General features: G+C 53.7%; 55 protein-coding genes (1 of these 55 only partly in view). 20 read left to right on the plus strand and 35 right to left on the minus strand.

What is annotated here, in order from left to right:
* Positions 1-78: 78 nt before the first annotated feature.
* Entirely contained in the window at positions 79-585 is a 507-nt protein-coding gene (gene mobB, locus NP77_RS13555; protein WP_008926976.1) for a molybdopterin-guanine dinucleotide biosynthesis protein MobB, read from the minus strand.
* Position 586: 1 nt separating this feature from the next.
* The gene (gene mobA, locus NP77_RS13560) at positions 587-1,153 is read right to left on the minus strand and encodes a molybdenum cofactor guanylyltransferase MobA (RefSeq protein WP_003850725.1); all 567 of its coding nucleotides are present in this window, start codon (positions 1,151-1,153) and stop codon (positions 587-589) included.
* A gap of 47 nt (positions 1,154-1,200) precedes the next feature.
* On the opposite strand from mobA, the gene NP77_RS13565 reads away from it, so the two are divergent.
* The 4 genes from NP77_RS13565 (at position 1,201) to polA (ending at position 6,328) form a co-directional block, all read left to right on the plus strand.
* Positions 1,201-1,476 (plus strand): YihD family protein, encoded by a 276-nt coding sequence (locus tag NP77_RS13565; RefSeq protein WP_003850728.1) that lies wholly within the window; start codon positions 1,201-1,203, stop codon positions 1,474-1,476.
* 45 nt (positions 1,477-1,521) lie between these two features.
* Entirely contained in the window at positions 1,522-2,508 is a 987-nt protein-coding gene (locus tag NP77_RS13570) for a serine/threonine protein kinase (protein ID WP_003850729.1), read from the plus strand.
* A gap of 26 nt (positions 2,509-2,534) precedes the next feature.
* Positions 2,535-3,164, plus strand: a complete 630-nt coding sequence (dsbA, locus tag NP77_RS13575) for a thiol:disulfide interchange protein DsbA (RefSeq protein WP_003850731.1) — start codon at positions 2,535-2,537, stop codon at positions 3,162-3,164.
* 377 nt (positions 3,165-3,541) lie between these two features.
* Complete coding sequence (gene polA / locus NP77_RS13580) at positions 3,542-6,328, plus strand: DNA polymerase I (RefSeq protein ID WP_039660546.1); 2,787 nt, start codon at positions 3,542-3,544, stop codon at positions 6,326-6,328.
* A gap of 417 nt (positions 6,329-6,745) precedes the next feature.
* On the opposite strand, the gene yihA is transcribed toward polA, so the two are convergent.
* Positions 6,746-7,381: a ribosome biogenesis GTP-binding protein YihA/YsxC gene (gene yihA, locus NP77_RS13585; RefSeq protein WP_039660548.1), complete on the minus strand. Its 636-nt coding sequence runs from the start codon at positions 7,379-7,381 to the stop codon at positions 6,746-6,748.
* A 551-nt stretch (positions 7,382-7,932) separates the two neighbouring features.
* On the opposite strand from yihA, the gene yihI reads away from it, so the two are divergent.
* Together yihI and hemN are read left to right on the plus strand one after the other, a co-directional pair.
* Entirely contained in the window at positions 7,933-8,457 is a 525-nt protein-coding gene (yihI, locus tag NP77_RS13590) for a Der GTPase-activating protein YihI (RefSeq protein WP_039660549.1), read from the plus strand.
* A 233-nt stretch (positions 8,458-8,690) separates the two neighbouring features.
* Positions 8,691-10,064 (plus strand): oxygen-independent coproporphyrinogen III oxidase, encoded by a 1,374-nt coding sequence (hemN, locus tag NP77_RS13595; protein ID WP_039660551.1) that lies wholly within the window; start codon positions 8,691-8,693, stop codon positions 10,062-10,064.
* Positions 10,065-10,105: 41 nt separating this feature from the next.
* On the opposite strand, the gene glnG is transcribed toward hemN, so the two are convergent.
* From glnG to glnA, 3 genes are all read right to left on the minus strand, one after another.
* Complete coding sequence (gene glnG, locus NP77_RS13600; RefSeq protein WP_008926972.1) at positions 10,106-11,515, minus strand: nitrogen regulation protein NR(I); 1,410 nt, start codon at positions 11,513-11,515, stop codon at positions 10,106-10,108.
* Positions 11,516-11,522: 7 nt separating this feature from the next.
* On the minus strand, positions 11,523-12,572 hold the full coding sequence (gene glnL, locus NP77_RS13605) for a nitrogen regulation protein NR(II) (RefSeq protein WP_008926971.1): 1,050 nt from the start codon (positions 12,570-12,572) through the stop codon (positions 11,523-11,525).
* Positions 12,573-12,710: 138 nt separating this feature from the next.
* Entirely contained in the window at positions 12,711-14,120 is a 1,410-nt protein-coding gene (gene glnA, locus NP77_RS13610; RefSeq protein WP_003850740.1) for a glutamate--ammonia ligase, read from the minus strand.
* Positions 14,121-14,558: 438 nt separating this feature from the next.
* Here glnA and typA point away from each other — a divergent pair, with 438 nt between their 5' ends.
* The 5 genes from typA (at position 14,559) to fabY (ending at position 19,502) form a co-directional block, all read left to right on the plus strand.
* On the plus strand, positions 14,559-16,382 hold the full coding sequence (typA, locus tag NP77_RS13615; protein WP_003850742.1) for a ribosome-dependent GTPase TypA: 1,824 nt from the start codon (positions 14,559-14,561) through the stop codon (positions 16,380-16,382).
* 209 nt (positions 16,383-16,591) lie between these two features.
* Positions 16,592-17,188, plus strand: coding sequence for a glucose-1-phosphatase (gene yihX / locus NP77_RS13620; protein WP_003851357.1), 597 nt, complete (start codon positions 16,592-16,594; stop codon positions 17,186-17,188).
* A 3-nt stretch (positions 17,189-17,191) separates the two neighbouring features.
* Entirely contained in the window at positions 17,192-18,064 is an 873-nt protein-coding gene (locus NP77_RS13625; RefSeq protein WP_003851355.1) for a virulence factor BrkB family protein, read from the plus strand.
* Complete coding sequence (gene dtd / locus NP77_RS13630; RefSeq protein ID WP_003851353.1) at positions 18,061-18,498, plus strand: D-aminoacyl-tRNA deacylase; 438 nt, start codon at positions 18,061-18,063, stop codon at positions 18,496-18,498. The genes NP77_RS13625 and dtd overlap by 4 nt, the downstream gene beginning before the upstream one ends.
* 56 nt (positions 18,499-18,554) lie before the next feature.
* Positions 18,555-19,502 (plus strand): fatty acid biosynthesis protein FabY, encoded by a 948-nt coding sequence (gene fabY / locus NP77_RS13635; protein ID WP_003851352.1) that lies wholly within the window; start codon positions 18,555-18,557, stop codon positions 19,500-19,502.
* A gap of 36 nt (positions 19,503-19,538) precedes the next feature.
* Here the strand turns inward: fabY and NP77_RS13640 are convergent, their stop codons facing one another.
* The 7 genes from NP77_RS13640 to gmk form a co-directional block, all read right to left on the minus strand.
* A complete protein-coding gene (locus NP77_RS13640) occupies positions 19,539-21,218 on the minus strand; it encodes an AsmA family protein (protein WP_003851351.1) in 1,680 nt (559 codons plus the stop codon).
* Positions 21,219-21,336: 118 nt separating this feature from the next.
* Entirely contained in the window at positions 21,337-22,710 is a 1,374-nt protein-coding gene (locus NP77_RS13645) for an NCS2 family protein (RefSeq protein WP_039660553.1), read from the minus strand.
* A 104-nt stretch (positions 22,711-22,814) separates the two neighbouring features.
* Complete coding sequence (gene recG, locus NP77_RS13650) at positions 22,815-24,893, minus strand: ATP-dependent DNA helicase RecG (protein ID WP_039660555.1); 2,079 nt, start codon at positions 24,891-24,893, stop codon at positions 22,815-22,817.
* A complete protein-coding gene (trmH, locus tag NP77_RS13655; RefSeq protein WP_003851348.1) occupies positions 24,890-25,588 on the minus strand; it encodes a tRNA (guanosine(18)-2'-O)-methyltransferase TrmH in 699 nt (232 codons plus the stop codon). Before trmH ends, recG begins: the two co-directional genes overlap by 4 nt.
* Before the next feature lie 2 nt (positions 25,589-25,590).
* Positions 25,591-27,699 carry a bifunctional GTP diphosphokinase/guanosine-3',5'-bis pyrophosphate 3'-pyrophosphohydrolase gene (gene spoT / locus NP77_RS13660; protein ID WP_003851347.1) on the minus strand — a complete coding sequence of 703 codons (2,109 nt, stop codon included), beginning with the start codon at positions 27,697-27,699 and terminating at the stop codon, positions 25,591-25,593.
* 20 nt (positions 27,700-27,719) lie between these two features.
* Positions 27,720-27,995: a DNA-directed RNA polymerase subunit omega gene (gene rpoZ, locus NP77_RS13665; protein WP_003851346.1), complete on the minus strand. Its 276-nt coding sequence runs from the start codon at positions 27,993-27,995 to the stop codon at positions 27,720-27,722.
* 54 nt (positions 27,996-28,049) lie between these two features.
* Positions 28,050-28,673: a guanylate kinase gene (gmk, locus tag NP77_RS13670; protein WP_033743562.1), complete on the minus strand. Its 624-nt coding sequence runs from the start codon at positions 28,671-28,673 to the stop codon at positions 28,050-28,052.
* Between the two features lie 240 nt (positions 28,674-28,913).
* Between gmk and ligB the strand changes: the two genes are divergently transcribed.
* Positions 28,914-30,665, plus strand: a complete 1,752-nt coding sequence (ligB, locus tag NP77_RS13675) for an NAD-dependent DNA ligase LigB (RefSeq protein WP_039660558.1) — start codon at positions 28,914-28,916, stop codon at positions 30,663-30,665.
* Here the strand turns inward: ligB and NP77_RS13680 are convergent.
* The 7 genes from NP77_RS13680 to NP77_RS13710 all read right to left on the minus strand — a co-directional run bounded on the left by NP77_RS13680 (position 30,603) and on the right by NP77_RS13710 (position 37,202).
* Entirely contained in the window at positions 30,603-31,220 is a 618-nt protein-coding gene (locus NP77_RS13680; RefSeq protein WP_008926964.1) for a trimeric intracellular cation channel family protein, read from the minus strand. The genes ligB and NP77_RS13680 overlap by 63 nt on opposite strands.
* A gap of 432 nt (positions 31,221-31,652) precedes the next feature.
* Positions 31,653-32,297, minus strand: coding sequence for an oligosaccharide flippase family protein (locus NP77_RS13685; protein WP_003851343.1), 645 nt, complete (start codon positions 32,295-32,297; stop codon positions 31,653-31,655).
* Positions 32,298-32,379: 82 nt separating this feature from the next.
* Positions 32,380-32,646: a hypothetical protein gene (locus tag NP77_RS13690; RefSeq protein WP_039660605.1), complete on the minus strand. Its 267-nt coding sequence runs from the start codon at positions 32,644-32,646 to the stop codon at positions 32,380-32,382.
* A gap of 433 nt (positions 32,647-33,079) precedes the next feature.
* Positions 33,080-33,475, minus strand: coding sequence for a hypothetical protein (locus NP77_RS13695; protein WP_039660561.1), 396 nt, complete (start codon positions 33,473-33,475; stop codon positions 33,080-33,082).
* A 136-nt stretch (positions 33,476-33,611) separates the two neighbouring features.
* Positions 33,612-34,754, minus strand: coding sequence for an alanine racemase (locus tag NP77_RS13700; protein WP_039660562.1), 1,143 nt, complete (start codon positions 34,752-34,754; stop codon positions 33,612-33,614).
* 234 nt (positions 34,755-34,988) lie between these two features.
* Positions 34,989-35,912 carry a kdo(2)-lipid IV(A) palmitoleoyltransferase gene (lpxP, locus tag NP77_RS13705; RefSeq protein ID WP_003851339.1) on the minus strand — a complete coding sequence of 308 codons (924 nt, stop codon included), beginning with the start codon at positions 35,910-35,912 and terminating at the stop codon, positions 34,989-34,991.
* A gap of 426 nt (positions 35,913-36,338) precedes the next feature.
* On the minus strand, positions 36,339-37,202 hold the full coding sequence (locus NP77_RS13710; RefSeq protein WP_003851337.1) for a YicC/YloC family endoribonuclease: 864 nt from the start codon (positions 37,200-37,202) through the stop codon (positions 36,339-36,341).
* 156 nt (positions 37,203-37,358) lie between these two features.
* Between NP77_RS13710 and NP77_RS13715 the strand changes: the two genes are divergently transcribed.
* Positions 37,359-37,784 carry a DUF3574 domain-containing protein gene (locus NP77_RS13715; RefSeq protein WP_003851336.1) on the plus strand — a complete coding sequence of 142 codons (426 nt, stop codon included), beginning with the start codon at positions 37,359-37,361 and terminating at the stop codon, positions 37,782-37,784.
* A gap of 38 nt (positions 37,785-37,822) precedes the next feature.
* Here the strand turns inward: NP77_RS13715 and NP77_RS13720 are convergent, their stop codons facing one another.
* The gene (locus NP77_RS13720) at positions 37,823-39,007 is read right to left on the minus strand and encodes a NupC/NupG family nucleoside CNT transporter (RefSeq protein WP_003851335.1); all 1,185 of its coding nucleotides are present in this window, start codon (positions 39,005-39,007) and stop codon (positions 37,823-37,825) included.
* Between the two features lie 150 nt (positions 39,008-39,157).
* On the opposite strand from NP77_RS13720, the gene rph reads away from it, so the two are divergent.
* Positions 39,158-39,874: a ribonuclease PH gene (gene rph, locus NP77_RS13725; RefSeq protein ID WP_003851334.1), complete on the plus strand. Its 717-nt coding sequence runs from the start codon at positions 39,158-39,160 to the stop codon at positions 39,872-39,874.
* A 49-nt stretch (positions 39,875-39,923) separates the two neighbouring features.
* Entirely contained in the window at positions 39,924-40,565 is a 642-nt protein-coding gene (gene pyrE, locus NP77_RS13730) for an orotate phosphoribosyltransferase (RefSeq protein WP_031591887.1), read from the plus strand.
* A 35-nt stretch (positions 40,566-40,600) separates the two neighbouring features.
* Here the strand turns inward: pyrE and slmA are convergent, their stop codons facing one another.
* The 3 genes from slmA to coaBC all read right to left on the minus strand — a co-directional run bounded on the left by slmA (position 40,601) and on the right by coaBC (position 42,973).
* Positions 40,601-41,197 carry a nucleoid occlusion factor SlmA gene (slmA, locus tag NP77_RS13735; protein ID WP_039660564.1) on the minus strand — a complete coding sequence of 199 codons (597 nt, stop codon included), beginning with the start codon at positions 41,195-41,197 and terminating at the stop codon, positions 40,601-40,603.
* A gap of 119 nt (positions 41,198-41,316) precedes the next feature.
* Complete coding sequence (gene dut / locus NP77_RS13740; RefSeq protein ID WP_003851329.1) at positions 41,317-41,775, minus strand: dUTP diphosphatase; 459 nt, start codon at positions 41,773-41,775, stop codon at positions 41,317-41,319.
* A complete protein-coding gene (gene coaBC, locus NP77_RS13745) occupies positions 41,753-42,973 on the minus strand; it encodes a bifunctional phosphopantothenoylcysteine decarboxylase/phosphopantothenate--cysteine ligase CoaBC (RefSeq protein WP_039660566.1) in 1,221 nt (406 codons plus the stop codon). The genes dut and coaBC overlap by 23 nt, the downstream gene beginning before the upstream one ends.
* A 180-nt stretch (positions 42,974-43,153) precedes the next feature.
* On the opposite strand from coaBC, the gene radC reads away from it, so the two are divergent.
* The 4 genes from radC (at position 43,154) to mutM (ending at position 45,354) form a co-directional block, all read left to right on the plus strand.
* Positions 43,154-43,810, plus strand: coding sequence for a DNA repair protein RadC (gene radC / locus NP77_RS13750; protein ID WP_003851323.1), 657 nt, complete (start codon positions 43,154-43,156; stop codon positions 43,808-43,810).
* Positions 43,811-44,051: 241 nt separating this feature from the next.
* On the plus strand, positions 44,052-44,288 hold the full coding sequence (rpmB, locus tag NP77_RS13755) for a 50S ribosomal protein L28 (RefSeq protein WP_006121249.1): 237 nt from the start codon (positions 44,052-44,054) through the stop codon (positions 44,286-44,288).
* A 19-nt stretch (positions 44,289-44,307) separates the two neighbouring features.
* Positions 44,308-44,475 carry a 50S ribosomal protein L33 gene (rpmG, locus tag NP77_RS13760; RefSeq protein ID WP_003024094.1) on the plus strand — a complete coding sequence of 56 codons (168 nt, stop codon included), beginning with the start codon at positions 44,308-44,310 and terminating at the stop codon, positions 44,473-44,475.
* 69 nt (positions 44,476-44,544) lie between these two features.
* Entirely contained in the window at positions 44,545-45,354 is an 810-nt protein-coding gene (gene mutM / locus NP77_RS13765) for a bifunctional DNA-formamidopyrimidine glycosylase/DNA-(apurinic or apyrimidinic site) lyase (protein ID WP_003851319.1), read from the plus strand.
* Here the strand turns inward: mutM and coaD are convergent.
* From coaD to rfaD, 11 genes are all read right to left on the minus strand, one after another.
* Complete coding sequence (gene coaD / locus NP77_RS13770; RefSeq protein ID WP_003851317.1) at positions 45,351-45,830, minus strand: pantetheine-phosphate adenylyltransferase; 480 nt, start codon at positions 45,828-45,830, stop codon at positions 45,351-45,353. The two genes, mutM and coaD, sit on opposite strands and share 4 nt — an antisense overlap.
* On the minus strand, positions 45,827-46,603 hold the full coding sequence (locus tag NP77_RS13775; RefSeq protein WP_003851315.1) for a glycosyltransferase family 2 protein: 777 nt from the start codon (positions 46,601-46,603) through the stop codon (positions 45,827-45,829). The genes coaD and NP77_RS13775 overlap by 4 nt, the downstream gene beginning before the upstream one ends.
* Positions 46,603-47,877, minus strand: coding sequence for a lipid IV(A) 3-deoxy-D-manno-octulosonic acid transferase (gene waaA, locus NP77_RS13780; RefSeq protein WP_003851314.1), 1,275 nt, complete (start codon positions 47,875-47,877; stop codon positions 46,603-46,605). Before waaA ends, NP77_RS13775 begins: the two co-directional genes overlap by 1 nt.
* 91 nt (positions 47,878-47,968) lie before the next feature.
* Complete coding sequence (locus NP77_RS13785) at positions 47,969-49,102, minus strand: glycosyltransferase family 4 protein (RefSeq protein ID WP_039660571.1); 1,134 nt, start codon at positions 49,100-49,102, stop codon at positions 47,969-47,971.
* On the minus strand, positions 49,095-50,171 hold the full coding sequence (gene rfaQ / locus NP77_RS13790) for a putative lipopolysaccharide heptosyltransferase III (protein ID WP_003851311.1): 1,077 nt from the start codon (positions 50,169-50,171) through the stop codon (positions 49,095-49,097). The genes NP77_RS13785 and rfaQ overlap by 8 nt, the downstream gene beginning before the upstream one ends.
* A gap of 73 nt (positions 50,172-50,244) precedes the next feature.
* Positions 50,245-51,291 carry a glycosyltransferase gene (locus tag NP77_RS13795; RefSeq protein ID WP_039660573.1) on the minus strand — a complete coding sequence of 349 codons (1,047 nt, stop codon included), beginning with the start codon at positions 51,289-51,291 and terminating at the stop codon, positions 50,245-50,247.
* A 264-nt stretch (positions 51,292-51,555) separates the two neighbouring features.
* Positions 51,556-52,560 carry a glycosyltransferase family 8 protein gene (locus NP77_RS13800; RefSeq protein ID WP_008926950.1) on the minus strand — a complete coding sequence of 335 codons (1,005 nt, stop codon included), beginning with the start codon at positions 52,558-52,560 and terminating at the stop codon, positions 51,556-51,558.
* Positions 52,561-52,569: 9 nt separating this feature from the next.
* The gene (locus NP77_RS13805) at positions 52,570-53,646 is read right to left on the minus strand and encodes a glycosyltransferase family 9 protein (protein ID WP_039660574.1); all 1,077 of its coding nucleotides are present in this window, start codon (positions 53,644-53,646) and stop codon (positions 52,570-52,572) included.
* Complete coding sequence (rfaC, locus tag NP77_RS13810) at positions 53,643-54,620, minus strand: lipopolysaccharide heptosyltransferase RfaC (protein WP_003851302.1); 978 nt, start codon at positions 54,618-54,620, stop codon at positions 53,643-53,645. Before rfaC ends, NP77_RS13805 begins: the two co-directional genes overlap by 4 nt.
* Positions 54,608-55,663 carry an ADP-heptose--LPS heptosyltransferase RfaF gene (gene rfaF / locus NP77_RS13815; RefSeq protein WP_003851300.1) on the minus strand — a complete coding sequence of 352 codons (1,056 nt, stop codon included), beginning with the start codon at positions 55,661-55,663 and terminating at the stop codon, positions 54,608-54,610. The genes rfaC and rfaF overlap by 13 nt, the downstream gene beginning before the upstream one ends.
* Positions 55,664-55,680: 17 nt before the next feature.
* Positions 55,681-56,613: an ADP-glyceromanno-heptose 6-epimerase gene (rfaD, locus tag NP77_RS13820; protein ID WP_010258257.1), complete on the minus strand. Its 933-nt coding sequence runs from the start codon at positions 56,611-56,613 to the stop codon at positions 55,681-55,683.
* 230 nt (positions 56,614-56,843) lie between these two features.
* Between rfaD and NP77_RS13825 the strand changes: the two genes are divergently transcribed.
* Positions 56,844-57,009, plus strand: partial view of a glycine C-acetyltransferase gene (locus NP77_RS13825; protein WP_039660606.1) — the beginning only. Its footprint extends 1,031 nt past the window's final position; 166 of the gene's 1,197 nt are visible here — the first part of the coding sequence; the start codon lies at positions 56,844-56,846; its stop codon lies off the right edge, out of view.

Below are 57,009 nucleotides of genomic sequence, written 5' to 3' on the forward strand. Positions count from 1 at the left end.
AAGTGAAGAAGCCCCGCACGAGAGTGCGGGGCTTTTTTACGTATGCAGATCGTGAAAAACACGCTGAATTTACCGGCTTCAGCACTTTCCCATCCAATCCACAATGAAATCTGCAACACTATTTGGGCAATTTATATCCAGAACCGGCACGTGCAGGGCCAGTTTCTGGTCGCTGGCGACAGCGATCACATGCTCATCAAGCAGTTCATCAATTCCGCCCTTGATCCCTGCACGCCATAAAATAATTTTAGGTACGGATTCCTCTTTAAAGCCCTCAACCAGCACGATCTCCAGCGCAGAGTGATCCATACGGCTGAGCAGATAAGGCAGATCAATCGACGGCTTTTCCGGTGTTTCACACATCAATGCCCATCGCTCTGAACTGGCCACCATCACCTGATGGGCACCCGCTTTTCTGAGCAGATAGCTATCTTTACCTGGCGTATCCACATCCATCTGATGATGTGTGTGCTTAATCAGCCCGGCACGAATCCCTTTACTGCTGAGAATCGGTATCACCTGCTGTAACAGCGTCGTTTTACCGGTTCCACTCCAGCCCGCAATCGCAAGTAAGGGTAAGGACATATCAACCTCTCTCATTGAGATCATCGGGAGTATTAATATTGCGAAAGGCAGACTCATCGTCAGTCAGAAGTACTGCATGACCACCGTGATCGCGCAGGAAGTGCATAAGACGTCGTTCACCAGCCTGCAGATAGGCATAAAGAGGTGCAGCCATATCACGATGAATCAGAGCCAGTGTGGGGTGATCGCGCGACTGTGAGCGAACCCAGACGGCTGGCGCGTCTCCACGTTGCTCAACCAGTTTTTCCACGACGTTAAGCGGCACTGCAGGTGTATCACAGGAGCAAAAAGCGGCCCATTCACCGTCAATGGCGATCAACGCACTGTAGATACCGGCCAGTGGACCCGGATAATCATCAAAAACATCCTGAACAACCCGACACCCGCTTAACTGATAGCGATCAATATTGCGATTGGCATTAATCATGACAATGTCCACTTGTGGCCTGAGCCGTTCAAGCACATGCTGATAAAGTGGCCTGCCATTCAGGTGCACTAATCCTTTGTCCTGACCACCCATGCGGCGGCCCTGACCACCGGCCAGAATGACGCCGGTTAATATTGTCATGAGAGTGTCCTCGCTAATGACGCACTGTGAATACGGGAGAATCCTGAATGAAATGCCATCGTTTAAACGAGCTGATCGCGTTGCTGCAACCCGCCTGGCAAAAAGAACCTGACCTTAATCTGGTCACATTTTTGCAGAAACTGGCTCAGGAATCTGGATTCCGTGGCCCGTTAAGTGAATTAACCGACGATGTATTAATTTACCATCTTAAAATGCGTGACTCTGCCAGCGATGATGAAATTCCCGGCCTTAAAAAAGACTATGAAGTTGATTTCAAAACAGCACTGCTCCGCGCACGGGGTGTCATTAAACAGGACGAGTAGTGTTATCCTTGGCAGTTAAATGTAAGGGTGACTACAGGTAACATGATGAGCGACGCTGCTTTTAACTTCCAGACCTTGAATCCCGATGTGCTGCTTGATGCGCTTTGGGAGACAGGAATTCGCGTCGAGTCGGGTCTGACAGCCCTGAACAGCTATGAGAACCGGGTTTATCAGTTCAGCGATGATGAAAAACGACGCTATGTAGCGAAGTTTTATCGTCCACAGCGCTGGCGTGCCGAACAGATTGCTGAAGAGCATCAGTATGCACTCGATCTGCTGGCTGACGAGGTGCCCATCGCAGCACCACTGCGGTTAAAGGGTGAAACACTGCACAGCCACGCTGGCTTCTTCTTTGCCGTCTTTCCCAGCCTGGGCGGACGACAATATGAGACAGACAATGAAGACCAGATGGAATGGGTAGGCCGCTTCCTGGGGCGCATTCATCAGACCGGGCGCAAAACGTTATTCGGCAATCGACCGACCATAGGCCTGGATGAATATCTGCATGAACCCCGTCAGGTTCTGGAACAATCACTCTTAGTGCCTGCATCACTTAAGGCCGCACTGCTGCAGGCGCTTGATAAGCTGGGCAATACGCTGCAGCAACGGTGGCACACTACGTGGCAGCCGCTACGATTACATGGCGACTGCCATCCGGGTAATATTCTGTGGCGTGACGGACCGCTGTTTGTCGATCTGGATGATGCCCGTAATGGCCCGGCAGTACAGGATCTGTGGATGCTGATTAGCGGCGATCGACAGGAACAGCGTATTCAGTGGGATATTCTGCTGGAGGCTTACAGTGAATTCAGTGATTTTGATATTAATGAATTGTCACTGATTGAGCCTTTACGCGCTATGCGCATGGTTTATTATCTGGCCTGGGTTGTCCGACGCTGGCAGGATCCCGCTTTTCCTCGCGCTTTCCCCTGGATGACAGATGAAGATTTCTGGCGCAGGCAAATTTCACTCTTTACCGAGCAGGAGAAGCTGTTGCAGGAACCTCCTCTGCAGCTGACACCGCAATATTAATGACGTAGTCAGGAGAATTTTTCACAATGAAAAAAATTTGGTTTGCTCTGATGGGTTTAGTGCTGGCATTCAGCGCGTCCGCTGCCCAGTTCACTGAAGGTAAACAATATGTCAGTCTGCCGAAACCCGTGGCCGGCGAACCTCAGGTGATGGAGTTCTTCTCCTTCTTCTGCCCGCACTGCTATCAGTTTGAACGTATTTATCACGTCAATGACGCGGTGAAAAAGAATCTGCCTGCTGACACTAAACTGGTGAAATACCACGTCGATTTCCTTGGTGGCGATCTGGGACCGGTTGTGACCCAGGCCTGGGCTGTGGCGATGGCGCTGGGCGTTGAAGATAAGGTGACAGTACCGATCTTTGATGGCATCCAGAAAACACAGACCATCACCGATCCTGCCAGTCTGAAAGAGACGTTTGTCAAAGCGGCCGGTATCTCCGCTGCTGACTATGATGCTGCATGGAACAGCTTCGCCGTAAAAGCGCTGGTTGCACAACAGCAGAAAGCGGCTGCGGATGTTGATCTGCGCGGTGTACCAGCGATGTTCGTCAATGGCAAATATATGGTGAACAATGGCGGCCTTGATACCAGCTCTATGGACAATTTCGTTGCTGACTACGCGAACGTGGTTAAATTCCTTGTAAGCCAGAAGTAACAGGCTTTGTCATCTCATTCAACGCCAGCTCAGCTGGCGTTTTTTTATGCTATCGAACAGAGACATAAATTTTGTCCATCTCCAGGGCATAAATTTAATATCCACACAAGGGATCGTGTAATTAAAATTGCCGATTGGGTCACGGAAATTAAATAAGTCTATGAAATAGATGGTTTTTATTTGAGGTCTAATCATTTAAGATCCTGAAAAACAGCGCGTTATAATTTTTACGCACAAAGTTATCCACAGAATGATCGTTGCGATCTTATCTCCAGAACCGTCAAAAACGCGACATATCCTACGCCTTAGTTCACCCTTTCTGCCAGGTTGTGGCATCCTTATAGACCAACCCATAGCAACGAAGACAACACAGACTTATGGCGCAAATAGCAGAAAATCCCCTCATTCTGGTTGATGGCTCATCCTATCTTTATCGCGCGTATCACGCGTTTCCGCCGCTGACCAATAGTGCAGGTGAACCCACTGGTGCCATGTACGGTGTGCTCAACATGCTGAAAAGCCTGCTGGCGCAATACAATCCGAGTCATGTTGCTGTGGTGTTTGATGCCAAAGGCAAAACGTTCCGGGACGAGCTGTTTGAACACTACAAGTCTCATCGTCCACCGATGCCTGATGACTTACGTGCGCAAATCGAGCCGCTGCATGAGATGGTACGGGCGATGGGGCTGCCGTTACTGGCGGTGAGCGGCGTTGAAGCTGATGATGTCATCGGTACGCTGGCGCTGGAAGCAGAGAAAAAAGGCCTCTCAGTGCTGATTAGCACCGGCGACAAAGATATGGCGCAACTGGTCACCCCAGCTATCACGCTGATAAATACCATGAGCAACACCATTCTGGGCCCCGAAGAGGTTGAGCAAAAATATGGTGTGCCGCCCGCCTTAATCATCGATTTTCTGGCCATGATGGGCGACAGCTCAGATAACATCCCAGGCGTGCCGGGTGTGGGTGAAAAAACCGCGCAGGCTCTGCTGCAGGGACTGGGCAGCATGCAGACGATCTATGACAATCTGGACAAGGTGGCCGATCTCGGCTTTCGGGGTGCCAAAACCATGGCGACCAAACTTGAGCAGAATCGTGATGTAGCGTTTCTTTCCTATCAGCTGGCGACCATCAAGACGGACGTTGAGCTGGCGCTGCCCTGTGAAGAGCTCAACGTTACTGAACCTGATGTCGAGGCACTGCAGACCCTGTTCAGTCGCTATGAGTTCAAACGCTGGCTGAGTGACCTGCAGGACGGTAAATGGCTGCAGGGCAAGAAGAACAATACTCAGGCGCAAAAAGCGTTGTCTGATGAGCCAGCTGTGGTCGTTGAAACCAGCAGCGTATTGCCGAGCGAAGGTTATGTCACAATCCTGGATCAGGAACACTTTGATAGCTGGCTGGAGAAGCTGAAAAACAGCGAAGTGTTTGCCTTTGATCTGGAGACCGACGCGCTGGATACCCTGAGCGCTAACATCGTGGGTATCAGCTTCGCAGTAGCGCCCGGTGAAGCCGCCTATCTGCCGGTTGCTCATGACTATCTTGATGCGCCTGATCAACTGGATCGTGCAGCCGTTCTGGCACAGCTCAAGCCTCTGCTTGAGGATGAAAACGCCTGGAAAGTGGGCCAGAACCTGAAATACGATCGTGGCGTACTGAAGAACTACGATATTGAACTGGCCGGTATCAAATTCGACACCATGCTTGAGTCCTATATTCTCAACAGCGTGGTGGGTAAACATGACATGGATAGCCTGGCCGCTCGCTGGCTTAACCATAAAACGGTCACCTTCCAGGAGATCGCCGGTAAAGGCAAAAATCAGCTGACGTTCAATCAAATCGCGTTAGAGCAGGCCGCTCATTATGCTGCCGAAGATGCCGATGTGACTCTGCAGTTGCATCTGAAGATGTGGCCAGAGCTGGAGAAAGAAGCGGGCCCGAAAAAAGTGTTCGAACAGATTGAGATGCCGTTACTGACCGTCATCTCCCGGATAGAACGCAATGGCGTGCTAATCGATCAATCGATCCTGGCGCAACACTCCAAAGAGCTGACTGCCCGACTGGCTGAGCTTGAGTTGAAAGCGCATGAGCTGGCGGGAGAGCCTTTTAACCTCTCATCCACTAAGCAGCTTCAGGTGATCCTGTTTGAAAAACAGGGCATTAAACCTACAAAGAAAACACCAGGCGGTGCGCCGTCAACCAGCGAAGAGGTGTTAGCTGAGCTGGCACTCGACTATCCACTTCCAAAAGTGATCCTGGAGCATCGCGGTTTATCCAAACTTAAGTCGACTTATACGGATAAATTACCGCTGATGATTAATCCGATAAGCGGGCGCGTGCATACCTCTTATCATCAGGCTGTTACCGCTACCGGACGCTTATCTTCTGCCGATCCGAATCTGCAAAACATCCCGGTGCGTAATGACGAAGGACGCCGGATCCGCCAGGCATTTGTCGCGGCCAAAGGCCATCGCATTGTGGCGGCAGACTATTCACAAATTGAACTGCGTATCATGGCGCATCTCTCTCAGGATAAAGGATTGCTGGACGCGTTTGCCCAGGGCGAAGATATTCACCGTGCCACGGCATCCGAAGTGTTTGGTGTGGCGCTGGATAAGGTCAGCGGCGAACAGCGTCGCAGTGCTAAAGCGATCAACTTTGGTCTGATTTATGGTATGAGCGCCTTTGGCCTGTCGCGTCAGCTGAATATCGGTGCGGGCGAAGCGAAAAAGTATATGGATCTCTACTTTGAACGTTATCCGGGCGTACTGCGCTATATGGAGAACACCCGTCAGCTGGCGGCGAGTAACGGCTATGTTGAAACGCTGGAAGGTCGTCGGCTGTGGCTGCCAGATATTAAATCCAGCAACGCCATTCGCCGGAAAGCCGCAGAACGCGCCGCGATCAATGCGCCAATGCAGGGAACCGCAGCGGATATTATCAAGCGGGCAATGATTGCGGTGGATGAATGGCTTGAACAGCAAAACGACAATGCCGTCAGAATGATCATGCAGGTTCACGATGAACTGGTATTCGAAGTGAAAGCGGAGGCCGTTGAAGAGGCCAGCCAGAAAATCCGTGCGCTAATGGAAGGTAGCGTGCAGCTCGACGTGCCTTTACTGGTTGAAGTCGGAGTGGGTAATAACTGGGATGAAGCCCACTGATTCAGCGTCTGAGGCCGGTTCCGTAAAATGGAATTGGCCTGTCATCAGGCATAAGTAAATCGTTTAGTTAACGGGCTCAGCGCGGTCAATGCTGGTACTGAGATAAAGCGTTTTTCTAACTGCTTATCGGCTAAACACTTTTTCCGTCATTTAACTACATTGCAACGTTGTTTTTGTGACGCACGTGGTAAAAAAAGCCTTGTTTGATGTAAGTAAGCAACAAAAAAGCCTTTGTCACGCACAGAAAATCAGGTAAAGTTCGTCGCGTAGGGTACAGAGGTAAGATGTTCTATCTTTCAGACCTTTTACTTCACGTAATCGGATTTGGCTGAATTTAGCCGCCCCAGTCATTCTGTGACTGGGGCGTTTTTTATTGGGCTTTTTGCACCGCCGGTTTCAGCGGCACAGGGCTGCCACTCACTCTTCCGCGTCCTGATCCACCTCTGCCGGTTCAAACGTTGTGAACCAGCTGTCCAGTTTCTGACGAACCTTATCTACGCCGATTTTCTTTAGCGATGAGAAAAGTTCTACCTGCACATCACCCACAAATTCGAGTGCAGCTTCACGCACAACATTAAGCTGTGCTTTACGCGCACCTGAGGCGAGCTTGTCTGCCTTGGTGAGGAGCAACAGCACCGGAATGCCGCTTTCAACGGACCAGTTAATCATCTGTCGATCGAGATCTTTCAGCGGATGACGGATATCCATCAGGATCACCAGGCCTTTCAGCGCCTGACGTTTTTGCAGGTATTCACCTAACGCACGCTGCCACTTCAGCTTCATCTCTTCCGGGACTTCGGCATAACCGTAACCGGGCAGGTCGACCAGACGCTTACCTTCTTTCACTTCAAACAGGTTAATCAGCTGCGTACGTCCCGGCGTTTTACTGGTACGCGCCAGACCCTTCTGATTGGTTAACGTATTCAGCGCACTCGATTTTCCCGCGTTCGAGCGGCCAGCAAAAGCCACTTCAATTCCGGTATCGGCAGGCAGATGGCGGATATCCGGCGCGCTCATGACAAAGTGGGTAACGTGATAATTCAATTCAGACAAGGTGACACTCCAGAAAACGCATTAAGGCAATGCGGCCGATTATACGCGTTATGGCGCGAAAGTGCTCAACCGCGTCTGATTAGTCAGATTTGTAAGAGATTTGCCATTACCACTGCGAGTTATTTCGCTTTTTACTTTAATTACTAAAAATAAAAAATCTTATTATTTAATATCTTATCTAGAATGGTTCTTTTTTTGAACTAACTATTTGTGGCGCTGACTTGAGGCTTTTACCAGATGGTCTACATTATTGTGCAGTGCACGGCAGCACCCATCAGGATGATGCGCTCAGGGATACCAGGAGGGTAGAGAGCGATGGAATGGAAATGAGTCAGGGATACGCTCAGACAGGGATAAGGAAAAGCTCAGGAGCTGAGCAGGCGCGGGATTGACCGGGATGTTACGAGCCGAAAAGGATTTAAAACATGATTCCTTCTTATGAAGGTATGAAATAAGGCGACAGCTTGAGCTGTCGCCTTTTTTCTTTGTCTGGTTTCTGCTAGATTTCGCCGCAATTGTATACTGAATAAAAAAAGCCGGGACCGAATACTATGAAGCAACCTGCACGAGCTGTTCACGGCAAACCTGCCGCCAAAGCCAAACGCAAATCGCGTGATGATATCAACAACGAAGCACGCGATCGCAAACGTGATAAAAAGCATCGTGGACATGCTTCTGGCAGCCGTGCTAATCCAGCGGCGTCCGAAAGCAATGGCGGGAGTCAGGCTAATAACGTGAAAGATCCGCGCATCGGCAGTAAAAAGCCGGTGGCCCTGATCGCTGACGGAAAAACCGCAGCCGTTAAGCCAAAGAAAAGCGTGGAAAAACCTGCAGCTGAGAAAAAAGCACGCCTGACGCCAGAAGAAGAGCTGGCAAAGCTGGAAAATGATGAGCGTCTTGATGCGCTGCTGGATCGACTGGAAAATGGCGAAACCCTGTCGGCTGAAGATCAGGGCTGGCTGGATGCCTCGCTGGACCGTATTGACGAACTGATGGAGCAGTTAGGCATTGTGATGGATGATGCTGAAGATGAGCAGGCTGAAGAAGATATGTACCGTCTGCTGAAGGGCAACTAAGCAAATTTGATCGGCATGCGGTCTGCGCATGCCGCGCTTATCAGGTAAACGACAATGTTTTGGCCTGGATCAATTTTCGCGCTGCTGGCGACATGTTATCTGCTGTGGTTATTGTTTAAACTACGACGCCTGTCGCGGCTGAAGCAACGTTTACGTCGGGTCTCAACCCGCTCACCTTTCATCTCCTCTTCTTCGCGACCTTCTCTCAGACACCGTCACCGGAAGGAGTGAGCATGCCATCGCAGCAGATTGAGTGGGATCAGGCGTTAATTGAAAAGTACAATTACGCTGGCCCGCGTTATACCTCTTATCCCACCGCGCTGGAGTTCAGCGAGCAGTACGCGGAAACTGATTTCCAGCGTGCCGTCGCGCGTTATCCTGATCGTCCGCTGTCGCTCTATGTTCATATTCCCTTCTGCCATCGTCTCTGCTACTTCTGCGGCTGCAATAAGATCGTGACGCGTCAGCGCCACAAAGCGGACCGCTATCTGGACGTGCTTGAGCAGGAAATCATTCAGCGCGCGCCGCTGTTTCGCGAGCGTAAAGTCACGCAGCTTCACTGGGGCGGCGGCACGCCAACCTTTCTCGATAATACGCAGATTTCACGGCTGGTGGGTTTACTGAAGCAGCACTTCAGCGTGGATGAGGACGCCGAAATGTCGATCGAGGTTGATCCGCGGGAACTTGAGCTGGATGTGATTGATCACCTGCGATCGCTGGGGTTCAATCGTCTGAGCATGGGCGTACAGGATTTTAATAAATCGGTGCAGGAACGGGTTAATCGGGTGCAGGATGAAGAGGTGATTTTCGGCCTGATGGCGCGCGCCCGTGAGCAGGGCTTCAGCTCTGTCAGCATCGATCTGATCTATGGCTTACCCCTGCAAACGCCCGCCAGCTTTGCCTGGACGCTGGAGCGGGTACTGGCACTGAGCCCGGACCGGCTTAGTGTATTTAACTATGCGCATCTGCCGTCAATGTTCGCGGCTCAGCGTAAAATTAAAGAGGATGAACTGCCCTCCGCGCAGCAAAAGCTGGATATCCTGCAACAGACCATTGTGACGCTGACTCAGCAGGGCTACCAGTTTATCGGGATGGATCACTTTGCAAAGCCGCAGGATGAGCTGGCCATCGCGCAGCGTGAAGGGCAGTTGCATCGCAATTTCCAGGGATACACGACGCAGGGCGACAGTGACTTACTGGGGCTTGGCGTCTCAGCCATCAGCATGACTGGCGACAGTTATGCGCAGAATCAGAAAGACCTCAACACCTGGTATGCATGTGTGGAACAGCAGGGAAATGGCCTGTGGCGCGGCATCGCCTTAACCGACGATGATTGCCTGCGGCGTGACGTGATTAAAACGCTGATTTGTAACTTCTCGCTGGATTTTGCCGCGACTGAAGCGCGATGGGGCATTCGCTTTAGGGACTATTTTGCTGAGGACATGGCGCTGCTGAAACCGTTAATTGCTGACGGGCTGGTGGTACAAACTGCTAAAGGGCTTGAGGTGACCGGCATTGGCCGGTTACTGATCCGCAATATCTGCATGTGCTTTGATCGCTATCTGCGTCAGAAAGTGCGTCAGCAGCAATTCTCCCGCGTTATCTGACGAAACGGGCTGGCATGACATGCCAGCCCGCACCGAAACGCTTATTCCATGCCAAGCTCTTTCAGCTTGCGTGTCAGCGTGTTTCGTCCCCAGCCCAGCAAACGAGCGGCTTCCTGTTTGTGGCCTTGCGTATGACGCAGCGCAGTGGTGAGCAGCGTTCGCTCCATCTCCGGTTGTGCTTCCGACAGCAGATTCTGATGACCGGAACGCAGTGCGCGGTCGGCCCACTGTGCCAGCAGCGTTGCCCAACTGTCAGGCAGCGACTGCACCGGATTTTCCGGGGTGCTGGACTCAAACAGTTCGCTGGGCAGATCCTGAATCAGCACTTCCTGACCCGCAGCCATGACCGTCAGCCAGCGACAGGTGTTTTCCAGCTGACGTACGTTACCGGACCAGTGCAGCCGGGTTAAGGCTGTTTCGGTTTCCGGGTGCAGAATCTTCGCTTCCACACCCAGCTCACGAGCCGCCACCTGCAGGAAATAACGCGCCAGACGTGGGATATCCTCACGACGCTCACGCAGCGGCGGCAGATGCACACGAATCACATTCAGGCGGTGGAACAGGTCCTCACGGAACTTGCCTTCCTGCACACGCAATTCCAGGTTCTGGTGGGTTGCCGCAATAATACGCACATCCACTTTGACGGGTGCATAACCACCGACGCGATAGAACTGACCATCGGCCAGCACGCGCAGCAGTCGGGTCTGCACATCCAGCGGCATATCACCGATCTCATCCAGAAACAGCGTGCCGCCATCCGCCTGCTCAAAACGGCCCTGACGGATCTGGTTCGCGCCGGTAAAGGCCCCTTTCTCGTGACCAAACAGCTCTGACTCAATCAAATCTTTGGGTATTGCAGCCATGTTCAGTGCGATAAAGGGCGCTTTGGTGCGTGGGCTGTGGCGATGTAGCGCATGGGCCACCAGCTCTTTACCGGTTCCGGACTCACCGTTAATCAGCACGCTTATCGAAGAGCGCGATAAGCGCCCGATGATACGAAATACATCCTGCATCGCAGGCGCTTCACCAATAATATCGGTAGTTGGTCCGCTGACCGGCTGATTACGTGGCTGCTGCTGTTCCTGATAGTGGCTGATCGCTCGCTCTACCAGTGCAACGGCTTCGTCAATATCAAACGGCTTAGGCAGGTAATCAAATGCGCCCTGCTGATAGGCGCTGACGGCAGCATCCAGATCCGAATGCGCCGTCATTATGATGACCGGAAGCATGGGATGACGCTGTTTAATCTGCTTCAGTAGCGCCAGGCCATCCATACCGGGCATGCGAATGTCTGACAGTAAAACGTCCGGGGTCTTGGTTGAGAGGGCATCCAGCACCTCGCTTGCGCTGTCAAAAGTCGCGCAGCTCAAACCGGCTCCAGTGAGCGCGCGTTCAAGCACCCAGCGGATGGAGCTATCGTCATCGACGATCCAGACTATCCCTCGTTGCATAGAAACCTCACTGGCGAATAGGCAGGTAAACCGAAAATTCGGTGTGTCCCGGCCAACTGTTAAATTCTATTTTTCCTGAATGTTGATCAATCAGGCTACGGGCGATGGAGAGGCCTAAACCGGTTCCGCCTTCACGTCCGCTGACCATCGGATAAAACAGCGTATCCTGCAGCTGGGCCGGAATGCCGGGGCCATCATCTTCAATATCAATACGTGCTACCAGGCGATAACGCGTGCCGTGCAGCGTGAGCTGGAAAGCGGTGCGGGTGCGGATAATGATGGTGCCGCCATCGTCTCCCAGCGCCTGAAGCGCATTGCGCACCACGTTAAGCAGTACCTGTTCAATCTGATCGGGGTCGTGCGGCAGTTCCGGCAGGCTGGGGTCATAATCCCGTACCAGCGAGACATTCTCCGGCAGCTCCATCGAGACCAGATTAACTACGCGTTCAGCCACCTGATGAATGCTCTGCGTGATGTGCATACCCGGCTGCTGCGGCCCTAACAGACGATCCACCAGATTCCGCAACCGGTCGGCCTGTTCAATAATGACTTTGGTGTATTCGTTCAGCGAGGGATCGGGCAGGGCACGTGATAAAAGCTGTGCCGCGCCGCGCAACCCTCCCAGCGGATTTTTAATCTCATGAGCCAGACCACGAACCAGATCGCGAGCGGCCACCTGCTGAGCGTGCTGTAACTGCTCCTGACTGAGCCGACGCTGATTATCCATCGGCGCCATTTCCATCAGAATTAAGCCATCGGGTAATCGCTGGGCGGTCAGCGACATAATGTGTGCACGACCATCAACGACCAGCGTAACCTCACTGTCAGTGAATCCCTGGCCAGCCTCAAGACTCTCGCGCATCACCTCAATATTCAGCGAAAAGTAGCCGGTTAATTCCGGTAACGGCGTGCCGAACAGCTTGCGTGAGCTTTGCGCCAGTAATTGCTGCGCCGCCGGGTTGGCGTAATGGATAACCAGATCGTTATCCACCAACAAAATACTGTTGATTAAAGCATTGAGAATCTGCCCTGCATCGGGCAGAGAGCCAGTTGCCATAAAACGTACCTCTGCACCAATCAGGTGCATTTTAGTCTTAAAGCCGTAAGGAGGGCGAATGAACGGTAAATTCGCGGAGAAAAAAGCCCATCCGAAGATGGGCTAAAAGTTTCCACGGCAACAAAATCGTTTGACCAGTTAAACGCTGTAGTAAAGCTCGAACTCAACCGGGTGTGGCGTCATGCGAACGCGATCCATCTCAGCTTTACGCAGTTCGATGTAAGCATCGATCGATTCGTCAGTGAATACACCGCCGCGGGTCAGGAACTCGCGATCTTCGTTCAGTGAATTCAGCGCTTCTTCCAGAGAGCCCGCAACTTTTGGAATCTCAGCTTCTTCTTCCGGTGGCAGGTCATACAGGTTCTTGTCCATCGCATCACCAGGATGGATTTTGTTGATGATGCCATCCAGGCCAGCCATCAGCAGTGCGGTGAACGCCAGGTATGGGTTAGCCGCTGGGTCCGGGAAGCGCGCTTCGATACGACGGGCTTTCGGGCTGGCAACCACCGGAATACGGATTGACGCTGAACGGTTACGGGCAGAGTAAGCCAGCATAACCGGTGCTTCATAACCCGGAACCAGACGCTTGTAAGAGTTCGTGGTCGGGTTCGCCAGTGCGTTAATTGCTTTAGCGTGCTTGATGATGCCCCCGATGTAGAACAGCGCCATTTCAGACAGGCCGCCGTACTTATCGCCGGCAAACAGGTTCTGGCCACCTTTAGAGAGTGACATATGGCAGTGCATGCCTGAACCGTTGTCGCCAAACATTGGCTTCGGCATAAAGGTCGCGGTTTTGCCGTAAGCATGAGCAACGTTATGGACGACATATTTGTAGATCTGAATTTCGTCAGCTTTTTTGGTCATGGTATTGAAGCGGGTAGCCACTTCGTTCTGACCCGCAGTCGCCACTTCGTGGTGATGCGCTTCAACAACCAGGCCCATCTGCTCCATGGTCAGACACATGGCAGAACGGATGTCCTGTGATGAGTCGACTGGTGGAACCGGGAAGTAGCCGCCTTTCAGACCTGGACGGTGACCTTTGTTACCGCCTTCGTACTCTTTACCGGTGTTCCATGCCGCTTCGATATCGTCGATAGCCACATGTGAACCGGAAGTCGATGAACCGAAACGGATGTCATCGAACAGGAAGAATTCTGGTTCTGGTCCAAACAGCACGGTATCCGCGATGCCGGAAGAGCGCAGGTAATCTTCAGCGCGTTTTGCGATAGAACGTGGATCGCGGTCGTAGCCCTGCATAGTGCCTGGCTCAAGGATGTCACAACGGATAATGAGCGTAGAATCTTCGAAGAAAGGATCCATGACTGCCGTGGTAGCGTCAGGCATCAGCACCATGTCTGATTCGTTAATGCCTTTCCAGCCGCCAATAGACGAACCATCGAACATTTTGCCTTCTTCGAAGAAGTCAGCGTTAACCTGGTGAGCAGGGATAGTAACGTGCTGTTCTTTACCTTTGGTATCGGTAAAACGCAGGTCAACAAACTTAACTTCATGCTCGTTCATCATCGAGAGAACGTGTTCAGCGGACATACTCAACTCTCCTGGAAATGGTCTTTCATTATCTACATGGCGAGGAAACGTCTTTTCCGGAATTCGCAGCGGGAAAACAACTCCCTGACTACCCGCTTCCGGCACGCTCTTCAACCGACATCTGACTGGCGATTACGCTTGATTTAGATAAAGCGAATTCTGTGCCAACTTTTCTGATGCTGCTTAAATCGCCTTGTGATGCACCTTTTTGTCATAAAGCACCTGCACCAGGATGGTCCTGGTGCACTAAAGTGGTGCTTTGTGACGATTTATTAGCACTATTTTGGTGCATAAGACCAACTTAGTGCATTTTCTGCACCGGGAACAGGGCAAATTTGCACCTATCTAATAAACTTTCAGTGAAAAGTGTGATGGTGTTCAGTCTTCCGCTTAATCAGTGTACAATAACGCGCTATTTCTAATGCCTGAGGCAAAGCTGTGATCGAAAATTTGCGTAACATCGCCATCATCGCGCACGTTGACCATGGAAAGACCACCCTGGTTGACAAACTGCTGCAACAATCCGGTACTTTTGATGCCCGTACCGAAGCAACAGAGCGCGTGATGGACTCCAATGATTTGGAGAAAGAGCGTGGGATTACCATCCTCGCAAAAAACACCGCCATTAAGTGGAATGACTACCGTATCAACATCGTTGATACCCCAGGACACGCCGACTTCGGTGGTGAAGTTGAGCGCGTCATGTCCATGGTGGACTCGGTGCTGCTGGTTGTAGATGCGATGGATGGCCCTATGCCGCAAACCCGCTTCGTGACCAAAAAAGCGTTCGCGCATGGTCTGAAGCCGATTGTGGTTATCAACAAAGTAGATCGCCCTGGTGCGCGTCCGGATTGGGTTGTGGATCAGGTATTTGACCTGTTCGTTAACCTGGATGCGACTGACGAGCAGCTCGACTTCCCTATCATTTTCGCCTCTGCGCTGAATGGTATCGCGGGTCTTGAGCACACCGACATGGCTGACGATATGACCCCGCTGTATCAGGCAATCGTTGACCACGTTGCGCCTCCGCAGGTTGAGGCTGATGCGCCACTGCAGATGCAGATCTCTCAGCTGGACTACAACAACTACCTGGGCGTGATCGGCATTGGCCGCATCAAGCGCGGTAAAGTTAAGCCGAACCAGCAAGTCACTATCGTTGATAGCGAAGGCAAAACCCGTAACGGTAAAGTCGGTAAAGTCCTGACTCACCTGGGTCTTGAGCGTATCGACAGCGATCTGGCTGAAGCGGGCGATATCATTGCTATCACCGGTCTGGGCGAGCTGAACATCTCTGACACCATCTGTGATCCACAGAATGTGCAGGCGCTGCCAGCACTGAGCGTTGATGAGCCAACCGTAACCATGTTCTTTAACGTCAACACCTCACCGTTCTGCGGTAAAGAAGGTAAGTACGTGACTTCACGTCAGATCCTTGAGCGTCTGAACAAAGAACTGGTTCACAACGTGGCTCTGCGCGTTGAAGAAACCGAAGATTCTGATGCGTTCCGCGTGTCAGGTCGTGGTGAGCTTCACCTGTCAGTTCTGATCGAAAACATGCGTCGTGAAGGTTTCGAACTGGCGGTATCCCGTCCGAAAGTTATCTTCCGCGAGATCGATGGCCGTAAACAAGAGCCATTCGAGAACGTTACGCTGGATATCGAAGAGACGCATCAGGGTTCCGTTATGCAAGCCATGGGTGAGCGTAAAGGCGATCTGAAAAACATGGATCCGGATGGCAAAGGCCGCGTACGTCTCGACTACGTGATTCCTAGCCGTGGCCTGATTGGCTTCCGTAACGAATTCATGACGATGACTTCCGGTACCGGTCTGCTCTACTCTACCTTCAGCCACTACGACGATATCCGTCCAGGCGAAGTGGGCCAGCGTCAGAACGGCGTTCTGATCTCTAACGGTCAGGGCAAAGCTGTAGCGTTCGCTCTGTTCGGTCTGCAGGATCGCGGTAAGCTGTTCCTGGGTCATGGTGCAGAAGTCTATGAAGGCCAGATCATCGGTATTCACAGCCGTTCTAACGACCTGACCGTAAACTGTCTGACCGGTAAGAAGCTGACCAACATGCGTGCTTCAGGTACTGATGAAGCAACGACACTGGTACCACCGCAGAAAATGACGCTGGAACAGGCGATCGAGTTCATCGATGATGACGAACTGGTCGAAGTGACTCCACTGTCAGTGCGTATCCGTAAGCGTCACCTGACTGAAAACGACCGTAAACGTGCTTCACGTGGTCCTAAAGACGCATAATTGCGCCTTTAAAGAATAAAAAGCCCCGCATGCGGGGCTTTTTTTTGCCTGAAATTCGGATTTACTCAGCCGGACCAGCGAATATTTGTGCGAATGATGTCGCGCTTTACTCACCTTCTGGCGTTTACGCTTTTCTCTCAGCCTGTGCCTGTTCAGCCTGCACTTTTGCCGCTAGAGTGAATACTCCAGGGAACAGAAGGAGACACACCATGCTGTATATCTTTGATTTGGGCAATGTGATTATTGATATCGACTTCAACCGCGTGCTGGGTGTCTGGAGTGACTTTAGTCGTGTACCGCTGGCTTCGCTACAAGGCCATTTCCAGATGGACGAAGCGTTTGAGCAACACGAACGTGGCGAGATCAGTGATGAAGATTTCGCACTGGCGCTGTGCGAAAAGCTGGAGATCGCACTGAGCTATGAGCAGTTTGCGGCTGGCTGGCAGGCGGTCTTCGTTGACGTGCGTCCGGAAACCCTGGCGCTAATGAACCGGCTGCGGCTGGAAGGTCATCGGGTGGTAATCCTCTCTAACACGAACAAGCTGCATTGCGAATTCTGGCCAACGCAGTATCCGGACGTGCAGCAGGCAGCGGATAAAATCTACCTGTCACAGGAGATAGGTATGCGCAAACCGGAAGCGCGGATTTATCAGCATGTGCTGGATGCAGAAGGTGTGACTGCCGATCAGGCGGTGTTCTTTGATGATAATCCAGAGAACATTGAGGCGGCCCGTGCCCTGGGTATTGAAAGTGTACTGGTTACTGACAGTAAAACGGTACCCAACTGGTTTGCGGGTCTACAGTAACTCATGATGTCACGTAAATTTCGCCCCAGGCTGCATGCGTTCTGGTTGTGGCTCAGGCTGTTATGGAAACGCATTGATGAGGATGGCATGACGACCCAGGCCGGTAATCTGGCTTATGTCTCATTACTGGCGTTAGTGCCGCTTATTGCAGTGGTCTTTGCCCTGTTTGCGGCGTTTCCGGTTTTCTCTGACATCAGCGTGCAGTTAAAACAGTTTGTCTTCAACAATCTGATGCCTGCTGCAGGTAACACGTTGCAACGCTATCTTGAACAGTTTGTTGCTAACGTAAACAGGATGACGGCGGTCGGGGCAGTCGGTCTTATCGTGACCGCCTTACTGCTGATGCATTCGGTCGATACGGCGTTAAACACCATCTGGCGCAGCAACAAAAAGCGACCGATGGTTTACTCCTTTGCCGTCTACTGGATGATCCTGACGCTCGGTCCGCTGCTGGCCGGTGCCAGCCTGGCAATCAGCTCTTATCTGCTTTCCCTGCGCTGGATTAATGCCACTGGCGTAACCAGTCTGGTCGATCAGATGCTGCGCATTTTCCCGCTTCTGCTGTCGTGGTTCGCCTTCTGGTTACTCTACAGCATTGTTCCCACCCAACGGGTGCCACCGCGTGATGCGCTGATTGGCGCGCTGGTTGCCGGGGCGTTGTTTGAGCTGGGTAAAAAGGGCTTTGCGCTCTATGTTACTATGTTCCCTTCATATCAGTTGATCTACGGCGTACTGGCCGTGATCCCCATTCTGTTTCTCTGGGTCTACTGGACCTGGTGTATTGTGTTGCTGGGCGCTGAAATAACCGTCGCGTTAGCTGACTATCGGCAGTTGAAGCAGCAACACCAACAAGAAGAGCAACGCGAGGAAACATGATTGCATTGATTCAGCGCGTGCAGCGCGCCAGCGTCAGCGTCGATCAGGAAGTGACCGGTGAAATTGGCGCGGGTTTACTGGTTCTGCTGGGCGTAGAAAAAGGCGATGACAACGCGCGAGCGGAACGTCTCGCAGAACGTGTACTGGGCTATCGCATCTTTAGCGATGAGCAGGGCAAGATGAACCTGAGTGTCCGCCAGGCGGGCGGAAGTGTGCTGGTGGTGTCGCAGTTTACGCTGGCCGCGGATACGCAAAAAGGGATGCGCCCCTCGTTTTCGGGTGGCGCTGAACCTGCTGAAGCCGAACGTCTGTATGAATACTTCAGCGACTGCTGTCGCCAGCAGGGGATTACTACGGCGAATGGCCGTTTTGCTGCAGATATGCAGGTCTCGCTGGTGAATGATGGTCCTGTGACGTTCTGGTTGCAGGTGTGAGATCGTCAGCTGAGCGGCAGGGAACAGGCCATACATCCGAGCGGGAGAAACATTACATGTATCACCTTCGCGTGCCACAGACGGCGGAAGAGCTGGATATCTATTATCAGTTCCGCTGGGAGATGTTACGTAAACCTCTGCGTCAACCGCAGGGGTCAGAACGTGACGCCTGGGATGCCCTGGCACATCATCAGATGGTGGTTGATGAACAGGGAAATCCGGTCGCTATCGGCCGTCTCTACATTAATGCCGACAATGAGGCCGCTATCCGCTTCATGGCCGTTCATCCTTCGGTGCAGGGTAAAGGGCTGGGAACGCTAATGGCGATGACGCTGGAGTCGGTAGCGCGTCAGGAAGGGGCTAAGCGGGTAACCTGTAGTGCCCGCGAAGATGCTGTCGCATTCTTCGCTAAGCTCGGCTACGTCAACCAGGGCGAGATTACCGCGCCCCAGACGACGCCGGTTCGCCACTTTCTGATGATCAAGCCTGTCGTTACGCTCGATGATATCCTGCATCGTGCCGACTGGTGCGGACAGCTGCAGCAGGCCTGGTATGATCATATTCCGCTCAGCGAGAAGATGGGTGTCCGTATTCTGCAGTTTACCGGGCAGAAATTTATCACCACCATGCCGGAAGCGGGCAATCAGAATCCACATCAGACGTTGTTTGCTGGCAGTCTGTTCTCGCTGGCCACGCTGACCGGCTGGGGATTGATCTGGTTACTGCTGCGCGAGCGCCATCTGGGCGGCACCATTATTCTGGCGGATGCGCACATTCGCTACAGCCACCCGATTAGTGGCCGGCCTGGCGCGATTGCTGACCTCGGCTCATTAAGCGGCGATCTCGACCGTCTGGCGCGCGGACGTAAAGCACGTGTGCAGCTTGAAGTTGAGCTTTTTGGCGACGATGAGTGTGGCGCTGTGTTTGAGGGGGTCTATATTGTTCTGCCTGCCGATCCTGACGGGCCGCTGGAAGAGGGCGGTTCCGGCGCACGTATCAACTAATCATAAGGGCCGCCTCCGCGGCCCTTATTGATCCTGTTAACGCACCTGACCGGCCTGCATTGTCTGCTGTAACTGTTGACTGTCCGTCGTCACCGACAGAGTGCCATTCACGGTCGGGCGCAGTGGCTGGCCTGCGGGTAATGCACCGCTTAGTTGCAGCTGCATATTACTGTCACCGGTTAACGGCAATACGGGCCATCCCCAGTTCTGCAACACATTCACCGGCACTGCCCGACCCGTCAGTTGCAGTGTCAGAGGACGCGCTGGCTGCTGACCTACGGTGGCGGTTCCTTCGAGCAGGCCCTTGTTACTGAACGCACTCAGTTCAGTAACCTGAATCTGCTGCGGGTCAGCACTTAGCGCAATCGACGGATGACGCAGATCGGTGCGGTTAAAGGTCGATTCTGCCGCGTTCAGGCTGAGCTTACCCGACCAGATCCCCCACTGATGCTGCTGAGCCAGCAGCAGGTTTTCGCCAGCGCCATCCAGTGAAGTCAGCTGGAAGGGAAACGCCGGATTAATATCGATAATCAGGTTACGGTTAGAGGTGAAACGCGTTACCTCTACACTCTCCAGCCACGCGGGCAGTGTCGCCTGCCAGCGGTCACGCCAGTCCTGCGGCAGCGTGTATTCCAGTCCGGCAACGGCCAGATTTTTCAGCGTCAGGCGCTTATTGCTGCGCGACCAGTCACCGTCAGCCCGAATCACCCCGTTCGCCCAGCGTGAACTGAATTGTGTCAGCGCCACACCCTGCGGTGAGAAATCCAGGTTAAGGATAGGGTCATTAAGCTCGAATCCACCGTCGATAAAATTGCTGGCATTCAGCGCCAGTGAACCGTCGTTACTCTGCCAGTCATCTCCCTGCCAGTTAACGTTTCTCAGCGTCAGATCCAGATCTGTCACCGCCCAGTCAGGCCCCTGCAGACGGGCATCGGTCATGTCGAGGCGGGTAATGGCAATTGACGGAACAACCTGTAGGGTATGCAGGAAATCTTTCAGGCTGCTGGTAGTCTGCAGACGGATGTCGTTCAGTCGCAGCTGATTAATTTTCCAGTTGCCCTGGGCATCGCGCTCACCGTTACCGGTCATGGAGCCACGCGCCAGGTCGGCACCAATATTGTCAAAGCGCATCCGACCCTGGGAAACACTGCCCTGAATCAGGACGTTTTCACCCGGCACATTATTCAGCGTCATGCTGCCTGCGCTCATCTGGAAGCGGGCATCGCGACCCAGCATATCCAGCCCCGTGGGCTTCCACGGCAGGATGCCGCCATTAACCTGCTGAGCAAACAGCGGTAATGCGCTCTTGGGACTGTCGATACGCATATTATTGAGTTGCAGGCGATCGGCCTGAATCGGCAGCGTGCTGCCCTGCGCCAGATTAGCCAGATTCACTTCCCCATCGCGCAGCTCAAGGCTGCTGAAATGCAGCGGATCGCTGAACTGAATCAGCGCCAGGCCGAGATCAACCCGTTTCGCGACCAGCACCGCAGGCTGACCATCGTGACCAAAGCTGAAGTCATCCAGAATGATATGAGAGGGAGAAGAGAAATTGTGTTCAATTTTACTCAGGGAGAGATGCCATTCGGTTTTGTCGCTCACCCAACGGCTAAACCAGCCTGCACCCCACTGTGTCTGCAGCAGTACATAGATCACGACCAGGGTAAAAAGCAGCAGTAAAAGTAAGGTGAGGAAAAACTTTCCAATAAATTTCATAGCATCCTTCCCGAGTTAAATCCGGTGAGAGGTTGTTATGCCTGAATTACCGTTACAGCTCAACAGCCTGGATGTAAATCCGAATAATTAGCAGGCAGGCCGAAGCCTGCCTGTGGCCTTACTTCTCTGGCGGAAAAATCAGGTTGAGCACGATTGCGGTAATACCGCCTGCGGCAATGCCGGAAGAGAGCAGCGTTTTCAGCCAGTCGGGGGCAAACTGCAGGATCAGTGGCTGCTGAGACACGCCCAGACCCACCGCCAGCGACAGCGCGATAATCATGATGGCGCGACGATTAAGCGGCTCGCGTGACACGATGCGAACACCTGAGGCGGCAATGGTGCCGAACATCACAATGGTTGCGCCGCCGAGTACCGGCTCAGGGATCATCTGCACCAGACCGCTGACCGCCGGGAACAGCCCCAGCACGATCAGCATCAGTGCGACAACAAAGCCCACGTAGCGGCTGGCCACGCCGGTCAACTGAATCACACCGTTGTTCTGACCGAAGCAGGAGTTAGGGAAAGTGTTAAACAGCGCGGAGACAAAGGAGTTGAGGCCATTCGCCAGCACACCGCCTTTCAGGCGCTTCATATAGAGCGGGCCGCTGACGGGCTGTTCCGACACATCCGAGGTGGCTGTGATATCGCCGATGGTCTCCAGGGAGGTCACCATAAACACCAGCATCAGCGGGATGAGCAGATTCCAGTCGAAGCCCAGCCCGTAATAGAGCGGGGTCGGCACCACGATCAGCGGCTGATCAGCAGGGATGCCCGCTGCCGGCAGCATGCCCATCGCCCAGGCCAGCAGATAGCCCACGGCCATCGCAATCACCAGGGAGGCGACGCGCAAATAGGGGTTTTTCTGCCGGTTAAGCAGCACGATCACCAGCAGCACGGCACCGGCCAGCATCAGATTCTTTGGCGCGCCAAAGGTATGGTCACTCATCGCGCTGAAACCGCCGCCAATCGAAGTCACTCCTACCTGAATCAGCGACAGCCCAATAATCATCACCACGATACCGGAAACCAGCGGCGTGATAATCCGGCGAGCCAGATGCAATACGCGTGACAGCACCATTTCGGTACAGGAGGCCACCATCAGCGTGCCAAATAGCGCCGCCATCATGGTGGGCACGTCAGCGCCGCCATTCTTCAGCGCCATCCCGCCCATGATCAAAGGCGTCACAAAGTTAAAGCTGGTTCCCTGAATCGACAGCAGACCCGAACCCACCGGTCCCCAGGTTTTGATTTGCAGCAGCGATGCCACACCTGAAGCAAACAACGACATGCTGATAACGTGCCGGGTATCTTCTGCGGGCAGGCCCAGCGCCTGACAGATCAGTATGGCGGGCGTGATGACCGCGACAAACATCGCCAGCAGATGCTGACCAGCGGCAAACAGCGTTTGCGGCAGAGGTGGACGATCTTCAAGACGATAAATCAGTTCGCTTTGCGTGGCGGAAGGCTGGTCTGGCTGAGGATTGGTGGACATCTTCTGTTCTTCCCAAAAAATAATGTGGCGATTGTAATCATCCGCCGGGCAAAAGCAATCGTTTGCCCGGCACGGATATAAAAGCCGACTTGATGGGATCTCATTCAGACGTTGGTAAAACGGGTGTTCTCTGGCAGCCAGCGTTCAATCAGAGCGCTGGCCTGCTCGGGATAGTGCTGGTGGATGTGGCGCGCCACACGCTGAACTTCGGGCACCATCGCCGCATCGCGCAGCAGGTCGGCCACTTTAAATTCGGCGTTGCCGGTCTGACGTGTGCCCAGCAGTTCACCCGGTCCGCGAATCTCCAGATCGAACTGGGCAATAACAAAGCCGTCATTGCTGTCGCGTAGTACCTGTAAACGCTTCTGCGCCGTCTTGCTCAGCGGCGCTTTGTAGAGCAGTACGCAGTGTGATGCCACGGCACCACGACCCACACGGCCTCGCAACTGATGCAGCTGTGCCAGCCCTAACCGCTCAGGGTTTTCGATAATCATCAGGCTGGCATTCGGCACGTCCACGCCGACCTCAATGACGGTCGTCGCTACCAGCAGCTGGAGTTCATTCGCTTTAAACGCCTGCATGACCGCCTGTTTTTCAGCGGGTTTCATGCGGCCATGCACCAGTCCGATATTTAAGTCGGGCAGCGCGGTTTTCAGGGATTCCCAGCTGGCTTCTGCCGCCTGTGCTTCCAGCAGCTCTGACTCTTCAACCAGCGTGCAGACCCAGTAGGCCTGACGTCCCTCCCGGCAGGCATGCTCAACCCGAGCCACAATCTCCTCGCGTCGCGTATCGGGGATGGCCACGGTGGTCACCGGAGTACGTCCCGGCGGCAGTTCGTCGATGGTTGAGGTATCGAGATCGGCATACGCGGTCATCGCCAGGGTGCGCGGAATCGGTGTGGCGGTCATGATCAGCTGATGCGGATGGAAACCCTGCTCCTCACCTTTTTCCCACAAGGCCAGACGCTGGTGGACGCCGAAGCGGTGCTGCTCATCAATAATGACCAGCGCCAGACCATTGAACTGCACCTGCTCCTGAAACAGAGCGTGTGTGCCCACGACCATTGCTACCTGACCGCTGGCTATCGCCTCCTGCTGTGCCTGGCGGGCTTTGCCTTTCTGTTTTCCGGCCAGCCAGCCGACTTCAATCCCCAGCGGCGCAAACCACTGGCGGAAGTTACTGGCGTGCTGTTCAGCCAGCAGTTCGGTCGGTGCCATCAGCGCAACCTGCTTGCCATGGGCGATAACGTTCAGCGCAGAGAGTGCAGCCACCAGTGTCTTACCCGAGCCGACGTCGCCCTGCACCAGCCGCATCATCGGGAAATCATTGGCCAGATCTTTCTCTATCTCCGCCACCACGCGCTTTTGCGCATTGGTCGGCGAGAAAGGCAGCGCGGCCAGCAGCTGGTCACTGAGATTGTGTCGCGGCGGCATCGGTAACGCGTAATAGCGCTGAGCGCCTGCGCGCACTGCCAGCATGCTGAGATTATGCGCCAGCAGCTCTTCAAGAATTAATCTGCGTTGTGCCGGATGACGGCCACTTTCCAGCTCGCTGAGCCGGAGATCGGGCGGCGGACGATGCAGTGTGCGCAGCGCATCTGGCAGGCTGATTAAGCCGCCGCTTAACTCCTTCGGCAACAGCTCGGCAATCGGGCAGCTTTCCAGCAGCGTCAGCGCCTGGTCAGTGAGATTACGCAGCGTGGCCTGTCGAATGCCTTCGGTCGTGGGATAAACCGGTGTTAAGGTCTCTTCCAGCGTCACATTGTTCTGCTCGCCCTGGATGCGGTACTCGGGGTGAATAATCTCAGCGCCGCGCTGACCGCGCTTAATTTCACCATAAGCGGTAACACGCCGTCCCGGCGACAGATTGTTCTTCATCCCGGCATTAAAATTGAAGAAGCGCATTGTCAGCACGCCACTGCCATCGCTGATCTGACACACCATCATCCGGCGACGACCAAAAGTGATATCTGTGTGCAGCACTTCGCCTTCGACTGTGGCCCAGATACCGGGAAGCAGATCATTAATAGCATAGAGTTGGGTGCGGTCTTCGTAGCGCAGCGGAAGATGAAGCAGGAGATCCTGAACGGTGTGCAGGTCAATTTTGGCCAGTTTTGCTGCCTGGCTGGCACCGACGCCGGTCAGTGTACTGAGCGGAATGGCATCCAGCAGACGGCCTTTCATCGTCTTTTACCGGTCGACTGCATGGTTGCCCACCAGCTGGGATCGGCGTCGACTTCGCCCTGCGCATTGATGCGCGGATAGGGTAGACCTTTCTGCTTTGCGACCCGCGCGAGCACCGGGAATCCGCCTTCGAACAGCAGGCGTTGCTGCTCATCCTCGTCCAGCAGGCTGTAATCGCGCAGGTAAAGACCGGCGTTCTGCCGCTGTCGCTGGGCTTCATAGAGGATAAGCGCGCAGGCGACCGAGACATTCAGCGACTGCACCATACCCACCATGGGGATCACGATCTGACGATCAGCCAGCGCCAGCGCTTCTTCGGTGATGCCGGTTTTTTCCTGCCCCATCAGAATGCAGGTGGGAAGGGTATAATCGATCTCACGAAAATCCACCGCATCGGCGGAGAGATGGGTCGCTAAAACCTGCATCTTCTGCTGTTTGAGCTGTTTTACGGCATCGCCGATGGTGGGATGGGTGACCACTTTCACCCAGCTGTTGCTGCCGGCAGACGCGGAAGCCTGCGTGCGCATCCGCTGGCTCGGCCAGACGGCATGCACTTCGTGGATGCCAACGGCGTCGGCCGTGCGGATCACCGCTGAAACATTGTGTGGTTTATGCACCTGCTCCATGCAGACCGTCAGGTCGTGCTGGCGCAGTGCCAGCATCGCCTGAATCCGGGCAAAACGTTGATCGTTCATGCCTAATTACGGTTACGGTGGACTTTGATCACATCCGGCATCACGCGAATTTTACGCATGATATTCGCCAGATGAACGCGGTCACGTGCGGTGAGGCGGATAAAGGCGCTATAGACGCGACCATCACGCTCTTCGGTATTCAGGCTCTGAATATTCGAACCCGCCGTGTTGATGGCCGCCGTCAGGTTAGCCAGCGCACCCTGATGGTTAAACATGTCGACTTTGATTTCTGCTACGAACTCCTGCTCGGTGACTTTATCCCACTCAACCGGCATGAATTTTTCCGGCTCTTTCTGGTAGCCACGAATGTTCCGGCAGGATTCATGATGCACCACCAGCCCTTTGCCAGGACTGACATGGGCAACAATCGGGTCACCAGGAATCGGTCGGCAGCATTTGGCGAAGGTAATCAACACGCCATCTGCGCCTTTAATCGGCAGTTTACCGCGCTTGCTGGTGCTGGTGATGGCCTTGCTGTCAGCCTGCAGCAGGTTCTTCGCCACCACCACGCTCATCGCATTACCGAGGCCAATTTCCGCCAGCAGATCATCAAGGGAAGTCAGCTTCATGCGGTCCAGTTCCTGTCTGATATTCTCAGCCGGGATTTCAGCCAGTTTACGGCTACCGCCCAGCGCATGGCTGAGCAGGCGGCGACCCAGATTAACCGAGTCTTCGCGCTTGAGGTTCTTCAGGAGCTGACGAATTTTGGCGCGGGCTTTGGAACTGACGACAAAATTGAGCCAGGCGGCGTTTGGACGAGCGCCTGGCGCGGTGATGATCTCAATCGTCTGACCGCTGGTCAGGGTTTGCGACAGCGGATAAGGCTGGCGGTCAACGCGTGCGCCGACGCAGGCATGGCCGATATCGGTGTGCACCGCATAGGCGAAATCTACCGGCGTCGCGCCGGTTGGCAACTCAACAATGCGACCTTCAGGCGTAAAGACGTAGATCTCATCAGGGAAAAGATCGGACTTCACGCTTTCAATAAATTCAAATGAACTGCCCGCACTCTGCTGCAGCTCGAGCAGGCTTTGCAACCAGCGCTGCGCGCGAATCTGTGCAGTGGTGCCACTTTCGCCCGCCTGTTTATAAGCCCAGTGCGCAGCGACCCCCATTTCTGCCATCTGATCCATATCCTCGGTGCGAATCTGCACTTCAACCGGCACGCCGTGCGGGCCGATCATGGAGGTATGGAGCGACTGATAGCCGTTGGCTTTGGGGATGGCGATATAATCTTTAACGCGGCCCGGACGCGGCTTATATAAGCTGTGCATCTGGCCCAGAACGCGATAGCAGGTATCCAGATCTTTCACGATGACGCGAAAGGCATAGATATCCATGATCGAGTGAAAACGCTGCTCTTTCAGCGTCATTTTGCGGTAAATCGAGTAAAGATGCTTTTCGCGACCGCTGACGCGGCAGGGAATGCCCGCTTCCTGTAAACGGCCATCAATCTCAGAAAGAATCTTCTGGATCATCTCTTTACGATTACCACGCGCAGCTTTCACCACCTCTTTAATCACCCGATAACGGTTCGGGTAAAGTGCTTCAAAACCGAGCTCTTCCAGCTCTGTTTTAAGGTGATGAATACCCAGGCGGTGTGCCAGCGGACTATAAATCTCTAACGTTTCCAGCGCGATGCGGCGACGTTTGTCCGGGCGTAAAGACCCAAGGGTGCGCATATTATGGGTGCGGTCAGCCAGCTTGATGAGAATGACGCGGATATCCTGCACCATCGCCATAATCATCTTGCGGAAGTTCTCAGCCTGCGCTTCTTTCTTATCGCGGAATTTCAGCTTATCCAGCTTTGAAACGCCTTCGACCAGCTCCGCCACGCTTTTACCGAACAGCTGTTCCATATCCTGGTAAGTGGCGGGCGTATCTTCGATCACGTCATGCAGCAGCGCGGCCATGAGCGTTTCATGGTCGAGCTTCATTTCCGCCAGAATACAGGCCACGGCAACCGGATGGGTGATATAAGGCTCACCACTGGAGCGTGTCTGTCCCTCGTGGGCATCACGTGCGACAAGGTAGGCTTGCTGGAGGCGCTTGATCTGCTCCTCTGGCAAGTATTTTTCAATCAGTTGATTGAGACTTTCAAACAGATACAAGGGCGACCTGCAGGTGGCTGTTAACGACGACCTTCAGCGATAGCGGTAACGGCCTGTAACTCAGCGGCTTCCTGCTCTTGCTGTTCCTGACGATCACGCACATCTAAAATCTGATTGGTGACCAAACCTTCTTCGATTTCGCGCAGGGCGATAACGGTAGGTTTATCGTTCTCTTCCGGAACCAGCGGATCTTTGCCGCCAACCTGCATCTGACGTGCACGACGTGCAGCGACCAACACCAGGTCAAAACGATTACCAACTTTTTCTACTGCGTCCTGAACGGTTACGCGTGCCATAGGTGTGCTACTCCACAGATGAAGAAATGACTGCGCATCATACTGAAACTGTATTCAGACTGCCAACAGTTTGCTGATTAAAGCATCGTGACGCGCCTTCTGACGCGCCATACGCAGACGTTCTGCGCGAATAATGGTTTTCAGATCGGACAGCGCCAGATCAAAATCATCATTCACAATTAAATAGTCATACTCGGCGTAGTGGCTCATTTCCGCTACTGCCTGAGCCATGCGACGTGTGATCACCTCTTCGCTGTCCTGACCACGACCGCGCAGACGGCGATCGAGCTCTTCTTTCGAAGGCGGCAAAACAAAGATGCTGCGTGCGCCAGGCATTTTAGCGCGGATTTGCTGCGCGCCCTGCCAGTCGATGTCGAGGAACACGTCAACGCCGGTTGCCAGCACCTGCTCAATGGCATGGCGTGACGTACCGTAGTAGTTGTCAAAAACCCGGGCATGTTCGAGGAAAGCATCTTCCGCGATCATCTGCTCAAATTCATGTTTCTCAACAAAAAAGTAATGTTCGCCATGGGTTTCACCCGGACGCATACCGCGCGTCGTGTGCGAAACAGAGACCTGCGTGTCATACAACGGCTGGGTCTTTAACAGTGCCTGAATCAGGCTGGATTTCCCTGCACCGCTGGGAGCAGAAACAATATAGAGCGTGCCTTGAGCCATGGTTTTCTTGAATTGATTAAAAGCGGAGTCGATTTCCTGCACAGTATACACAGCTTCCCGTTGCCACGCAGCGTTTGCGCAGCGAGAACACCCAATCTTTTGCGCATCTGCGCGCAAATCTCTGTCGGGCAGCTGTAATGGTTCACGGATTACCCTGGCATCTCTTCCGGAACGAAACCTCGCCTCTGGCTGACGCTAATGCATTGCTGTTGAATGCCACAAAACGTCAGAGGAAAGAGTATGAAAGGATTCGGCTGGCCGCTATCTGCGATTATTCTGTGGTTCGCCCTATGGCCTGCGCACAGTGCCGTTTGTCCGGTCTGGACACCCGTACGGGCGACTGAAGAGATTGGCCGTTTGCAACAGCAACTGCAACACTGGGATGACGCTTACTATCGCCAGGGGCAGAGTCTGGTGGCTGACACGGATTACGATGCGCTGCAGCAGCGGCTTGTTACCTGGCAACACTGCTTTAGCGCTTCTCAGCCCACTTATTCGCCGCAACTGCCGGGCAAAGGTGAGCACCTGCATCCGGTCGCCCATACTGGCGTAAAAAAAATGCGCGACAAGCTGACACTGGCTTACTGGATGCAGGGGCGACGCGATCTCTGGGTGCAGCCAAAAGTTGATGGCATCGCCGTTTCACTGGTGTATCGCCATGGCAGGCTGGTCTCGTTGTTAAGTCGTGGCGATGGATTGCGCGGTGAAGAGTGGCTGGCTAAAGCCGCCTGGATCCCGGCAATTCCGCTGCATATCGAGACCCCTCTCGACGAGGTTGTACTGCAGGGCGAGCTGTTTTTGTTGATGAACGGTCATCAGCAGGCGATTGATGGCGGCAAAAATGCGCGCTCACTGGTGGCCGGCGCGATGATGAGCAGGCAGCGGACTCCGCTGCTGGATTCGCTCGGTGTTTTCATCTGGGCATGGCCAGATGGTCCCGCCACAATGACGGAGCGCCATGAGCAACTCAGCCGCTGGGGGCTGGGCATTGCAGCAGAATGGAGCCACAACGTTAAAGATGAAGAGGACGTAGCCATCTGGCGTGAGCGCTGGTTTCATGCTGCGCTGCCTTTTGTCACAGACGGCGTGGTGGTTCATCAGAGTCTGCGGCCTGCAGGCAAAAACTGGCTGCCAGGCGAGGGTATATGGGCGGTTGCCTGGAAATATCAGCCTCCTGAAGTCAGTGCTGAAGTGCTCTCCGTCGATTTCCCCATTGGCCGAACCGGAAAAATAGCGGCGGTACTTAATCTTCAGCCAGTGCAACTGGATGATAAAACGGTCAGGCGGGTTAATGTCGGATCGCTACGTCGCTGGCAGGAGAGCGATATCGTCGCGGGCGATGTGGTCACGCTGAGTCTGGCGGGTCAGGGCATTCCCCGGCTGGAGCGGGTCATCTGGCGCGTGGCAGAGCGACATTATCCTCTGCCTCCCGAGGCGTCGCGTTATACGCCGTTGAGTTGTTATACCTTCAGCGCTGAGTGCCAGAAGCAGTTACTGGCGAAATTACGCTGGCTCAGCCAGAAAACGGTGCTGAATATTCCTGGGGTTGAGCGCAGCACCTGGCTGCGCTTACTGGAAAGCGGCAGTATGACGCATCTGTTCGGCTGGCTGACGTTAACACCAGAACAGATTGCCGCCGCGACGGATCTCTCTCCGGAACGTGCGGAGCAGCTCTGGCACCGTTTTAATCTCGCTCGTCAGCAACCGTTTCGTCGATGGGTGAAGGCCCTTGGCGTTTCATTGCCGCAAAAGGCCCTGAATGCGCTGCCCGATCAGCAGTGGGAGAGCATAATGCGGCGGGATGTTATGGCCTGGCAAACTCTGCCGGGCGTTGGGGCGGGGCTGGCAACGCGCCTGGCTGAGCAGTTTCAGGATGCCCGTCTGCAGGCCCTCATCGCGTTCCTGCAACAGCAGGGTATTCCTGCGTCCTCAATGCTCGGGGTGGGGATAGTTGAAAATCGGCAAACCGAGACGGAAGCGCAGCGCCAGTAAACGGGCAAAAAAGCCGAACAGCAGGGTAATGATAATCACCGCTTCATGCGCCAGCGTGGTTTTCAGCAGCAGGATATACATCCAGCCCGAGGCGAAAGCGATACCGGCGTACAGCTCTTTCTGAAACACCAGCGGAATGCGATTACAGAACATGTCACGCAGTACGCCGCCAAAGACACCTGTAATCACTGCGCTTATCGCGGCAATAATCATGGCGTGTCCGGAATCAAGTGCAACCTGCGCGCCGATAATGGAAAAGACCACCAGACCCAATGCATCCAGCACCAGAAAAACTTTGCGCAGGTGGGTCATCAGGGGCGCCAGGAATGTGGTGACGACCGCTGCTGCCGCCACAATCATGATGTATTCGGGATTTTTCACCCAACCCAGCGGATAGTGACCCAACAGGATATCGCGCACCGAGCCACCACCAATTGCGGTCACTGACGCAATAATAATGACCCCGAACAGATCCATTTTGCGGCGACCCGCCGCCAGCGCACCTGTCATGGCTTCAGCAGTAATACCAATAATGTAGAGAACGGTCAGTAACATAGCAGACTCCAGTAAGACGGCGGCAAGGCTACAGCATTGCTTAACAGGCGGCGACAGAGATTTCAGGTGGTCGGCGTCCGGGATTTGCGCAGTGTATACCAGTCCGGCCCGGCATCAGCATAGAAAGACTTTTCAGTGCAAAACCGGTCATGAATGCTGGTGAAGGTTAAGATGAGACGATGTGCAGAGGAGTCGCGCGGGCCTGGCTGGTGTTAACTGACTCAGAACCAGGGGGAGATTTACAGCCCATGACGGCCAGAAATTTGCAGGTCAGACATTGGTCTGTAAAGGAGATAGAAAGAACGGGATGCTGCATCTAAAGAAAGGAGTAAAAATATATCGACAGGATTAACAAAAAGAAAGGCGTGCTGGTTAACAGCACGCCAACGCATCGTTTCGGATGCTCAGAGCCCACCATACAGACTTATTTTATTATTTGTTTCTTGCACGAATTTTAGCAAAAGCATTCAGACTAAAGTGATATTCCGGCTGGAACCATGAGCGACCATAGTAGCAGTAAATCAGCATGCGAATGGATGCCATCGCAAGGTAACCCCAGATCGCACATAATACAGAAGGTGTCAGCCAGACGGTAAATAAGGTGACTGCAAGTCCGGCTAATACTGAGGACGTTTCAGCAAAAGCAATGCGTGTATATTGCTTTTCACGCTGTAACACCGCACGGTAATGCTGACCCTGAGGGATGATAATAAACACCACTGAAACCATCTGCAGCATGAGAGCCAGTTCGGGCTGATTAAACAGGCTGTTCAGCAGGTGACTGCCCGTAAATAACAGACCAAACACCGCGACACCCATCAACATATTACCCCAGTAAATGGTTGAGAGGTCATTGATTGAGAGCATACAGCGACGGATCAGTGTATTTGAGAAGCCGCGATCGGCCAGAGTATCAATAAACAGTAAGGCAATTATGGCAATCGCCAGCAGGTTTAGCTCATTCGCCTGCAGAATCTGCGCCAGCAACGAGAGTTGCAACACGCCAATGCCAATAATTTTGATTGAAGAGAGCAGAGACCATTTTGCGCTATTAAGACTGCTTTCACGTATTGCCATAATATACTCGTTAGAGTCTATCGACTCTGTGAGAATTAAATAATTGTGTAACGGCAAGAAGAGGTTGCTGTGACACCGTTAGTTAGTGCAATTTTTCCGGCCGAAGTCCTGAAATACCTCTCCAGGCTTGCCATGTTATTATTGATTCAATCAAATGATGCTCAGATAAAAAATAGATATCCCTGGTAAATTCCCTGTTTCGTGTCATGGCGGAATCCCCTGCAGCTAACAGAAATTCCGCCAGATCACGAATAAATCCTTTTGTATTTTTATATTCTCCTGCCAGCATCCTTGCGGCAATCTCAACGAATTCTTTTTCTGATAACAAAGGATAGGTTGAGCGGTCCATGACTTTTTCCTGCTTTATCATTATGGGTATTGCTGTGTGTGGAATGATTTATACATTGTTTTATTTAATTTAACACCATAAGAAAAGTCTGATTACACGACCGCAGAAATAAATGGTTTCACTTTATGCATGATAAATATTAAATCTTCAGGAGAGCAGTGATAAACAACTGTTGATGATTAATGTATGTCTCTAAGGCAGAAGGTCATCAGGGGAGACAGAGAAGCCTGAAATCCGGGAAGATCAGCTATGTGAAAGCGGGTTAAGCCAGGAATTTTCCTGGCGGAGATGCTTAAGCAGGGTTGGTGGTAAACGTGTATCGGGGATGAGTAATCAGATAAGCGCTTTATGCTTTAATGTCAGAAGTTTTTCTATTTTTTTTCGTTAGCGACCAGCGATAAGTACAGAGAAAAACGGACTCTAAGTCCTTGATTTACTGTGTCAGAAGCTGATTGAGTTTCTCCAGATCATTGCTAACCCATTCAATATCCTGCTTAAATCTCTCATCTGAAGTAAATGGCTGGCGATAAACCGTAACCATTACCTCGGCACCCTGTTCATTAGCGATCACGCGCATCGGCACATAGATCTCCTTTCCTGAGCCGTTATCAATCCAGTGATCCATTACGCCAAACGGATTGTGTGGTGAAAACCTGAGCTTCACATTGCCCAGGGGGCCTTTAGCACGCCAGCGATGTCCATCGGGTTCTAATGCACTGTGCGTTAACCCGGATGCCCATTTTGCGAAAAATTCCGGCTTCCAGATAGTTTCATAAAGATCTAACCAGTGACGTGGGATCGTCAGGCTCAGCGTGCGAGAGGAGAGCATGTAACCTCCAATGGATAAGCGAAAAAGGCATTAAAGCATGGGGCCAGACTTGTTAAAACGGTGTAACAGTAGAAGTGTGGTGTTGACAGGGTTTCGTACAAAAGGCAGACAACGGATGAGGCTGTCTGCCGCAGAATCAGATGAAGTTGCCACGCGCAGAAACGGCATGATCTTCGCTATGGCCACTGGCGTGGCGCAGAACAAAGCCATCCGACTGCGCCATCACTGCGCAACTGTGATTCGGGAAGATACGCAGCAACGTGCCGACTTCAGGGCGGCGATCCTGAAACAGCAGAAAACCGTGCTCCTCGGATAACTTCGTCACTTCATACGTATTGCCCGCTTCGTCTGCTGCAACACCAAAGCCGCTGGCATTGGTGCCGTGCGGCCCTTTATCCGAACTCAGCATTTTTGATCCGGCGTCAACAATGGCGAAATGATCGTTTACCGCCACAACGCGGGTAATGACGCTCATTGCCAGTTGATCGACGTGGCTTAACCCAAGGCGGCAGGCAGTAAGATCCAACAGTGCATAGTTACCGGGCCGGATTTCATTAATGCAGGGCGCAATCTCTGCTGCCAGCGCAGTTGGGGTTGACCCCACTGAGAGAGGGCAGTCGGTAAAACCCGCAGCCTGCAGTTTTGCCTGAACGCGCTGCATCAATGCCGTTTCCTGGCGGGCGACCTCCGCAATGGCTGCGGCATGACCCGCACCATAAGCGTGACCGGCATGTGACACTAATCCGGCAAAGCGTAATCCCTTGTCCTGTAATGCCCGGGCAATCAGCACGGCGTCATCTGTATCGGGATTGACGCCAATGCGATGTAACCCAACATCCACTTTAATCGCCACCGCCAGTTCGCACCCTGGCTGATGCTGGCAGGCCTCAGCGATCGCCGCCACGCCCTGCAGGCTGTCCGCAATCAGGGTGAGTCTGACCTGATGAAGCACGGCGAGGCGCAGTAATTCAGCCACGCTTTGCGGATGTACAACCGGATAGGCTAACAACAGATCGCGTATACCACCCTGAATAAAACTGATGCCTTCGCTGGGTTTTGAGACGGTGATCCCCTGCGCGCCAGACTCAATCTGTCGCCGGGCAATCCAGACGCTTTTATGCGTTTTGATATGCGGACGCAACGCGACGCCAGCCGCACGGGCTTTGCGCTGCATATGCTGCAGGTTGCATTCCAGGCGTGCTGCATCCACTTCAATGTAAGGTGTGAGGCGATCGTCAATCAGCGGACGCTGCCACTGCTGTGTGTCATTGATATCCATAAGGTGTCCGTTAATAACGAGATAAGAAGATTCATCATTTCCTAATAATCTCTCTGATACCAGCCTGCTTACCGCAGAACAGGCATGTTGAGCAGCAGAAACAAGAGCCATTGCTATAACGCGAGAGGCATGATGAGGAGAGGGGGATCGGGAAAGAGGAAAGGGAGGAACAAAAGGAGTGAACCCGGAGATTAAAACAAAAAAGCAGGCACGCGGCCTGCTTTATCAGTTTACTCAGATATAGAGTGACTGTTCACCCGGCGGACGGGTTTTGAATCGGCGATGTAGCCAGAGGTACTGTTCGGGTGCACGCAGGATCTGATTTTCGATCACTTTATTCATGTAAGCGGCAGCAGCAGCCTCATCGGTATGAGGATAATTTTCCAGCATCGGTTCGATGATTAAATGGTAGCCATCATTTCCTGGATTACGAATCAGCATAATCGGTACCATCGCTGGCTTCGCCAGACGCGACAGAACAAAAGTCCCGTTGGTAGTGGCAGCTTTTTCCACCGCAAACAGTGGCGCAAAGGTGCTGCCTTTAGGGCCGTAATCCTGGTCTGGTGCAAACCAGACCGATTCACCCTGTTTCAGAGCATGAACCATACCGCGCAGATCACGACGGTCAATCATCGCTTTATTAGAACGCATGCGGCCTTTGGTCTGCACATACTCCATCGCCTGATTATTGTGCGGGCGATACATCGCCATCATCGGCTGACAGAGTCCACTGATGCGTCCGCCCAGCTCCAGCGACATGAAATGTACGCCAATCAGCATCACACCGCGCTTTTCGTTCTGCGCAGCGTGAAGATTATCCATACCTGAAACGTTAAACAGGCGTTTTACTGCCCGGTCAGACCAGAACCAAGCAATACCGGTTTCAGCCAGGGCCATGCCTAGCGATGCGAAGTTACCAGCGATCATGTGTTCGATTTTTTCTTCACTGATACCCGGGAAGCAGAGTTCGATGTTACGACGGGTAATACGCTCGCGGCGCTGCAGGAAATGGCGAGAGATTTTGCCGGCACCGGCACCGAGACGCATGAGAACAGGATAAGGAAGCTGGACCAGCAGCCAGAGTACGCCAAGGCCAAACCAGGTAAACCAATAACGCGGATGCAGCAGCGAACTGCTAAATTTTCCGGTGTTTTTCATTAACAACCTTCATGGAAGTTGAGGGGGGTATCGCATAAAGAGCACTTCCATGAGTCTTAAAGCGGTACGGCTGTATTGAATTCGACCGATACTTTATCAAAAAGTGCCTTCAAAAAAAGGGAAACTCCGTGATTCACAGGATTGATCTGTTTCATGGAGACAGTGCGTCGGGAACGTAAAAAGAGTTAAATCCAGAAAAATTATTTTAAAATCAGCAATTTAAAAAGAAATCATCCTAAATGCAAAGCATGATTAAAGTGTGTTCCGGAAGTGTCTGGAAATGAACGTTTATCAATCTTTACGTGATAATGAAGCCGCAGGTGGGAGTCAAAAGCCACATAGGGAGGTGAAACCCGAAAGATAATGCCTGAAAAATGAACAAAGCGCCATTGCTGACGCTTTATAACTGACCTGCCGGGCGGGAACTTACTCGATGTTCTGAATCTGCTCGCGCATCTGTTCAATCAGCACTTTCAGTTCGATCGCGGAAGTGGTGATCTCGGCGTTGATCGACTTTGATGCCAGCGTATTCGATTCCCGATTGAACTCCTGCATCATGAAATCGAGACGGCGGCCTACAGCCTCTTTCTTTTTCAGGATGTTGTAGGTCTCTTTAACGTGTGCATCCAGACGATCCAGCTCTTCGGATACATCAACACGCTGCGCCATCATCACCAGCTCCTGCTCAAGGCGATTGTTTTCCAGCTGGACTTCAGCATCTTCCAGTTTGGCGACCAGGCGTTCACGCTGCCATTTGATCACGTCAGGCATCTGCGCGCGCACTTTGCTGACTTCCTGCGAAACGCCTTCCAGACGCTGTTCAATCATCGCTTTCAGCGCGGTGCCTTCGCTTTCGCGCGCCGCAATGAAATCGTCCAGCGCGCCATCCAGTGCCTGTAACAATTGTGTGTTGATGGCATCCAGATCCTGCTCCTGCGCAGACATCACGCCCGGCCAGCGAAGAATATCCAGCGGATTAATCGCGCCTTCGTCGCTCTGCATTTTTACCCAGTTAGCAGCCTGCACCAGCTGTTTCGCCAGCGTTTCATTCAGCATCAGTTCGCCCTGAGCGCTGGGATCGGCATCATAACGCAGGTTGCACTCAATTTTACCGCGCGTCAGACGCTGGCGAATGCGCTCGCGGATAACCGGCTCCAGCCCACGAAACTGTTCAGGCAAACGGATGTAAGTTTCCAGATAACGCTGGTTAACAGAACGCAGCTCCCAGGCTGCGCTGCCCCATTCGCCTTTGGCTTCGCTGCGGGCATAAGCGGTCATACTGCGGATCATAAGCGGTACTCAATTTACGGAAAGATGGGTGAAGTATAGCGAGGCGAGCCACGCCATAACAGGCATAAGCGTCTTACAGGAAAATAACGAACTATTTCCGCTTTCAGCGGCAGCCACATATGATGACCACTGGTCACCTATGAGGATAACTGATTTATGTCCCGCGTTATTGCATTCCCTGTTGTAATGGCTCTGCTGCTGGTGGGTTGCCAGACGCGCCACGCGCCGCCGACTAAACCGCACCCCATCTGTGCGGGTGGCGACATGATGATGCAGACCACGTTGTGGTTCGGACTCAGCAAGCCAGATGGCGGCAGTGTGAGTTCACTCGACTGGATGAACTTCGTGGATAATGAAGTCACGCCACGTTTCAAAGCGGGATTGTCGGTCTATGACGCTAAAGGTCAATGGCTGGGCGAGAACGGTCAACTGGCAAGAGAGAACAGTAAAGCGTTGATGCTGATCCACGGTATCGATCCCGCGACCAATCATGATATTGAGGCGTTACGTACCCTCTATAAAAAACGGTTTGGTCAGGAGTCGGTTATGCGGGTAGATGCACCCGTCTGTGTCGGGTTCTAGGGCGAAAGCGGGCGGCGAAGCTGCCGCCCGCTAAATAGTCAGATAAACAGACCGGCAAAGGCCGCAGAGAGCAGGCTGACTAGTGTGGAGCCATAGACCAGCTTCCAGCCAAAGCGGGAAACCACATTTCCCTGTTTCTCGTTCAGGCCTTTTATTGCGCCCGCCACAATGCCGATCGAGGCAAAGTTAGCAAAAGAGACCAGGAACACCGACAGAATACCCAGCCCGCGCGCACTCATGCCCGCCGCGACTTTCTGCAGTTCAATCATCGCCACAAACTCATTCGCGACCAGCTTAGTCGCCATGATGCCTGCCGCCTGCAGGGCATCGGCTTTCGGAATCCCAATCAGCCAGGCCAGAGGATAGAACAGATAGCCGAGCAGCTGCTGGAAGCTGTAGCCAAACACCGCCGCAAACAGCGCGTTAACGGCAGCAATCAGAGCAATAAAGCCAATCAGCATCGCCAGAATAATCATCGCCACTTTGAAGCCTGCCAGGATGTACTCGCCCAGCATCTCGAAGAAGCTCTGCTCTTCATGCAGCTTTTCCAGCGCGATAGGCTGCTCATCCCGGCTTTCCATCGGGTTGATGATCGACAGGATAATAAAGGTGCTGAACATATTAAGCAGCAGTGCAGCAACCACATACTTCGGTTCAATCATCGACATATAAGCACCGACAATCGACAGCGAAACGGTGGACATCGCGGTCGCTGCCATGGTGTAGAGCCGGCGCGGTGGGATATCACCCAGAATCCCTTTATAGGCGATAAAGTTTTCTGACTGACCGAGAATCAGTGTGCTGACGGCGTTGAATGACTCCAGCTTGCCCATGCCGTTAATCTTCGACAGCAGCGTTCCGAAAACACGAATCAGTAGCGGCAGGATGCGCCAGTGCTGCAATATGCCGATGAGTGCCGAAATAAAGACAATCGGACAGAGCACACCAAGGAAGATAAACGCCAGCCCCTGTTTGCTCATTCCGCCAAAAACGAACTCCGTGCCCTGCGCCGCAAACCCCAGCAACGTCTCAAAGAAACCGGCAAACGATCCGACCAGTGCCAGCCCTCCGGCGGAGTGAAGGAAGAACCAACCCAGCGCGGCTTCCACCACAATCAGTTGAATAATAAAGCGCAGACGAATCTGTTTACGGTCATGACTGACCAGCAGCGCAAGGGCGAAAATCACCACCAGCGCCAGCAGGAAATGAAGAATGGCGGCCATATGTCTTTTTTATCAGAGAGAAAGGAAAGCGCATTTAGCCACAGCTGGCCGGAAATTTCATCTGATGCCTGCTTCAGGCAGGCGCAAGAGACAGCGGGCAAGGAAGTCCGTATAATGCGCAGCCAATCATTAGCAAGCCGGAGAATACCCATGCGTCCAGCAGGCCGTAGCGCACAACAGGTGCGTCCAGTCACATTGACCCGCAATTACACCAAACACGCAGAGGGTTCCGTTCTGGTGGAATTCGGCGAAACGAAAGTGCTTTGCACTGCCTCCGTAGACGAAGGGGTTCCGCGTTTCCTTAAAGGCCAGGGCCAGGGTTGGGTCACAGCCGAATATGGCATGCTGCCGCGTTCGACCCACAGCCGTATGGCGCGTGAAGCCGCAAAAGGTAAACAGGGTGGCCGTACGCTGGAGATTCAGCGTCTGATTGCCCGTTCACTGCGCGCCGCGGTTGATCTTAAAGCGCTGGGTGAATTTACCATTACGCTCGATTGTGACGTAATCCAGGCCGATGGCGGCACCCGCACCGCATCAATCACTGGCGCCTGTGTGGCTCTGGCTGATGCGCTGAACAAGCTGGTAGCCAGCGGCAAACTCAAAGCAAACCCGATGAAGGGTATGGTCGCCGCGATTTCAGTGGGCATCGTCAAAGGCGAAGCCCTGTGCGATCTGGAGTATGTTGAAGACTCAGCCGCAGAAACTGACATGAATGTCGTGATGATGGAAGATGGCCGCATGATCGAGGTGCAGGGCACCGCCGAGGGCGAACCCTTCAGCCATGAAGAGCTGCTGACGCTACTGGCGCTGGCGCGCGGCGGAATTGAGGAATTGATTCAGGCGCAGAAAGCAGCGCTGGAAAATTGATGTAACAGGCGACCTCAGAGTCGCCTTTTCTTTATTTGAGGAGTGAGAGATGAAAGCCTGGCAGCGTCAGTTTATTGAATTCGCCCTGAACAAGCAGGTGCTGAAGTTCGGTGAGTTCACTTTGAAGTCCGGGCGTAAAAGCCCCTATTTCTTTAATGCCGGTCTGTTTAACAGCGGACGGGATTTAGCGCTGCTGGGACGCTTCTACGCGCAGGCGCTGGTGGATGGCGCTGTTGATTTCGATCTGCTGTTTGGTCCGGCCTATAAAGGCATTCCGATTGCTACCACCACGGCAGTGGCGCTGGCTGATCATCATGACCGCGATGTGCCTTACTGCTTTAACCGTAAAGAAGCCAAAGATCACGGTGAAGGTGGCCTGCTGGTAGGCAGTCCGCTGCAGGGCAAAGTGATGCTGGTGGACGACGTGATCACAGCGGGCACGGCGATTCGTGAGTCGATGGATATTATCGGCGCGCACAACGCCACCCTGGCAGGTGTGCTGGTTTCGCTAGATCGTCAGGAGCGTGGACGCGGAGAGATGTCGGCAATCCAGGAAGTGGAACGTGATTACGGCTGTAAAGTGACTGCGATTATTACCCTGGCAGACCTGATTGCCTGGCTGGAGGAGAAGCCTGAGATGGCCGATCACCTGGCTCAGGTCCGTGCTTATCAGAAAGCGTACGGGATTTAACAGAGGCGGGCGCAATGCCCGCCTTCTTTGACGCTTTACGTTAGCTGAGCAGCCATGAGTGGCCAGCGGGCCTCAAAGTCTGCGGTAGGACTGAAACGAAACTCAGAACGGACATACCGCGACAGCAAACCTTCACAGAAAGCCAGCAACTGACTTGCCAGCAATGCTTCATCAGCCTGAAAAGCCTCGCCCTCACGCATTTTCCGCTCACGCATGACCTGTCGCAGTTGCACTTCAATCCGCTCAAACAGTTGATTGATACGTCCCTGCAGTCGGTCCTGCTCAAACATCAGAGCATGGCCGGTCAGTATGCGCGTCAGTCCCGGATTACGCTCACCAAATCCCAGAATCAATTGCACGATCAGACGCAGACGCGTCATGGTCTCTTTTTCATCCTTGAGGATCAGATTGATGCGGGTAATCAGACTGTCTTCGATAAACTCAATCAGACTATCGAACATGCGTGTCTTGCTGGGGAAGTGACGATACAGCGCCGCTTCGGAAACACCCACCGTGGCTGCCAGTTTGGCTGTGGTGATACGCTGACTGCCATCGCCCGACTCCAGCATCTGCGCCAGCGCCTGCAAAATCTCTTCGCGACGATTCCGCTTCGCGACTTTTTTTTCTGCCATGACCTTAAAGACCCCTGAAATTCACCTAAATACAGGCAACACCTACGCATCTGCCACAGGAACGCGTCCTGCAGCGATGAGGAAAAATAACGGGCGTAAGTGAAAGTCGGTAATGCGGGTTACTGGCGACCGGAGTGGCCGAAGCCGCCTTCGCCGCGCTGGCTGGCGTCGAAATCTTCAACCAGATTAAATTCAGCCTGGACTACCGGTACAAACACCAGTTGTGCCATGCGATCGCCGGGCTGCAGCGAGAAACTTTCCTGACCACGATTCCACACCGATACCATCAGCTGTCCCTGATAGTCCGAATCAATCAGACCCACCAGGTTGCCCAGCACGATGCCATGCTTATGGCCAAGGCCCGAGCGCGGCAGGATTACAGCGGCCAGATCGGGATCAGCGATATGAATCGCCAGGCCGGTCGGAACCAGCGTCGTGGTGCCTGGTGCGATGTCGAGAACATCATCAATGCAGGCGCGTAAATCTAACCCAGCGGAACCTGAAGTGGCATAGGTCGGCAGTGGAAACGCTTTGCCGACGCGCGCATCCAGAATTTTAACGTCTATTTTTTTCATCATAACGGCTGACAATCTCGTCTATTAATTGTTGGCCAAGGAGAGACTTATCGCTGAGCGGTAAGCGTTTTTCTCCATCCTGCCAAAAAAGGTGAAGAGCATTGGTGTCGCTATTAAACCCCTGTCCGGCTTTAGCGACATCGTTAGCGCAGATCAGATCCAGATTCTTGCGCACCCGTTTTTGCCGGGCGTATTCTTCCACATTCTGTGTTTCAGCAGCAAATCCAACGACGAATGGCCGGTTTTCCTGAAGTGCAGCGACGCCGGCAACAATATCGGGATTCTTTACCAGGTTCAGCGTGACGTTATCATCGCCGCCCTGTTTCTTGATTTTATCGGCCGCAATATCGGCTGCCCGGTAGTCTGCCACGGCTGCGCTTGCAATGAAAATATGTTGTTTATCTATCTCACTCATCACAGCGGCCTGCATCTCCAGCGCGTTGGTAACATCAACGCGTCGCACACCCGCAGGTGCAGGCAGGCTGACCGGGCCGCTGACCAGCGTGACCTGAGCACCACGTCGGGCAGCCGCAGCGGCAATCGCAAAGCCCATTTTACCGGAGCTGTGATTCGTGATGTAGCGCACCGGATCCAGCGCCTCTCGGGTCGGGCCGGCGGTAATCATAATGTTGAGATGTTGCAGATCGTTGACGGGCGTAGCCCACAGCAGCGCATGGTCAACAATCGCCAGCGGGTCCAGCATCCGGCCTGGCCCGACGTCGCCACAGGCCTGGCTGCCGCTGTCCGGCCCCCAAATCAGCACGCCCCGCGCGTGGAGCGTCTGAAGGTTTTGCTGGGTCACCGCTGCGCGATACATCTGCTGATTCATGGCTGGCACGACCGCCACGGGTGAGGCCGTGGCCAACACGGCAGTGGTCACCAGATCGTTTGCCATGCCAGCAGTCACACGGGCAATCAGATCGGCAGTGGCCGGAGCCAGCACAATCAGGTCGGCCCATTTTGCCAGTTCAATATGACCCATCGCCGCTTCTGCAGCGGGATCAAGCAGATCGTCAAACACCGGATAGCCGGAGACGGCCTGCAGGCTGAGCGGAGTGATAAACGCTTTGGCACCTTCCGTCATCATCACGCGCACATCAGCGCCGCGATCGCGCAGGCGCCGCACCAGCTCAGGTGCTTTATACGCTGCGATACCGCCGCTCACGCCAAGAAGAATTTTTTTACCGGCTAATCCCATCATGATGTTGGCCTCACTAAGCTCTCTGCCGCTCGCGGCGGCGAATGCACGGACTTTATCACAAAAGCGTGGATGCGCCTTTTCACCGACTGCGTTTGCGAGCCGTCTCGTAGATTGCCGTTCCATTGATAGCCGCACTCTGCAGGATGAGCCATTCTGAGGCGCATCTCAGGGAGAGCGAAAATGAAAATCAAGGGACCACGGGAAAAACTCCAGAAACTGGGCGCAAACTCGCTCACCGATACCGAATTGCTGGCCATTTTTCTCCGCACCGGATCGCCAGGGCAGAACGTCCTTGAACTGGCCGGAGAGATGCTGGAGGGGTTTGGCTCGCTTTATCTGCTCATGACATCAGACAAAGCGGCATTCGGTGAAGTCAAAGGTATCGGCGATGCCAAGCTGGCGCAACTTCACGCGGTTGCCGAACTGGCGAAGCGATTTTTCGCCAGCAAACTGGTTCGCGAAAGCGCCATGGAGAACCCACAAATCACGCGCCAGTATCTGCAAAGTTTGCTGGCTCATCAGGAGCGTGAGATCTTTATGGCCCTGTTTCTGGATAACCAGCATCGGGTGCTACGGGCACAAAATATGTTCTCGGGTTCTATTAATAGTGTGGAAGTTCATCCTCGTGAGATCGTTCGGGAGGCGCTGAAACTCAACGCAGCTGCTCTGATACTGGCGCATAATCACCCGTCGGGCATGGCCGAACCGAGTCGCGCAGACCGCGAAGTGACCCACAAAGTCAGTGAGGCCTGCCAGCTATTCGATATACGCTTGCTCGATCATCTGGTGATTGGGCATGGCGAATATGTCTCCTTTGCCGAGCGGGGATGGCTCTGATAGCGGGAAATTTCGCGCCAGGTGGCGGCTTTTTGCCCGATCATTCGGGATCTTTATCTGTTCGGGACTTGAGCACTTGGGCTGAGCGGCGTATACTACGCCACCTTTGAGAATCTCGGGTTTGGCGGTTAGGCCAGCTTAGCGGGTTCCATGGAATTCGCCTGGCGGGCTGCAAGCCTGACGAGGCGGCCCAAACCTAATTTTTAAAGCTCGAGCTGATTTGATTTTTGGAGATATTGACATGTCACGAGTCTGCCAGGTAACTGGAAAGCGTCCGGTGACGGGTAACAACCGTTCCCACGCAATGAACGCGACGAAACGCCGTTTCCTTCCGAACCTGCACTCACACCGTTTTTGGGTTGAGAGCGAGAAGCGCTTCGTTACTCTGCGTGTATCTGTTAAAGGTATGCGTATTATTGATAAAAAGGGCATTGATACGGTGTTAGCCGATATGCGTGCCCGTGGTGAGAAGTACTAAGGTACTAAGGAACTGAATCATGGCTAAAGGTATTCGTGAGAAGATCAAGCTGGTTTCCTCTGCTGGTACAGGTCACTTCTATACCACCACGAAGAACAAACGTACTAAACCAGAGAAGCTGGAACTGAAAAAGTTCGATCCGGTTGTACGTCAGCATGTGCTCTACAAAGAAGCTAAAATTAAGTAATTTTAGTGTTCTGCTAAAAACCCGGCTCCGGCCGGGTTTTTTGTTTGTGTAAAACGCTGAGGAGAGGCTATGCCAGAGTTGCCAGAGGTTGAAACCAGCCGCCGCGGTATCGAACCGCATTTGGTCGGTGAAACCATCCTTCACGCCGTGGTGCGTAATTCACGTTTGCGCTGGCCCGTTTCGCAGGAGATCCTGGCGCTGAGCGATCAGCCGGTTCTCAGCGTGCAGCGCCGGGCGAAATATCTGCTGCTGGAGCTGCCGCATGGCTGGATTATTATCCACCTTGGCATGTCCGGCAGTCTGCGCGTGCTGTCAGAAGAGTTGCCAGCAGCGAAGCATGATCATGTTGATTTAGTGATGAGCAACGGCAAAGTGCTGCGCTACACCGACCCGCGCCGCTTTGGTGCCTGGCTCTGGAGCAGCGATCTGGCGGGCAGTAGTGTGCTGGCCCATCTCGGGCCGGAGCCACTCAGCGAGCAGTTTGATGGGGCTTACCTGTTTGATAAGTCACGCGGCAAGCGGACGCTCATTAAGCAATGGCTGATGGATAACAAAGTGGTGGTGGGCGTGGGCAACATTTATGCCAGTGAGTCACTGTTTACCGCCGGGATCGTTCCCGATCGTGCTGCCGGAAGCCTGTCTCAGGCCGAATCAGAACTGCTGGTGAATACCATCAAAGCGGTGCTGCTTCGTTCGATTGAGCAGGGCGGAACCACGCTGCGTGACTTCTTACAGACAGACGGTAAGCCGGGCTACTTTGCACAGCAGTTGCAGGTCTATGGCCGCGCGGGTGAACCCTGTCGGGCATGCGGTACGCCGATTGTCAGCGGCAGGCATGGGCAACGCAGCACTTACTGGTGCCCGAACTGTCAGCATTAAGCCAGTTTAGCCAGCAATGCCTGATGCACTGGCGCGGGCAGGAAGGCGCTGACATCGCCTTTGTGACGCGCTACCTCTTTGACCAGTGAAGATGAGATAAACGAGAAGCCTTCAGACGGCATGAGGAAAACGCTCTCCAGTGTTGGCAGCAGGTGACGATTCATCTGCGCCAGCTGCATTTCATATTCAAAATCTGACACCGCTCGCAATCCACGAACCAGCACGTTCGCCTGCTGGTCACGGGCGAAATTCGCCATCAGGTCGCTGAACCCGACCACCTCAACGTTAGGCAGATGGGCCACCACTTCACCGGCCAGCGCCACGCGTTCATCCAGACTAAACATCGGTTTTTTGCTGGGGCTAGCGGCAACAGCCAGAATAACCTCGTCAAACATCTGTGCTGCCCGCGTCACGATGTCGACATGGCCAAGCGTCACAGGATCAAATGTACCGGGATAGATGGCTTTCGTGGTCATACTCGCCCTTTTGCCGAAGCGTGATTCAGCGCCCAGAGGGCTGAATATTTATTGAAGGTATATTGCGCGTTGACCACCGCCAGAATCCAGCCCTGCCTGCCGTCGAGAAAACCGGCACGCAGCAGCAGCGTTTTTACAAATGCGCCCAGCGTGTGGCTGAATACAGAAAAGAGGCCGCAACGCTTACCGCGCTGATGGCGTTCTGTGGCCCAGGCTTCAGCATAGGCCAGTTGCTTGCGCTGAAAGGCGATTAAATCGCGGCAGGTCAGATGTTCCAGATCGCCAGGCAATGCCACTACCGGCGCGCCGTCACTCTGCAGGGATTCATGCACCAGATTGTCATTGTAGCGGAAGGTGCGGGGATAGAGGCGCATCACGCGATCGGGATACCAGCCACTGTGGCGCATAAAGCGACCGAGAAACAGGTTGCTGCGGCCCAGGCTATAAACCGTGCGGCTGGGTGGGGCAACCAGCACCTGCTCAATTGCAGCACGCAGTTCGGGTGAAACGCGCTCATCTGCATCGATCATCAAAATCATGTCGCCGGTAGCATAGCCCTGCGCGCGCTGGCGCTGGATACCATAACCCTGCCAGTCATCATTCTGATAGACCTGCGCACCGGCCTGGGTGGCGATGTTGACGGTGTCATCCCTGCTGCCAGAGTCCAGCACGATAATTTCATCGGCCCAGCTGACCGAGGCCAGGCAATCAGGCAGCAGTTCCGCTTCATTTTTGGCGATCATCACTACGGAAAGACGTTGGCGTACTGACATTAGTGAGTCCGGGGTGGCAGATGCGGTTCGAGTAACTGTAGCAAACGCTGGAGCGCACCCTGATTCTGGTGCAACACGTCTACCGCATGGCGTCCGTAATAACGGCGGTAATCATCATCCTGCAAAAGATTAGTGACTTCTTTTTCCAGCGAAATCACGTCGGTGACCGTAATCAATCCCTGGCCTTCCTGCAGCTTGCTGCAGATATCTTTGAAGTTCCAGATATGGGGCCCCATCAGAACCGGAAGTGCATGGGCAGCAGGTTCGAGCGGATTGTGTCCGCCCCGTTCAACCAGGCTGCCACCGACCAGAGCCAGATCGGCAATGCCGTAGAGCAGCATCAGTTCGCCCATGGAGTCGCCGATGACCACCTGCGTTGAGCCGGAAGGGATCTCGCCGCTGCTGCGCAGGATAAAACTAAAGCCGCGTTCCTGCGTCAGTTCGCGGGCATCGTTGAAGCGCTCGGGATGGCGGGGAACCAGAATCAGCAGCAGATCCGGAAAGGTCTGCAGCAGGCGGCGATGAGCATCCAGCACAATGGCCTCTTCGCCTTCGTGTGTGCTGGTGGCTATCCACACCGGTCTGCGCGGCGCCCACTGACGACGAAGCGTCACCGCTCTGGCGGCCAGTTCTGGCGTGACGGAAATATCAAACTTCAGGCTGCCGGTAATGGCCAGTTGTGAACGTTTCAGGCCCAGGCTCAGGAAGCGGTCGCCATCTTCAGTGTTCTGCGCGGCGATTAGCGTAATGCTCTGCAACAGGCGTCGCATAAACTTACCCAGCTTGCGGTAGCCTTTGGCGGATCGGGCCGAGAGGCGGGCATTGGCGATCACCAGCGGAATATTACGCTGGTGCAGAATGCGGATAATGTTCGGCCATAGCTCGGTTTCCATGATGATCACCAGCCGTGGATTGACCGTATCAAGAAAACGATTAATTGAACCCGGCAGATCATAAGGCAGATAGACGTGATGTACATCTTTACCGAAAGCAGATTGCGCTCGTTCAGAGCCGGTCGGCGTCATCGTGGTAACGGTAATCGGCAGAGTCGGGTAACGATGACGAAGTGCGCGCACCAGCGGGATCGCGGCAAGGGTTTCCCCCACAGAGACCGAGTGCAGCACAATGCCGTCAGGCTTCACTTTGCCGACACAATAGCCATAGCGTTCTGCCCAACGTTTGCGATAGGCAGGCGCTTTACGACCGCGCAGCCACAGGCGCAGCCAAATGAGTGGCTGAATTAAGTAGAGCAAGGCGGTGTAAATGGTCGTCATAGTTACCGTTACAGCAGGTTCGCGTCTAAAACAGATTAAAATCAGATGACGGCATGTTATCAGAAACCCCGCATGCACTCATCCCACATTGTCAGTTGCTACCCAGTACCTGCTGATAAAGCGAAGTCAGTGACTGCGCCAGTCGTTGTGGGCCATAAGGTTCAATTTTACGCCGTGCTGCCTCACCCATTCGTGAATCCAGGGAAAGTGGCGGTATTGTATTAACAGCCTGATTTAACCCCTTGATATCCAATGCATCGCAGACGAAGCCTTCCTGACCAGCGGTAATAAATTCTGCGCCACCACAGCCGGTGCTGGTAATCACGGGCAAGCCGCAGGCCATCGCCTCGAGCACCACATTCGGGAACGGGTCGTAGAGCGTAGGCAGCAGAAGGCCATCCGCCGCGTGATAATAGGGTTGTACATCCTGCTGTACGCCGACAAAGCGCAGTCGGTCCAGACAGTTAAGCTGATTTGCCAACTGCTGATAACGTTGCAGCTGCTTATCCTGACCCACCACAATCAGATAGCGATCGCTGGCGGCCAGCGCCTGTATGGCCGCTTTCAGCCCTTTACGCTCAAAGCCGGAGCCGACATAAATCAGTACGGTAGCGGCATCGGGCAGCCCCAGTTGCTGACGGGTCGCGCGACGAGCTATTTCCGTGGCGGGCTGGAAACGGCTGGCGTCGATAGCGTTATGAATAACGTGGATTTTTCCGGCGTCGAGCGGGAAACAGCGCAGAATATCGCGCTTTACCATTTCTGAATTACAGATCACCGCTTTTAGCGTCGGAGAGGTAAACATTTCGGCTTCCGCCTGCAGCACATAGCGATGATAGGGACTAAGCGTTGCGCTCAGCCGTTGCCATGATGAGACGATGCGGGCGCGCTGTTCCAGCCAGACGCGATGCACACCATCACCCGCGCGGAAAATGTCACAGCCTGCGATACGTTCATGGCTTTGCACAATATCGAACTTTTCCCGCTCCCAGCAGGCGCGGGCTGCACGGGCAAAACCGCGCTCACGGGATACCCGTCCCAGCTTTGAAGGATTACAGATATGCAGATGCCAGTCAGGATTGGGCGTGCCTTGCCAGCTGCGGGTAATGATATTGAGATCGAGCTGTTCGCTGCCCAGCGCTTCCAGCGCGCGTGAGATAAAGCGCTCAGCACCGCCATCCGGGCGATATTTCTGCCGGACAATCGCCAGCCGTAACTTACTCATTCAGGTAGCTCCTCGCTGCCGCGACCACATCCTTTACCGGAATGGCCGAGAGATAACGCTTGTCAGTTTTGGTGTCGATAGAATCGGGCGAGGGCAGCGGGCCATAATCGCCCGCCCAGATAACATGATTGTTGTCGCCCCATGGCCGCCAGTGCTGCAGCTTGGTCGGACCAAACAGCGCAATACAGGGGGTTTCAAGTGCAGCAGCCATGTGCATCGGTGCGGAGTCGACACCAATAAACAGCCGGGCGTGATCGATTAGCGCCGCCAGTTGCGGCAGCGTGAACTGACCCGCCAGCGAAACCACATCCTGCGATACACAGAGCGCCCTGATACGGTTAATCATCGCCAGCTCCTGCTTATCCGGCCCGGCGGTAAGCACCACTTTGCGGCCCGGCTGCGCCAGTTGATCAAGCGTGGCGGCAACGCTCTCCTCTTCCCAGCATTTAAAGCCCCAGCGTGAGGTCGGCTGCACCACAATATAGGGTGCGGTGACATGATGTTCCGCCAGTCTGGCCTGCACAATTTGCTGGTCAGCGTCGCTGTAGTGCATTGAGACGCGTGCGTGATCACTGCTAATGCCGAGAGGTGCCAGTGCAGACATATTCTGCTCAACGGTATGCAGTTTGCTGTGATTATGTGTCGGGACCAGCCGGTTATGACACCATCGCCACAGCACGTTATCACGTTTTTTATAGGCGAAACCGATGCGAACGGGTGCCGCAGAGAGCCGCGTCATCTGAGCAGCGCGCCACTGATCGGCCAGATTTATCACCAGATCATAATGAGCGGCACGCACGGCGCGAATTAATGCACGCTCATGGCCCAGCTTACGCCAGGTGCCCTCCTGCTTCCATTTGCGATCGATGACGTGCAAATGGCGGATAGCCGGATGCGCTTCCAGCATCGGACGCGTCTCTTTATAGAGCAACACGTCAATGCTGGCCTGCGGATAACGCTCATGAAGCGCATTGATGACGGGCGTTGTGAGCAGCATGTCACCATGATGGCGCAGCTTAATCAGTAATATATTTTTTGGAGAGAAGTTTGCTGGAATCAGGCTGGCCATAAACAAGAGTTCTCAGAATTCAGTGAGCCGATTGTAGGGCAAACCCTTTTTAGGATAAAGCCAGCCTCAAAGGTTATTTATTACGCCAGCGATAGAGTCGTGCCAGCCATAACAGCAACTGATACCACTGCTTAATGCCTCTGGCATTTCGTAACATGCGCAGGTGTGTCCGGGTTGTGAACAGGTCGGCAATGATCGCCTGGCGTGCGCGGGGGTCAGGCTCGCGTCTTACACTGTGACAAACGCTGAGCGCTTCATGGGTCACCTGATAGTGAAATGACGGGTAGATTTTCACGCGGTCACGATAACGATGGTTAAGCTCTTCCAGCAGGCGCGCAATCTTCAGGTAGTGACGCTGATATTCAACGTTGCGCTCGCCAGTGCGTTTGCGATTGCTGATGGAGGCGTCATGCATATAGTAGCGATAGAGTACGGCTTCGGTATACCGCACGCGTTTTGCCAGCAACATAAACTCGGTGGTCCAGGGAATATCCTGATGATGCAAACCCGGTTCGAACTGCAACTGATGCTGCTCAATCAGTTCCCGGCGATAGATCCCCAGCCAGACCACATGCATATACCGATGGGTTTTCAGCGCGGTATTGAGCCAGTCGGCCCCACTCAGCACCGGTGTGCTGCGCAAACGATCCAGCGGAATCAGCGGTTTTACTCGATGGCTATGTTTGAAAAACCACTCGGCGTTGCACTGTGCCGCATCCAGATCATCCGCTTCCGCCAGCGTCACCAGCGTCTGATACATATCGGGCTGCATGGTGTCATCCGCATCAGGAAAAGTGACATATTTCCCGCGGGCTATCGCCAGCCCGGCGTTGCGGGCACGCGATACACCGCCATTTTCCTGATGAATCACACGAATATGAGCATGCTGCTGTGCATACTGGTCGGCACGCTCGCCAGAGCCATCGGTGGAACCGTCATCGACAATTATGATTTCCAGCGCAGTCAGCGTCTGCGCCAGTAGCGCCTGCATGAACTCATCAAACATGCTGCCCGCGTTATACATCGGGGTAATGATACTCAGCAGAGGAGACGTACTCATGACAATATCTGCACCGGCGTTGTATTCACTGCGAAAGGGCGTTGCCTCGTCATAAATCATTTCCAAATCAGCAGAATGAAATCAGGGAATGCATGATTATAAAACGGTGTGGCTTCCCTGCTTTACTAAAAACCACGCCCGACAATAATAATGCGCGATATGCGCTTTTTTTACGCAATGAGACCTTAAAGGTATACAGATTATTATGCCGGTGTTCATTTGACTTTTTATAAATGGTCGTGGCAAACAGCAGGTGGGATAAATGACGGGAAAGTCAGGCGCTGAAATAACAGCGCCCGAATCAATCTGATAAACCTGAGTGCGCTACTGTTCGCTCTGCTTAAAGAACTTGAGACTGACATACTTCATCATCCAGCTGATGCTTTCAGCATACTGTTTCTGATGCCACTTAATGCGGGCGAATCGCTTCATCTCTTTGTAATGTTTTGGCGTATCAAGCGGTTGTACAGCCCAGGGTGAGCGCTGGTAATAGCCGTGGTAGCGCCGGGCAAGGTCGCTGCCTGCCCAGGCATGCCAGGGTTTGCATTTACCGGTGTAGTGAATCATTACCGTGTCAGTGGGCACAGTAGAGTGGTCCCAGACTTTATTGGCGATGATGTCGTAAATCTGATTATAGCGGTCCGGCAGGATCAGAATTTCATCCTCCAGCACGATATTCAGTGCATCCTGATCGGGAAAACCAAACTCTGCGCCCCGTTTTACCAGCACGTCGGTAATACGCGCGGTGGTCTGCCTTTCGAGCCAGCGGGGAATATTGATCAGCATGAAGCCGGAGTTGAAATAGTGATGATGCTTCAGGCCGAGCTTTGCGCACTGATTCTGTCGCGCTCGCGGCGTGTCGTTACAGGCCGCCAGCGTGTAATCCGTGAGATCCAGGGTGAACAGGGGAGAGTAATCGCCCACCACCAGGGTATCTGCATCAATATAGATCACCCGATCGCTGTAGCTCGCCACGGTTTCAGGGATCAGGAAACGGTAGTGGATGCTTTTAGGGTAGCGTCCGACTGCGGGCAACTGATCAACCCAGTCACTATTAAAGATATGTAGCGTGATGGACAGACGATGGCCTGAGGCCAGCGAACGCAGTTTTTCCACATCCTCGTCGCGTAGTGAGTCTGAAAAAATATGGGCGTGGAAAGCCGTATCGGGATGATGGCTGAGAAGTGAAAACAACGTAATGCCCAGGCCGCGCGCGTAGGCATGGTTAATGCCAAACGCAACGTGAACCGGATTGTCATCCGTGTCAGCAAGCGTGTTAACCAGCAGCTGACTTTGCTGAACGGCATCAGCAAGAGGGGTAATTGCCATTACGCTTCACTATTCCAGATTATGAGTAATAAACGTTTGTATTCTAGTCAGTTTATCATCATCCAGCCCGAATAATTTTTCAGCCGGCTGATCAAACTTAAAACGTGTGGAAAAAACGAACGTTGATGCAGCAATATTATCCGGTCCGATGAACAACACGTTATTGACCGGACGCTGTTCCCTGACTTCACACGGTCCGTAAAGCATGATCACCGGGATCTGCTGCGCATCCGCAATATAGGCATTGCCAGAGTCAGAGCAGATGTAGAAATCCATTTGAGAAATGGCCCAGGGAACCTCTTCCAGCTTTAGCTCACCAATCAGACTGACAATATTCTCTTTTGGGCCGGTCAGGCTCAGTAACTCATCCAGCCATGGCTGCTCGGCTGGCGGGCCAAACACATAAAAGGTGCAGGGCAGGTCAGACAGCGACGTCATCAGCTGCTGCCAGATGCTGGCAGGAATCGTCTTGGCCTTGTTACCGGCAGAAATACTGATGCCTATTTTAATGCCGCTGCGTGGATTCAGCAGCGCAGCGGGCGGCGCAGGCGGCTGCCAGAGTGGCGAGGTCGCATGTTTGGGAAAATCGGTATAGCGATAGTCGCGGTTAATCAGCTTCAGGTAACTATCGAGCGTTAAATCTGTCTTCGCGTGGTCGACAATGCCGCTGGCGCTGCGATAGAAGGTTTTATGGTAGGACTTACGCACATAGGTGCGCAGAAACTGCTTGTTCGGTGCGTTGCATAACGCGGCAAAGAACAGGTTTACGCTATTTGGCTGCACCAGATAAACGCTGTCATAGCGGTTCATCAGGGTGAACGCGAGCTTCAGTTTGGCAAAAAAGCTGCGTTTTGCGTCTTCAATCAGAAAATAGCGGCTGACTGTGTCATCGTGACGCGCCAGCGGCTCCACCGCTTTGCTGATCAACAGCTCAGACTGACCCAGCGCGCGCAGCATCGGGGTGATATTGATAAAATCACCGATCTTCGCCGTCTGGATGATTAAGCTGCGACCCGTTGGCCGGTAGAACAGCCGCATAATCGCCCGGAAAGGCAGCAGCAGCAGGTAGATCAACACATAGTTCATGGCGTGTTTTCCGTAATAACGGCCTGCAGTTTTTCTGCCACCGAGTCAGCGGTCAGCTCCGCCAGACGATGATTCGGGGCGCTCAGAGCCTGTTGGTTCTGCCCGTAACCGCCAATCAGGCCGGGATCGGTCGGGCCATACAGCGTCAGATTGGGACGATCCAGTGCCGCCGTCAGATGGCTCAATCCGGTATCTACCGAGACCACCGCCCGCGCGCCTGCCAGCTGCTGGGCTATCGCGTCCAGCGTCAGCTTAGGCAGCACATCGACATGTCCGAATCCTTCTGCAAGCCGCAGTGCACGTTGATGCTCATGCTCAGCACCCCAGGGCAGTTTCACCCGCAGACCGCTCGGCTGCATCAGTTCAATCAGCTGTCGCCAGTGTGATTCCGGCCAGTGCTTGTTGTCACGGGTTGTAGCATGCAGAAAGACCAGGTAATGCTGTGCGTCAGCGGGCAGATGATGCAGGAAGTGCCCGGCAATTGCGTAGTCACCCTGGTGTTGCGGCTTTTCATAGCCCAGGCTTTTGGCGAAGAGTTCGCGCGTTCGCTCAACCGCGTGCTGCCGTTTACTCACCTCATGGCGGACGTCATACCACCAGCTGGCAAACGGCTCACGCGCGCTGCGGCTGTCCTGTCCATGCTTCACCCCTTTCGATAAACGGGTGACCAGTGCGGCACTCTTGATCAGCCCCTGCGCATCAATCACGACATCATACTCACGTGACTGTAACTCGCGCTTAAACTGCACGCGCTCTTCACGCTGCTGACTGCCAAACCAGTGTTTGCGCCAGCGGCGAATCGCGACCGGTAACACCTTATCGACGGCGGGATGCCAGCCAGGGATCTGCGCAAAATTCTCTTCCACCACCCAGTCGAAACGGATGCCGGGAATAGCATGCATTGCATCGGTCAGAGCAGGGAGCGAATGCAGAACATCGCCCATGGAAGAGGTTTTAACAATCAGGACGTGCATGGCACCTCCTGTGGCACGAGCAGTTCGCTCAGCGTCTGATGTACGCGCTCAGGCTGGATATCGATCAGGCTCTGGTGATAACCCTGTTCGGCATCGCCTTTGCGCACTTTGTGATAGCCAGTAATCAGGCGAATAATGCGCGCCTGACGTGCCAGCGGCGGCGTGAAGTCAGGGCTGCTGGGGCCATAGAGCGCGACGAGTGGACGATCCAGCGCCGCGGCAATATGCATCAGTCCGGAGTCGTTGCTGACCACAGCACGGCATTGCGCCAGCAGAATGACCGCCTGTTCCAGCTGGGTTTCGCCTGCCAGATTACGGCAATGGCCGCGCGCCGCTTCAGGCAGCGCAGCGATAATCTCTTCACCTGTCGGGCGATCTTTAGCAGAGCCGAACAGCACGATCTGGAAGCCGTCAGCAATCAACTGGCTCGCCAGCGTGGCGTAATGATAGTGTGGCCAGCGTTTGGCCGGACCAAATTCAGCGCCCGGACAAAAACCGATAATCGGACGGGTCGCCGCAAGCTGAAACTGTGCAGCCGTTTCAATCTTTTCCTGCTCTTCAACCTGCAATTTCGGCCATAACAGCGGCTGTGGCAGTTGCGCCGCCGAGGCAACAGGCGTGTCGTAGCCCAGCGCAACGTAGCGCTCAACCATCAGCGGAAAGGCGGCTTTATCCAGCACCCGCAAATCGTTCAGCAGGCCATAACGCATTTCACCGCGCCAGCCGACGCGGCGTTTTATTCCGGCGAAGAAGGGGACCAGCGCCGACTTAAAGGAGTTAGGCAGCACATAAGCACGGTCGTAGTGACTGGCGCGCAGCACTTTTCCCAGACGGCGACGCTCACCAATTTCCAGTGCGCCATGCCCTAGCGGCATCGCCAGCGCCTGATTCACCTCCGGCATGCGTGAAAGCAACGGACGGCACCACGCAGGTGCCATCACGTCGATCACTGCATCCGGATGTTCGGCCTTGAGTGTGCGATAGAGACTTTGCGACATCATCATATCGCCGACCCATGACGGGCCGATTACCAGAATTTTCATCGCCGGAGCAGCTTCCTTTATGCGTTGCGGTTCAGCCAGACCATATAGTCAGCAACGCCCTGGGCCACTGTTTTAAATGGCTTGTCGTAACCCGCGGCGCGTAGCTTAGTGAGATCGGCCTGGGTATAAGCCTGATAACGTCCTTTGAGTTTTTCCGGGAACGGAATGTACTCAATCTGGCCTTTCTGATGGAATTTAAGGACCGCATCAGCCACTTCCTGGAAGGATTCGGCGCGGCCTGTGCCACAGTTGTAAATTCCGGAGACGCCATTTTCCCAGCACCACAGGTTCACTTCCGCCACATCATCAACGTGAATGAAGTCACGTTTAAAGCCGTCACTGCCTTCAAACAGTTTTGGATTTTCATCGTTGCTGATCTGCGTGTTCAGATGGAAAGCCACACTTGCCATGCTGCCTTTATGGCCTTCACGCGGTCCGTAGACGTTGAAATAGCGGAAGCCGCACACCGGCGAATTCGCTTCCGGCAGCATCTGGCGGACATAGTGGTCGAACAGCATTTTGGAGTAGCCATAGACATTCAGTGGCTGCTCATACTGGCGCTCTTCAATGAAATTCTCGTTGCGTCCGCCGTAGGTCGCAGCAGAAGAGGCGTAGAGGAACGGGATCTCGCGCTCAAGACAGAAGTGAAGCAACTCTTTGGAGTACTGATAGTTGTTTTCCATCATGTACTTGCCATCCCACTCAGTGGTGGAGGAGCAGGCACCCTGATGGAATACCGCTTCGATCGGGCCTAAATCATCGCCCGCCATTACGCTCATCAGGAACTCTTCTTTGTCCATGTAATCGACGATATCCAGGTCGACTAAATTGGCAAACTTGGTGCCATCCTTCAGATTATCCACCACCAGAATGTCGGTGTGACCGCGATCGTTCAGCGCTTTGACGATGTTGCTGCCAATCATTCCTGCGCCGCCAGTTACGATAATCATGTTGTTACCTTCAACGTTGTGGGGTGAAACAGGAGGTTTCACACACGAATACCTCACATCATAACATTTCATCAGGGTGCAGACAGCCAGATGACTCTGTAACGCTTTGTGTGTACATCCGCGCGGCGTGAACTATGCTGCAAAAATGACATTCTGTTGGGCGATTTATCGTGAAGAAGCGGCCTGTTCAGTAAGATATGCCAGATTTTTGCCATCTGAGGAGAGCAATGATGCCTGCGCAATTTTATCAACAACTTCGTCAGCAACTTGATGATGCACGTCAGGAAGGACTGTTTAAACAGGAGCGGATCATCAGCTCTGCCCAGCAGACGGAGATCGCAGTGGGCAGCGATCCGGCAGTGATTAACTTCTGCGCCAATAACTATTTAGGTCTGG

The sequence above is a fragment of the Pantoea sp. MBLJ3 genome, assembly GCF_000816655.1.
GTDB lineage: Bacteria > Pseudomonadota > Gammaproteobacteria > Enterobacterales > Enterobacteriaceae > Pantoea > Pantoea eucalypti.

What these genes read in the sequence shown, in the direction of transcription:
- mobB (WP_008926976.1), bottom strand. Translation starts at nt 585, where the DNA reads ATGTCCTTACCCTTACTTGCGATTGCGGGCTGGAGTGGAACCGGTAAA.
- mobA (WP_003850725.1), bottom strand. Translation starts at nt 1,153, where the DNA reads ATGACAATATTAACCGGCGTCATTCTGGCCGGTGGTCAGGGCCGCCGC.
- NP77_RS13565 (WP_003850728.1), top strand. Translation starts at nt 1,201, where the DNA reads ATGAAATGCCATCGTTTAAACGAGCTGATCGCGTTGCTGCAACCCGCC.
- NP77_RS13570 (WP_003850729.1), top strand. Translation starts at nt 1,522, where the DNA reads ATGAGCGACGCTGCTTTTAACTTCCAGACCTTGAATCCCGATGTGCTG.
- dsbA (WP_003850731.1), top strand. Translation starts at nt 2,535, where the DNA reads ATGAAAAAAATTTGGTTTGCTCTGATGGGTTTAGTGCTGGCATTCAGC.
- polA (WP_039660546.1), top strand. Translation starts at nt 3,542, where the DNA reads ATGGCGCAAATAGCAGAAAATCCCCTCATTCTGGTTGATGGCTCATCC.
- yihI (WP_039660549.1), top strand. Translation starts at nt 7,933, where the DNA reads ATGAAGCAACCTGCACGAGCTGTTCACGGCAAACCTGCCGCCAAAGCC.
- hemN (WP_039660551.1), top strand. Translation starts at nt 8,691, where the DNA reads ATGCCATCGCAGCAGATTGAGTGGGATCAGGCGTTAATTGAAAAGTAC.
- glnG (WP_008926972.1), bottom strand. Translation starts at nt 11,515, where the DNA reads ATGCAACGAGGGATAGTCTGGATCGTCGATGACGATAGCTCCATCCGC.
- glnL (WP_008926971.1), bottom strand. Translation starts at nt 12,572, where the DNA reads ATGGCAACTGGCTCTCTGCCCGATGCAGGGCAGATTCTCAATGCTTTA.
- glnA (WP_003850740.1), bottom strand. Translation starts at nt 14,120, where the DNA reads ATGTCCGCTGAACACGTTCTCTCGATGATGAACGAGCATGAAGTTAAG.
- yihX (WP_003851357.1), top strand. Translation starts at nt 16,592, where the DNA reads ATGCTGTATATCTTTGATTTGGGCAATGTGATTATTGATATCGACTTC.
- NP77_RS13625 (WP_003851355.1), top strand. Translation starts at nt 17,192, where the DNA reads ATGATGTCACGTAAATTTCGCCCCAGGCTGCATGCGTTCTGGTTGTGG.
- dtd (WP_003851353.1), top strand. Translation starts at nt 18,061, where the DNA reads ATGATTGCATTGATTCAGCGCGTGCAGCGCGCCAGCGTCAGCGTCGAT.
- fabY (WP_003851352.1), top strand. Translation starts at nt 18,555, where the DNA reads ATGTATCACCTTCGCGTGCCACAGACGGCGGAAGAGCTGGATATCTAT.
- NP77_RS13640 (WP_003851351.1), bottom strand. Translation starts at nt 21,218, where the DNA reads ATGAAATTTATTGGAAAGTTTTTCCTCACCTTACTTTTACTGCTGCTT.
- NP77_RS13645 (WP_039660553.1), bottom strand. Translation starts at nt 22,710, where the DNA reads ATGTCCACCAATCCTCAGCCAGACCAGCCTTCCGCCACGCAAAGCGAA.
- recG (WP_039660555.1), bottom strand. Translation starts at nt 24,893, where the DNA reads ATGAAAGGCCGTCTGCTGGATGCCATTCCGCTCAGTACACTGACCGGC.
- trmH (WP_003851348.1), bottom strand. Translation starts at nt 25,588, where the DNA reads ATGAACGATCAACGTTTTGCCCGGATTCAGGCGATGCTGGCACTGCGC.
- rpoZ (WP_003851346.1), bottom strand. Translation starts at nt 27,995, where the DNA reads ATGGCACGCGTAACCGTTCAGGACGCAGTAGAAAAAGTTGGTAATCGT.
- gmk (WP_033743562.1), bottom strand. Translation starts at nt 28,673, where the DNA reads ATGGCTCAAGGCACGCTCTATATTGTTTCTGCTCCCAGCGGTGCAGGG.
- ligB (WP_039660558.1), top strand. Translation starts at nt 28,914, where the DNA reads ATGAAAGGATTCGGCTGGCCGCTATCTGCGATTATTCTGTGGTTCGCC.
- NP77_RS13680 (WP_008926964.1), bottom strand. Translation starts at nt 31,220, where the DNA reads ATGTTACTGACCGTTCTCTACATTATTGGTATTACTGCTGAAGCCATG.
- NP77_RS13685 (WP_003851343.1), bottom strand. Translation starts at nt 32,297, where the DNA reads ATGGCAATACGTGAAAGCAGTCTTAATAGCGCAAAATGGTCTCTGCTC.
- NP77_RS13690 (WP_039660605.1), bottom strand. Translation starts at nt 32,646, where the DNA reads ATGGACCGCTCAACCTATCCTTTGTTATCAGAAAAAGAATTCGTTGAG.
- NP77_RS13695 (WP_039660561.1), bottom strand. Translation starts at nt 33,475, where the DNA reads ATGCTCTCCTCTCGCACGCTGAGCCTGACGATCCCACGTCACTGGTTA.
- NP77_RS13700 (WP_039660562.1), bottom strand. Translation starts at nt 34,754, where the DNA reads ATGGATATCAATGACACACAGCAGTGGCAGCGTCCGCTGATTGACGAT.
- lpxP (WP_003851339.1), bottom strand. Translation starts at nt 35,912, where the DNA reads ATGAAAAACACCGGAAAATTTAGCAGTTCGCTGCTGCATCCGCGTTAT.
- NP77_RS13710 (WP_003851337.1), bottom strand. Translation starts at nt 37,202, where the DNA reads ATGATCCGCAGTATGACCGCTTATGCCCGCAGCGAAGCCAAAGGCGAA.
- NP77_RS13715 (WP_003851336.1), top strand. Translation starts at nt 37,359, where the DNA reads ATGTCCCGCGTTATTGCATTCCCTGTTGTAATGGCTCTGCTGCTGGTG.
- NP77_RS13720 (WP_003851335.1), bottom strand. Translation starts at nt 39,007, where the DNA reads ATGGCCGCCATTCTTCATTTCCTGCTGGCGCTGGTGGTGATTTTCGCC.
- rph (WP_003851334.1), top strand. Translation starts at nt 39,158, where the DNA reads ATGCGTCCAGCAGGCCGTAGCGCACAACAGGTGCGTCCAGTCACATTG.
- pyrE (WP_031591887.1), top strand. Translation starts at nt 39,924, where the DNA reads ATGAAAGCCTGGCAGCGTCAGTTTATTGAATTCGCCCTGAACAAGCAG.
- slmA (WP_039660564.1), bottom strand. Translation starts at nt 41,197, where the DNA reads ATGGCAGAAAAAAAAGTCGCGAAGCGGAATCGTCGCGAAGAGATTTTG.
- dut (WP_003851329.1), bottom strand. Translation starts at nt 41,775, where the DNA reads ATGATGAAAAAAATAGACGTTAAAATTCTGGATGCGCGCGTCGGCAAA.
- coaBC (WP_039660566.1), bottom strand. Translation starts at nt 42,973, where the DNA reads ATGATGGGATTAGCCGGTAAAAAAATTCTTCTTGGCGTGAGCGGCGGT.
- radC (WP_003851323.1), top strand. Translation starts at nt 43,154, where the DNA reads ATGAAAATCAAGGGACCACGGGAAAAACTCCAGAAACTGGGCGCAAAC.
- rpmB (WP_006121249.1), top strand. Translation starts at nt 44,052, where the DNA reads ATGTCACGAGTCTGCCAGGTAACTGGAAAGCGTCCGGTGACGGGTAAC.
- rpmG (WP_003024094.1), top strand. Translation starts at nt 44,308, where the DNA reads ATGGCTAAAGGTATTCGTGAGAAGATCAAGCTGGTTTCCTCTGCTGGT.
- mutM (WP_003851319.1), top strand. Translation starts at nt 44,545, where the DNA reads ATGCCAGAGTTGCCAGAGGTTGAAACCAGCCGCCGCGGTATCGAACCG.
- coaD (WP_003851317.1), bottom strand. Translation starts at nt 45,830, where the DNA reads ATGACCACGAAAGCCATCTATCCCGGTACATTTGATCCTGTGACGCTT.
- NP77_RS13775 (WP_003851315.1), bottom strand. Translation starts at nt 46,603, where the DNA reads ATGTCAGTACGCCAACGTCTTTCCGTAGTGATGATCGCCAAAAATGAA.
- waaA (WP_003851314.1), bottom strand. Translation starts at nt 47,877, where the DNA reads ATGACGACCATTTACACCGCCTTGCTCTACTTAATTCAGCCACTCATT.
- NP77_RS13785 (WP_039660571.1), bottom strand. Translation starts at nt 49,102, where the DNA reads ATGAGTAAGTTACGGCTGGCGATTGTCCGGCAGAAATATCGCCCGGAT.
- rfaQ (WP_003851311.1), bottom strand. Translation starts at nt 50,171, where the DNA reads ATGGCCAGCCTGATTCCAGCAAACTTCTCTCCAAAAAATATATTACTG.
- NP77_RS13795 (WP_039660573.1), bottom strand. Translation starts at nt 51,291, where the DNA reads ATGATTTATGACGAGGCAACGCCCTTTCGCAGTGAATACAACGCCGGT.
- NP77_RS13800 (WP_008926950.1), bottom strand. Translation starts at nt 52,560, where the DNA reads ATGGCAATTACCCCTCTTGCTGATGCCGTTCAGCAAAGTCAGCTGCTG.
- NP77_RS13805 (WP_039660574.1), bottom strand. Translation starts at nt 53,646, where the DNA reads ATGAACTATGTGTTGATCTACCTGCTGCTGCTGCCTTTCCGGGCGATT.
- rfaC (WP_003851302.1), bottom strand. Translation starts at nt 54,620, where the DNA reads ATGCACGTCCTGATTGTTAAAACCTCTTCCATGGGCGATGTTCTGCAT.
- rfaF (WP_003851300.1), bottom strand. Translation starts at nt 55,663, where the DNA reads ATGAAAATTCTGGTAATCGGCCCGTCATGGGTCGGCGATATGATGATG.
- rfaD (WP_010258257.1), bottom strand. Translation starts at nt 56,613, where the DNA reads ATGATTATCGTAACTGGCGGCGCAGGAATGATTGGCAGCAACATCGTC.